General features: G+C 66.6%; 53 protein-coding genes (2 of these 53 cut by a window edge). 38 read left to right on the top strand and 15 right to left on the bottom strand.

What is annotated here, in order from left to right:
• The 11 genes from DIE03_RS29095 to DIE03_RS29050 form a co-directional block, all read left to right on the top strand.
• Positions 1–1235, top strand: the 3' portion of a protein-coding gene (locus DIE03_RS29095) for a polysaccharide biosynthesis tyrosine autokinase (RefSeq protein WP_124455700.1). It extends 997 nt beyond the left edge of the window; 1235 of the gene's 2232 nt are visible here — the last part of the coding sequence; its start codon lies beyond the left edge, outside the window; the stop codon is at positions 1233–1235.
• A complete protein-coding gene (locus DIE03_RS29090) occupies positions 1219–2748 on the top strand; it encodes an oligosaccharide flippase family protein (RefSeq protein ID WP_124455699.1) in 1530 nt (509 codons plus the stop codon). Before DIE03_RS29095 ends, DIE03_RS29090 begins: the two co-directional genes overlap by 17 nt.
• Positions 2745–3971: a hypothetical protein gene (locus DIE03_RS29085; RefSeq protein WP_260434970.1), complete on the top strand. Its 1227-nt coding sequence runs from the start codon at positions 2745–2747 to the stop codon at positions 3969–3971. The genes DIE03_RS29090 and DIE03_RS29085 overlap by 4 nt, the downstream gene beginning before the upstream one ends.
• Entirely contained in the window at positions 3968–4804 is an 837-nt protein-coding gene (locus DIE03_RS29080) for a glycosyltransferase family 2 protein (RefSeq protein ID WP_124455698.1), read from the top strand. Before DIE03_RS29085 ends, DIE03_RS29080 begins: the two co-directional genes overlap by 4 nt.
• A gap of 3 nt (positions 4805–4807) precedes the next feature.
• Complete coding sequence (locus tag DIE03_RS29075; protein WP_124455697.1) at positions 4808–5878, top strand: glycosyltransferase family 1 protein; 1071 nt, start codon at positions 4808–4810, stop codon at positions 5876–5878.
• Positions 5879–5945: 67 nt separating this feature from the next.
• A complete protein-coding gene (locus DIE03_RS29070; RefSeq protein ID WP_124455696.1) occupies positions 5946–6776 on the top strand; it encodes a glycosyltransferase family 2 protein in 831 nt (276 codons plus the stop codon).
• Positions 6773–9160 carry a DUF4838 domain-containing protein gene (locus DIE03_RS29065; RefSeq protein ID WP_124455695.1) on the top strand — a complete coding sequence of 796 codons (2388 nt, stop codon included), beginning with the start codon at positions 6773–6775 and terminating at the stop codon, positions 9158–9160. The genes DIE03_RS29070 and DIE03_RS29065 overlap by 4 nt, the downstream gene beginning before the upstream one ends.
• Positions 9157–10374 (top strand): glycosyltransferase family 4 protein, encoded by a 1218-nt coding sequence (locus tag DIE03_RS38835; protein WP_260434969.1) that lies wholly within the window; start codon positions 9157–9159, stop codon positions 10372–10374. The genes DIE03_RS29065 and DIE03_RS38835 overlap by 4 nt, the downstream gene beginning before the upstream one ends.
• Positions 10375–10419: 45 nt before the next feature.
• On the top strand, positions 10420–11715 hold the full coding sequence (locus tag DIE03_RS38830) for a polysaccharide pyruvyl transferase family protein (RefSeq protein ID WP_260434968.1): 1296 nt from the start codon (positions 10420–10422) through the stop codon (positions 11713–11715).
• 90 nt (positions 11716–11805) lie between these two features.
• A complete protein-coding gene (locus tag DIE03_RS29055) occupies positions 11806–12132 on the top strand; it encodes an H-NS family nucleoid-associated regulatory protein (protein ID WP_124455694.1) in 327 nt (108 codons plus the stop codon).
• An 85-nt stretch (positions 12133–12217) separates the two neighbouring features.
• Positions 12218–13078 carry an IclR family transcriptional regulator gene (locus tag DIE03_RS29050; RefSeq protein ID WP_124455693.1) on the top strand — a complete coding sequence of 287 codons (861 nt, stop codon included), beginning with the start codon at positions 12218–12220 and terminating at the stop codon, positions 13076–13078.
• Between the two features lie 141 nt (positions 13079–13219).
• Here DIE03_RS29050 and DIE03_RS29045 read toward each other — a convergent pair whose 3' ends face one another.
• On the bottom strand, positions 13220–14161 hold the full coding sequence (locus DIE03_RS29045) for a LysR substrate-binding domain-containing protein (protein ID WP_124455692.1): 942 nt from the start codon (positions 14159–14161) through the stop codon (positions 13220–13222).
• Between the two features lie 91 nt (positions 14162–14252).
• Between DIE03_RS29045 and DIE03_RS29040 the strand changes: the two genes are divergently transcribed.
• Positions 14253–14642 (top strand): nuclear transport factor 2 family protein, encoded by a 390-nt coding sequence (locus DIE03_RS29040; protein ID WP_409364437.1) that lies wholly within the window; start codon positions 14253–14255, stop codon positions 14640–14642.
• A 255-nt stretch (positions 14643–14897) separates the two neighbouring features.
• Positions 14898–15740 carry a hypothetical protein gene (locus DIE03_RS29035; RefSeq protein ID WP_124455691.1) on the top strand — a complete coding sequence of 281 codons (843 nt, stop codon included), beginning with the start codon at positions 14898–14900 and terminating at the stop codon, positions 15738–15740.
• Positions 15741–15830: 90 nt separating this feature from the next.
• On the opposite strand, the gene DIE03_RS29030 is transcribed toward DIE03_RS29035, so the two are convergent.
• The 9 genes from DIE03_RS29030 to DIE03_RS28990 all read right to left on the bottom strand — a co-directional run bounded on the left by DIE03_RS29030 (position 15831) and on the right by DIE03_RS28990 (position 22403).
• Positions 15831–16265: a hypothetical protein gene (locus DIE03_RS29030; protein ID WP_124455690.1), complete on the bottom strand. Its 435-nt coding sequence runs from the start codon at positions 16263–16265 to the stop codon at positions 15831–15833.
• Positions 16266–16424: 159 nt separating this feature from the next.
• Positions 16425–16799, bottom strand: a complete 375-nt coding sequence (locus DIE03_RS29025) for a copper resistance protein CopC (protein ID WP_124455689.1) — start codon at positions 16797–16799, stop codon at positions 16425–16427.
• Between the two features lie 2 nt (positions 16800–16801).
• Positions 16802–17734 (bottom strand): hypothetical protein, encoded by a 933-nt coding sequence (locus tag DIE03_RS29020; RefSeq protein WP_185658244.1) that lies wholly within the window; start codon positions 17732–17734, stop codon positions 16802–16804.
• Positions 17735–17839: 105 nt separating this feature from the next.
• Positions 17840–18220, bottom strand: a complete 381-nt coding sequence (locus DIE03_RS29015) for a DUF2946 domain-containing protein (protein ID WP_124455688.1) — start codon at positions 18218–18220, stop codon at positions 17840–17842.
• A gap of 329 nt (positions 18221–18549) precedes the next feature.
• Positions 18550–19383 (bottom strand): shikimate dehydrogenase, encoded by an 834-nt coding sequence (gene aroE / locus DIE03_RS29010; RefSeq protein ID WP_124455712.1) that lies wholly within the window; start codon positions 19381–19383, stop codon positions 18550–18552.
• Entirely contained in the window at positions 19383–20603 is a 1221-nt protein-coding gene (locus DIE03_RS29005; RefSeq protein WP_124455687.1) for a CaiB/BaiF CoA-transferase family protein, read from the bottom strand. The genes aroE and DIE03_RS29005 overlap by 1 nt, the downstream gene beginning before the upstream one ends.
• Positions 20603–21061, bottom strand: a complete 459-nt coding sequence (locus tag DIE03_RS29000) for a MaoC family dehydratase (RefSeq protein ID WP_124455686.1) — start codon at positions 21059–21061, stop codon at positions 20603–20605. The genes DIE03_RS29005 and DIE03_RS29000 overlap by 1 nt, the downstream gene beginning before the upstream one ends.
• A 2-nt stretch (positions 21062–21063) precedes the next feature.
• A complete protein-coding gene (locus DIE03_RS28995) occupies positions 21064–21456 on the bottom strand; it encodes a VOC family protein (RefSeq protein ID WP_124455685.1) in 393 nt (130 codons plus the stop codon).
• On the bottom strand, positions 21453–22403 hold the full coding sequence (locus tag DIE03_RS28990) for a ketopantoate reductase family protein (RefSeq protein ID WP_124455684.1): 951 nt from the start codon (positions 22401–22403) through the stop codon (positions 21453–21455). The genes DIE03_RS28995 and DIE03_RS28990 overlap by 4 nt, the downstream gene beginning before the upstream one ends.
• An 81-nt stretch (positions 22404–22484) precedes the next feature.
• Between DIE03_RS28990 and DIE03_RS28985 the strand changes: the two genes are divergently transcribed.
• The 4 genes from DIE03_RS28985 to DIE03_RS28970 all read left to right on the top strand — a co-directional run bounded on the left by DIE03_RS28985 (position 22485) and on the right by DIE03_RS28970 (position 27319).
• Entirely contained in the window at positions 22485–23405 is a 921-nt protein-coding gene (locus tag DIE03_RS28985) for a LysR family transcriptional regulator (protein ID WP_124455683.1), read from the top strand.
• Between the two features lie 83 nt (positions 23406–23488).
• Positions 23489–24403 (top strand): LysR substrate-binding domain-containing protein, encoded by a 915-nt coding sequence (locus DIE03_RS28980; protein WP_124455682.1) that lies wholly within the window; start codon positions 23489–23491, stop codon positions 24401–24403.
• A gap of 178 nt (positions 24404–24581) precedes the next feature.
• Positions 24582–25856 (top strand): dicarboxylate/amino acid:cation symporter, encoded by a 1275-nt coding sequence (locus DIE03_RS28975; protein WP_124455681.1) that lies wholly within the window; start codon positions 24582–24584, stop codon positions 25854–25856.
• The gene (locus DIE03_RS28970) at positions 25853–27319 is read left to right on the top strand and encodes an aspartate/glutamate racemase family protein (RefSeq protein WP_124455680.1); all 1467 of its coding nucleotides are present in this window, start codon (positions 25853–25855) and stop codon (positions 27317–27319) included. The genes DIE03_RS28975 and DIE03_RS28970 overlap by 4 nt, the downstream gene beginning before the upstream one ends.
• Before the next feature lie 104 nt (positions 27320–27423).
• On the opposite strand, the gene DIE03_RS28965 is transcribed toward DIE03_RS28970, so the two are convergent.
• The 3 genes from DIE03_RS28965 to DIE03_RS28955 form a co-directional block, all read right to left on the bottom strand.
• Positions 27424–29493: a phosphocholine-specific phospholipase C gene (locus DIE03_RS28965; protein ID WP_124455711.1), complete on the bottom strand. Its 2070-nt coding sequence runs from the start codon at positions 29491–29493 to the stop codon at positions 27424–27426.
• Between the two features lie 733 nt (positions 29494–30226).
• Positions 30227–31315, bottom strand: a complete 1089-nt coding sequence (locus DIE03_RS28960; protein ID WP_124455679.1) for an aldose epimerase family protein — start codon at positions 31313–31315, stop codon at positions 30227–30229.
• 27 nt (positions 31316–31342) lie between these two features.
• Positions 31343–32536: a DNA-binding transcriptional regulator gene (locus DIE03_RS28955; protein ID WP_124455678.1), complete on the bottom strand. Its 1194-nt coding sequence runs from the start codon at positions 32534–32536 to the stop codon at positions 31343–31345.
• Between the two features lie 267 nt (positions 32537–32803).
• On the opposite strand from DIE03_RS28955, the gene xylA reads away from it, so the two are divergent.
• From xylA to DIE03_RS28875, 15 genes are all read left to right on the top strand, one after another.
• Positions 32804–34126, top strand: coding sequence for a xylose isomerase (xylA, locus tag DIE03_RS28945; protein ID WP_124455677.1), 1323 nt, complete (start codon positions 32804–32806; stop codon positions 34124–34126).
• Positions 34127–34130: 4 nt separating this feature from the next.
• A complete protein-coding gene (gene xylB / locus DIE03_RS28940; RefSeq protein WP_124455676.1) occupies positions 34131–35609 on the top strand; it encodes a xylulokinase in 1479 nt (492 codons plus the stop codon).
• 88 nt (positions 35610–35697) lie between these two features.
• Complete coding sequence (gene xylF / locus DIE03_RS28935) at positions 35698–36726, top strand: D-xylose ABC transporter substrate-binding protein (protein ID WP_124455675.1); 1029 nt, start codon at positions 35698–35700, stop codon at positions 36724–36726.
• Between the two features lie 60 nt (positions 36727–36786).
• A complete protein-coding gene (xylG, locus tag DIE03_RS28930) occupies positions 36787–38346 on the top strand; it encodes a D-xylose ABC transporter ATP-binding protein (RefSeq protein ID WP_124455674.1) in 1560 nt (519 codons plus the stop codon).
• Positions 38343–39542, top strand: a complete 1200-nt coding sequence (locus DIE03_RS28925) for a sugar ABC transporter permease (RefSeq protein ID WP_124455673.1) — start codon at positions 38343–38345, stop codon at positions 39540–39542. The genes xylG and DIE03_RS28925 overlap by 4 nt, the downstream gene beginning before the upstream one ends.
• Before the next feature lie 93 nt (positions 39543–39635).
• Positions 39636–39896, top strand: coding sequence for a hypothetical protein (locus DIE03_RS28920; RefSeq protein WP_311767314.1), 261 nt, complete (start codon positions 39636–39638; stop codon positions 39894–39896).
• Between the two features lie 381 nt (positions 39897–40277).
• Positions 40278–40955, top strand: coding sequence for a GntR family transcriptional regulator (locus DIE03_RS28915; RefSeq protein WP_124455671.1), 678 nt, complete (start codon positions 40278–40280; stop codon positions 40953–40955).
• A gap of 141 nt (positions 40956–41096) precedes the next feature.
• The gene (locus DIE03_RS28910; RefSeq protein WP_260434967.1) at positions 41097–41882 is read left to right on the top strand and encodes an ABC transporter substrate-binding protein; all 786 of its coding nucleotides are present in this window, start codon (positions 41097–41099) and stop codon (positions 41880–41882) included.
• Positions 41883–41955: 73 nt separating this feature from the next.
• Entirely contained in the window at positions 41956–42654 is a 699-nt protein-coding gene (locus DIE03_RS28905; protein ID WP_124455669.1) for an ABC transporter permease, read from the top strand.
• Positions 42651–43391 carry an ABC transporter permease gene (locus DIE03_RS28900; protein ID WP_124455668.1) on the top strand — a complete coding sequence of 247 codons (741 nt, stop codon included), beginning with the start codon at positions 42651–42653 and terminating at the stop codon, positions 43389–43391. Before DIE03_RS28905 ends, DIE03_RS28900 begins: the two co-directional genes overlap by 4 nt.
• Positions 43388–44152 (top strand): ABC transporter ATP-binding protein, encoded by a 765-nt coding sequence (locus DIE03_RS28895; RefSeq protein WP_124455667.1) that lies wholly within the window; start codon positions 43388–43390, stop codon positions 44150–44152. The genes DIE03_RS28900 and DIE03_RS28895 overlap by 4 nt, the downstream gene beginning before the upstream one ends.
• Positions 44153–44231: 79 nt before the next feature.
• A complete protein-coding gene (locus DIE03_RS28890) occupies positions 44232–45602 on the top strand; it encodes an aspartate aminotransferase family protein (RefSeq protein WP_124455666.1) in 1371 nt (456 codons plus the stop codon).
• Positions 45603–45616: 14 nt separating this feature from the next.
• The gene (locus tag DIE03_RS28885; RefSeq protein ID WP_124455665.1) at positions 45617–47206 is read left to right on the top strand and encodes a gamma-glutamyltransferase family protein; all 1590 of its coding nucleotides are present in this window, start codon (positions 45617–45619) and stop codon (positions 47204–47206) included.
• Positions 47207–47256: 50 nt separating this feature from the next.
• Positions 47257–48225, top strand: coding sequence for an agmatinase (speB, locus tag DIE03_RS28880; protein WP_124455664.1), 969 nt, complete (start codon positions 47257–47259; stop codon positions 48223–48225).
• 160 nt (positions 48226–48385) lie between these two features.
• On the top strand, positions 48386–49507 hold the full coding sequence (locus DIE03_RS28875; RefSeq protein ID WP_124455663.1) for a porin: 1122 nt from the start codon (positions 48386–48388) through the stop codon (positions 49505–49507).
• 16 nt (positions 49508–49523) lie between these two features.
• Here the strand turns inward: DIE03_RS28875 and DIE03_RS28870 are convergent, their stop codons facing one another.
• Positions 49524–50480, bottom strand: coding sequence for a mannuronate-specific alginate lyase (locus DIE03_RS28870; protein ID WP_124455662.1), 957 nt, complete (start codon positions 50478–50480; stop codon positions 49524–49526).
• 197 nt (positions 50481–50677) lie between these two features.
• On the opposite strand from DIE03_RS28870, the gene DIE03_RS28865 reads away from it, so the two are divergent.
• The 6 genes from DIE03_RS28865 to DIE03_RS28840 all read left to right on the top strand — a co-directional run bounded on the left by DIE03_RS28865 (position 50678) and on the right by DIE03_RS28840 (position 57622).
• A complete protein-coding gene (locus tag DIE03_RS28865) occupies positions 50678–52168 on the top strand; it encodes a HAMP domain-containing sensor histidine kinase (protein WP_124455661.1) in 1491 nt (496 codons plus the stop codon).
• Positions 52150–53526, top strand: a complete 1377-nt coding sequence (locus DIE03_RS28860; RefSeq protein WP_124455660.1) for a sigma-54 dependent transcriptional regulator — start codon at positions 52150–52152, stop codon at positions 53524–53526. The genes DIE03_RS28865 and DIE03_RS28860 overlap by 19 nt, the downstream gene beginning before the upstream one ends.
• A gap of 168 nt (positions 53527–53694) precedes the next feature.
• A complete protein-coding gene (locus DIE03_RS28855) occupies positions 53695–54450 on the top strand; it encodes a hypothetical protein (RefSeq protein WP_260434966.1) in 756 nt (251 codons plus the stop codon).
• A gap of 42 nt (positions 54451–54492) precedes the next feature.
• A complete protein-coding gene (locus DIE03_RS28850) occupies positions 54493–55044 on the top strand; it encodes a hypothetical protein (RefSeq protein WP_124455658.1) in 552 nt (183 codons plus the stop codon).
• A 21-nt stretch (positions 55045–55065) separates the two neighbouring features.
• Positions 55066–56331: an MFS transporter gene (locus DIE03_RS28845; RefSeq protein ID WP_124455657.1), complete on the top strand. Its 1266-nt coding sequence runs from the start codon at positions 55066–55068 to the stop codon at positions 56329–56331.
• Positions 56332–56368: 37 nt separating this feature from the next.
• Positions 56369–57622, top strand: a complete 1254-nt coding sequence (locus DIE03_RS28840) for an arsenic transporter (RefSeq protein ID WP_124455656.1) — start codon at positions 56369–56371, stop codon at positions 57620–57622.
• A 31-nt stretch (positions 57623–57653) separates the two neighbouring features.
• On the opposite strand, the gene DIE03_RS28835 is transcribed toward DIE03_RS28840, so the two are convergent.
• Positions 57654–57671, bottom strand: partial view of a TonB-dependent siderophore receptor gene (locus DIE03_RS28835; protein WP_124455655.1) — the final stretch only. It continues 2088 nt past the right edge of the window; only the last 18 of its 2106 coding nucleotides appear in the window; its start codon lies off the right edge, out of view — the gene reads right to left on this strand; the stop codon is at positions 57654–57656.

Here is a 57671-nt window from a genome sequence, read left to right as displayed (position 1 = left end):
AGCAGGGCAAGCTGCTGCTCGGCCAGGAAGTGGACATCGAGACGCGCACGTTCGAACTCAAGCAGAAGCGCGTCGACCTGATCGCGCGATTCGCCGACGGCCATCCGGCCGTGCTGGCCCTCGACGCCAACCTGGCGGAGCTGGCGGGCAAGGCGCAGGAGCTGAAGGCGCGTGAAGCGAGGTTGCCGAGTACGGAGCGGGAAGGGCTGGCGGTGCTGCGCGACGTGCGCGTCAACACCGAGCTGTACACCAACCTGCTGAATACCGCACAGCAGCTCAAGATCGCCAGGCAAAGCGAGATCGGCAACGTGCGGGCGGTCGACGAGCCGGTCCTGCCGGTGAAGCCGGTCAAGCCCAAGCGCCTGCTGCTGGTTGCGCTGTCGCTGTGTCTCGGGATCGCCCTGGGCGTGGCCGCGCCGTTCGCGCAGCGGGCGGTGTGGGGGCGTGTCGAGCATTCCGAGCACCTCGAGCAGGCGCTGGGCGTACCGGTCTACGCGGTGGTCCCGCATAGCCGCGAGCAGCGGCGTCTGGTGCGAAGCCAGCAACGGACGATGCAGGGCGCGCATGTTCTCGCGTCGGAAATTCCCGAGGACGTGACCGTCGACGCGATCCGCAGCCTGCGCACGACGCTGCAGTTCACGATGTCCGAGTCGGGGCACCACGTGATCATGGTCACGAGCCCGCAGCCCAATGCGGGCAAATCGTTCCTCTGCGCGAACCTGGCATCGCTGTTCGCATCGGGCGGCAAGCGCGTGCTGCTGATCGACGCGGATATCCGCCGCGGCCAGGCGCACCGTCACTTCGGGTTGCAGCCGGCGCCGGGCCTGCCGGACGCGATCGCGAGCGGTGCGCTCGAGCGCGGCGTCCAGCGCTCGGCGATCGCCGGTGTCGACGTGCTGGCGCGCGGTGCGGTGGCGCGCACGTCGGAGCTGTTCAACGACGGTCGCTTCAAGGTACTGCTCGACACGGCGGCGCGGCTCTACGACATCGTCATCGTCGATACGGCGCCGATCCTCGCGCTGCACGATGCGGCGACCATCGGCCGCCACGGCGCGACGACGCTGCTGTGCGTGCGGCATGGCCGCAGTTCCATGCCGGAGATTCGCGAGGCGGAGCGTCGCCTGCGCAACGCGGGCATCGCGATCAGCGGCGTCGTGCTGAACGACGTGCCGCGGCGCCAGGCCGTCTACGGCGCGTATGGCGAAGGGAAATACGCGTATGAAACCGAGCACTGAGCCGGCGATGCGCGACCTCGCGCTGCACGCCGCGAGCGACCACGCGTCGTCCGGCGCCGAGCGGCTCGGTGCGCGCACCGTGCGCAGCCTGGCGTGGGCGCTGGTGCAGGCATGGGGCGGCAAGCTCGTCACGCTCGTCACGTATCTGCTGGTCGCGCGCTGGCTCGGTCCGGCCGACGTCGGGCTCGCGGCGGCCGTCACGCTGTCGCTGTCGCTGGTCCTGATGATCGCCGAGGGCGGCCTGGGCGACGCGGTGGTGCAGCGCGCGACGCTCGACGACGACGATCTCGAGTGGCCGTTCGTGTTCTCGATCGCCATGGCCGTCGTGCTCGCGGCCGTGCTGTTCGCGTTGGCCGGGCACGTCGAGACCTGGCTGGGCGTACCGGGCCTCGCGCCGTACTTGCGGGTGGCCTGCGTGTTCGTCCCGGTCGGTTCGGCGAGTTCGTTCCAGGAAGGGCTGTACAAGCGGCGGCTGGATTTCCGCACGCTGGCGATGCGCCAGCTCGTGGCGGTGAGCGTCGCCGGCGCCGTGGCGGTCGCGCTGGCGGTTGCGGGCGCCGGTGCGTGGAGCCTGATCGCGCAGGCGGCGACCTTCATGACGATGTCCGCGCTCTGGCTCTGGCGCAGACCGGTCTGGCGTCCGCGCGGCCGCCGCAACGCGTCGACCTTCTGGCCCATCGCGCGCTTCGGCGGCCACGTCGTCGCATCGCGGCTGATCGACTGGTGGGCGACGCGCACCGTGGACCTGATCGTCGTCGCGCTGTACGGCGCGGCCGGGCTGGGCATCTATGCGATCGGCGCGCGACTCTACCAGACCGCGCTGGAACTGCTGTGCCGCGCCGCGACCGACGTCGCGCTCGCGGTGTTGTCGCGTGTCGCGCACGACGCCGGGAAGATGGCGGCCACCTACCTCGACGTCACGGGGCTGGCCGCGATGGCCGCGGCGCCGCTGTTCGTGCTGATGGCCGTGCTGAGCCGCGACATCACCTTCGTGCTGTTCGGCGCGCGCTGGGCCGGCAGCGCCGCGATCATGACGCCGCTGATGGCGCTCGGCGCGATCCAGACGGTCCAGTTCGTCAACGGCGCCTTCCTGTCGGCGCGCGGCCGCCCCAACGTCACGATGTGGCTGACGGTCGTCAAGCTCGTGCTGGTGCTGGGCGCGATGCTGGGCCTGCCGTCGCACGACGTCGCCGGGCTGGCGTGGCTGTACGTCGGTGCGGTGCTGCTCATCACGCCGCTCAGCTTCGGCGCCGTCGTCGTCGAGCTGTCGGTCGAACCCGGCCGCCTGCTGGGCCGGCTCGTGCCGCCGTATCTGATCGCGCTCGGCTGCGCGCTGCTCGTCTCGCGGCTCGGCGCGCACCTCGGCGGCGTGCCGGTCATGGTCCGGTTGCCGTTGCTGATCGTCGGCTTCGTTGCCGCGTATGCCGGGGCGACCTGGATGCTGCGCCGTGACGCCGCCCGGCACACCTTGTCGATGCTGATCGCGTTGCGCGATGCGAGGAAAGCGGCATGAACGGCCTCGTCCGCCCGGTGCCGCGGCAGCACGCGTCGTCGTCGGGCGCGGCGGCGCTCGTGCCGCACGCGCGCTTCGATCTCGCGGACGCCGTGTTGCTCGTGCTGCTGCTGCTGAACTCGATCCAGTTCCTGAAGATCGGCGGCGCGCAGCTCGGCCAGCTGTTCGCGGTGCTCGTGCTGCCGGTGCTGCTGGTGCGGCGCCGGATCCCCGGCAGCGCGTGGGAAATCTGGACCTTCGTGCTGTTCGTCGGTGCCGCGCTGTCGACGACGTTCCTGTCCGGCTATCCGCACTTCAAGGCGGCCGAGCAGATCGTGAAATTCGTGTTCGTGATGCCGGCGTTCTACCTGATCGGCCGCTACTACGGCGCTCGGGCGCGCCGGCGGCCGCTGCCGTTCGGCTATGTCGCGATCGCGGGATTCCTGGCGTTTCAGTATGCGCTGCAGTACTTCGACGTCCCGGTGCTGTACGAGAAAGTCGATTTCATGCAGAACGCGATTCACGGGTCGTTCAAGGAGCGGAACTGGTTTGCCGCGTTCTTCTTCCTGGCCGCCTACGCATGCTTCCTGCAGTCGCCGCGCCGCATTCCCGACGTCGCGAAGTTCGTGGTGCTGGCACTGGTCGTGACGCTGCTGAGCGAATCGAAGACGGTGCTGATCGCATGCGCGATCGTGATCCTGTTCCAGGTGCGCGGCCACTTCTTCGCGAAAGTGCTGGCGATGGCCGCCGGGGCCGGGTTCTATCTGTACATGTTCACGCGCGAACTGACCGGCGACCAGTTGCAGGTCCGCCTCCAGCAGGAGCGCGGGCTGGCCTTCACGGAGTCGATCAAGCTGGTCGGCCGCGACTGGATCGGGCACGGCTTCGGCTTCGTCGAACACTACTTCTCGCATTCGGCCGTCGCCGTCCGCGGGCTCGGCGAGGGCACGAGCGCCGTCTTCTGCGCGCCGCTGGACCTGATGCTGGTCGCCGGCCCGATCGGACTGCTTGCGTGGGCGGTGTTCTTCGGCGGCCTCGGCCAGGGCCGGCGCGCGATGGTCGTGCTGGCGCCGATCGCCGCGTGGTCGCTGATCAACCCGATGCACCAGAGCGAAACGTCGTACCTGTTCATCGGCTTTCTCGCGTCGTTCGCCTTCGTTCCGCGGGCGGCACGCCGGGAAACCCGCACCGCGCCGCGCGTCCCGCGGCCCCGATCCTTTTTCCCGTCCGGGCCTATTCGATGAAATTCTCCCTCATCATGGCGACGCTCGGCCGCAGCGACGAGATCGAGCGCATGTTCGATTCGCTGCTGCTGCAGGCCTATGCCGACCTCGAAGTCATCGTCGTCGACCAGAATTCGGACGACCGCGTCGAGCGGATCGTCGAACGCTATCGCGACCGGCTGACGATCGTCCACCTGCGATCGCAGAAGGGCAAGTCGCGCGCGACGAACGTCGGCCTGAAGGCCGTGACGGGCGACGTGGTCGGCTTTCCCGACGACGACTGCTGGTATCGGCCGGGGACGCTCCATGCGGTCGCGGCGCGCCTGTCGGCCGACCGCACGATCGACGGCGTGACGGGGATGAGCGTCGATGCCGCGGGCCGGCCGTCGCAAGGACGGTGGGCGACGTCGGCGCAGACCGTGAACCGCTTCAGCGTGTGGGTGTGCGCGACGTCGTACACGATCTTCCTGCGCCGCACCGCCGTGACCGCGGCGGGGCAGTTCGACGTCGACCTGGGCGTCGGCGCGACCTCGCGCTGGGGCGCGGGGGAAGAGGTGGACTTCCTGGTCCGTGCGTTGCGGGCCGGCTGCCGGATCGACTACGACCCGCACCTGCGCGTCCATCATCCCGAGCCGCTCGCCGTGCTCGACGAGCAGGCGTATGCGCGCGGCCGGCGCTACAACCGCGGGTTCGGGCATGTGCTGCGCATCAATCGCTATCCGCTCGCGTACGTCCTTTACATGATCGCGCGGCCGGTGGCCGGCTGCGTGCTGTCGTGTGCGCGCCGCAATCCGCGGCGGGCGAAGTACTACTGGATCGCCGCGTCGCATCGGCTGCTCGGCTGGATGGACTGAACGATGAGCTCGATCCTCTCCCCGTCGACGGACATCGACGCACGAGCCGGTCGCACCGGGCGCGCACCGCTCACGGTCTACACCGACACGCGCTGGCCGGTCGGCACCGGCATCTACAACGTGATGGCGGCCTACGCCCAGCGCGCGCCGTCGAGCGTGCGCATCGCCCCGCTGACGGTCGGCGGCGCGGTCGCGCACCCGCTGTCGCCGCTCGCGTTGAGCCGGGCGCTGCGGCGGCTGCCGGCCCGCGATGCGGTGTTCTGGAATCCCGGATTCGTACCGGCCACGTTGCCCGACTTTCCGTCGGTCGTCGTCGTGCACGACCTCACGCATCGCCACTTCTACACGCGTGCGCACCGCTTCTACTACGACACGGTCCTCCGGCCGCTGTACCGGCGCTGCACGGCGATCGTCTGCGTATCGGAGTTCACGCGCGACGAGTTCCTGCGCTGGTCGGGCATGCCGCCGGAGCGCGTTCACGTGATCCACAACGGAACCGACGATGCGTACCGGCGCAACCGCGACACGCTCGGCTATCCGTTTCCGTACGTGCTGTATCCGGGCAACCGGCGCAACTACAAGAACCTGCACCGGCTGATCGAGGCGTTCGGCGCGAGCGGGCTGTTGCCGCTCGGCGTCCGCCTGATGCTGACCGGCGAACCGGACCCGGCGCTGCTTGCGCATGCCGCGCAGCACCGCTGCGCCGAAGGCCTGGTGTTCGCGGGCGTATTGCCGAACGACGCGATGCCGAAGCTGTACCGCGGTGCGCTGTTCGTCGCGTTCGTGTCGCAGTACGAAGGATTTGGCTTGCCGATCCTCGAAGCGATGGCGTCCGACGTACCCGTGCTGACGTCGATCGTGTCGGCGATGCCGGAAGTGGCGGGAGCCGCCGCGATGCTCGTCAATCCGCTGTCGGTCGTCGACATCGCGGTCGCGATGCGCCGGCTCGGCACCGAGGCCGCATCGCGGGACGCGCTCGTCGCGCGAGGGCGCGAGCAGATCCGCCGGTTCGACTGGGACACATCGGCGAGCAGGTTCTGGCAGCTCGTCGAGCAGGTCGGCGCGTCGGCATGACGCACGCATCAACCCACAGAGCCGGGCAAACCGGCCGACATGATCAACCACGGCGCGGGGTATCACGATGGAAACCGAAGGAAGAATCAGCGTCATCGTCGTCAATTACGGCACGCCCGACCTGACGATTCGATGCGTGGCGTCATTGACGTCGCTGCGCGTCGCGCTCGCCGACGATATCGTCGTCGTCGAGAATGCGTCGCCGGACGACTCGTACGCGCGGTTGCGACGCGAGCTGCCGGGCGGCGTGAGGTTGTTGCATGCCGCATGCAATCGCGGTTTCGGCTCGGGTGTGAACTTCGGCATGGCCGCCTGCCGGCGCGACTACGTGCTGGTGGTCAATCCCGATACGCGTTTCAGCGAGAACGGGCTGGCCAGGGTGCTGGAGTTGTTCGACACGCGCCCGGAGGCCGGGCTCGTCGGGCTCGACCTGCAGTATCCCGACGGCCGGCGCCAGTATTCGGCACGACGGTTCTACAGCTGGCTCGACATCCTCGCGCGCCGTACCGCGCTCGGCCGCTCGAACCGCTTTCGCGCGCGGATGGCACGGCACCTGATGATCGATGCCTGGTCGTGCGGCAATCCGTTCGATGCCGAATGGGTGATGGGAACGGGCTTCGTGGTGCGGCGCGACCTGTTCGAGTCGCTCGGCGGCATGGACGAATCGTATTTCCTCTACATGGAGGACGTCGATCTGTGTGCGCGCACCTGGCTGGCCGGCTATCGCGTGCTCGGCATGCCGGGCGTCACGCTCGTGCACGAGCATCAGCGGCAGTCGGCGGCGAGCCCCGTCTCGCGGGCGGGACGGCATCATCTGCGCAGCCTGTGGCGGTTCTACCGCAAGTTCCACGTGCCGCTGTCGTTGCCGCCCGGCGTGTCGCGGATCGCCCGGCAATGACGCACGTCCGGCCGTGTCGCGTGGTCCTGCGTGCCGTTGCCGCCGCACAGTGCGCACTGTGCGCGCTGGCCGCGCACGGCGCCGATGGCGCGCAGACCGTCCCGCCGGTGCACGGCGTGCATGCGGGCAGCGGGCACGTGCGGGCATCGGCGTCGGCATCGAGCGTGCTGCTCGCGCAGGGCGGTGTCGCGCGCTACGGCGTGCATGCCGGCGCGGCGGATGCCGTCACGCGCCATGCGGCCGACGAGATTGCCGATTACCTGTCGCGGATCAGCGGTGCTTCGTTCGCCGTGTCGGACCACGGCCAGGACCGGATGCCTGCCATCGTCGTCGGCGGCGAGCACGCGGCGCAGCGATGCGGGCCGGCGAACGCGGCGGGGCTCGGCAGCGACGGCTTCGTCATCTGCCGCAGCGGTGGCGACCTCGTCATTGCAGGCGACACCCCGCGCGGCACGCTGTTCGGCGCCTACTGGTGGCTCGACCGCAAGCTCGGCGTGAAGTGGCTCGCGCCGGATGCGACCGAAGTGCCCCGGCAGGCCGAGCTGCGCGTCGACGCGGCACCGGTCCGGCAGGTGCCGCGCTTCGCGTACCGCGAGGTGTTGAGCGCGGAAGGCGAGGACAAGCCGTTTCGCGCGCACAACCTGCTGAACGGCGAGTCGCACGGCACGTCGTATCGCGCATCCCCGCCCGGGATCGACATGTGGGATCGCAGCTGGCTCGCGCGGGACGGCGACGCCGATTTCTGGACGCTCGTGCCGCATGATCGTTACGCGGCCGCCCATCCGTCCTGGTATGCGGGCGGGCAACTCGCGATGATGTCGACCGACGTCCGCGCCACACTGGCCGCCGAGATCGTGAAGCGCCTGAAGCGTCTTCCCGATCCGGGCCGCATCTGGTTCGGCATCCGCGACATGGACTGGGGCTGGGACCCGGACGCGGCCAGCCGCGCATTCGCCGATGCGCACGGCGGCGCGCTGTCGGCGGCGTTTCTCGACATGGTGCGGGACGTGTCGGCGCAGGTCCGGGTCGCGGTGCCCGGCGCGCGTTTCGCGATGCCGGCCTATCACTGGGGTTTCACGCCGCCGGACGGCATGCAGGTGCCGGATCACGTTCGCGTGTATCCGATGACGATCCAGGTCGACTACAGCGTCGCGCTCGACGAGGACCGCAACGCGCGGCTGCGCGACGGCCTGCGGCAATGGAACGGGATCGCGCGGCACATCACCGTCTGGGATCACGTCGTGAACTTCGGCGGCTACCTGCAGCCGACGCCGAATCTCTATCCGGTCGGCCGCAGCATTGCGTGGCTCGCCACGCTGCCGAACGTCGACGGCTACTTCGCGGAAGGCGACTGGCAGTCGCGCGGCGGCGAATTCGCGAGCCTGCGCGTGTGGCTGATCGCACGGATGCTGTGGACGCCGACGGCGGACCCGCGCACGCTCGTCCGCGAATATTGCGACGCCTATTACGGCGCGGCGGCCCCGGCCGTCATGCGCTATATCGACCGCATGCATGCGGCGTTGCGCGCGAGCGGCGACGTGCTCGCCGAGCAGACGCCGGTCGGCATGTCGATGTACACGTACGACTTCGTGCGCCAGTCGGAACGCGATTTCGACGCAGCCGCCCGTGCCGTCGACGCGGATGCCGTGCGCAGCGCGCGCGTGCGCCAGGCGCGCCTGCCGCTCGATTTCGTGATCCTCGCACTGCGCGACCGCTACGCGGCGCGGGCCGCGGAGGACGGCTGGGATCTCGATGTCGGCGCGCGGCGCGCGCGTCTCGACGCGGCGATCGCGGCCGCGGGCATCCGCCAGTATCGGCAAAGCGGCAATCTCGCGGCACTCGGCGCGTTGCTCGACATCGACCGGCATCCCGTCGTCGCGCCGCCGCTCGTGACGGGCCTTGCCGACGGCGACTGGCGCGCGATCGACGTGTCGCGGGTGAATCTCTACGACAGCGCGCGCATGGTGGCCGACCCGGCTTCGCTCGATGGCGCGGCGATCGCGATTCGCGGCGATTCGGGCGCCTGGGCGATCCAGCTCAAGCTCGACAAGCTGCCGCGCGACGGGCGCTGGGATCTCTACGCATCGGTGCGCGTGCCGGAAGGCAGCGCGACGGGCGCGGCCGCCGTGCGTGTCGGCGCCTATCCGCCGATGACGCTGCGCACCGACACGCCGGCGCGCACGCTCGACGACGCGCAGTTCCGGTGGCTGCCCGTGCCGGGCGGCCCGTTCGAGTACGACGCCGATCACGAGAAAGGCATCTATGTCCACGGTGTCGGCTTCGCGCGAGGACAGTCCGTGCGCGTGGGCGCCTTCGTCGCCGTTCGTCACCGTGCACCGGACGGCGCGCCGCCGCCCGTTCCGCTGAAAGGAAACGTCTCATGAAAGTCGCCATCGTTTCGCCCATTCCGCTGTTTCCCGTCAATGCCGGCAACCGCAGTCGCGTCCTGAATCTCGCGCGGGCGGTGAGGTCGCTCGGCTGCGACGTGCATTTCGTCTATCTCGAGTCGCGCCAGACGGGCGGCATGGATCTCGATGCGCATCGCGAGGAGTTCGGCGCGGACCGCGTGTCGGTATTGCGTCGAGCGGGCCTGGCGCTGGCGCGCTATCGACTCAAGCGGGTCGCGTGGCTCGTGCGTCGCCTCGCCGCGAAAGCGGCCGGCAGCCGGCATGCGTATTACACCGGGCTCGACGAGCTGTTCAGCGACAGCTTCTCCGGGCAGTTGCGCGCGCTGCAGCACCGCCATGCATTCGACGCCGTGTTCGTCGAGTACGTGTTCTATTCGCGTGCGCTCGATGCGTTTCCCGATACGGTCGTGAAGGTCGTCGACACGCACGACATCTTCGCGGACCGGCACGTGCCGTTCATCGGCCGTCCCGGCGCGAAGCGCTACATGTTCTCGATTCCGCCGGAGCGGGAATGCGACGGACTGCGCCGTGCGCACGTCGCGCTGGCCATCCAGGCCGAGGAAGGCGACCTGCTGGCGGCGCGCCTCGGCGGCGGCGACACGCCGTCGGTCGCGGTCCTGAGTCACCTGCTCGCGTTTCCGCCTCAGGTGGACTGCGCCGGGCATGCCGATGCGACTTTTCTCGGCAGCGACAACCAGCCGAATCGCGATGCCGTGAAGTACTTCGTCGACGAGATCCTGCCGCACGTCGTGGCCCGTTTGCCTGCGTTTCGCCTGCATCTCGCCGGCACGATCGCGGCGGCCGTGCCGGACGGGCCGCACATCGTCAAGCGCGGCATCGTCGCCGAGCTCGGCGACGCGTTCGCGATCGCGCCGATCTCGATCAATCCGATGCTGCTCGGTACCGGCATCAACATCAAGCTGCTCGAGAGCATGGCGCTCGGCGTGCCGATCGTCAGCACGCGGACCGGCGCGCGCGGCCTCGGCGAACACGACCTGCGCGGCGTGACCGTCGTGCGGGACGGCGATCCGCAGGGCTTCTCGGATGCCGTCGTCCGGCTCGCGACGGACCGCGTGCAGCGTGTCGCGCAGGGCGCGGCCGCGCGCGACGCTGCGCTGGCCTGGCACGAAACGCAGCTGGGTGTCCTGCGCGAGACGCTCCGGCGCCGGCCGGTTGCGGCGCACGCGTGACGGATGCATCCACCGAAACCGTCGAACCACACTGGGGAATCGAACATGTCGAAACTGGCCGATCTGAAGCAGCGGCTGCGCGTGTGGCTGTATGTCATGCGGCTGACCAGGCAATGGCGTCGCGAGGCCGCACGGCGTGGCGCGGAAAATGCTGCCGCACCGGGCGCCCATCTGCTGATCCTGCCGTGCGATCCGTGGACGCTGGTCGGCTCGAAAGGCGACGAGGCGATGCTGCGTGCAGTCGTCGAGCGCTTGCGTCTTGCCAATGGCGCGTTGAAGGTGTCGGTCGTCACGGCCACGCCGGAGGCGGCGGACGCCGCGACCCGGCTCGGCTTTCAGGCGGTCGACGCATGGCGCGAACCATGGCGCCTGATGGACACCGTCGAACGGCTGGCCGCATTGCGGCCGAGCGCGGTGGTCGTCATCGGCGCCGACGTGATGGACGGCTACTACTCGCCGATGACGTCGCTGCGGCTGCTGGCGACGGCCGACCTGCTGGTCAGGCGCGGCGTGGCCGGTACGATCCTCGGCTTCAGCTTCAACCGCCAGCCGTACCGGCAACTGAGGCATGCATTCGATCAAATCGACGCGCGGCTGCTGGTCAATGTGCGCGACGGCGTCTCGCTCGACCGATTCAGGCGTTTCAGTTCGACGCCCGCCGAGCTCGTGGCGGATTCCGCCTTCATGCTTCAGCCGGACGACGCGTCGGATTGCGTCAGGCGTACGGCGTCGTGGGTCGCATCGCGGCGTGCGGCCGGCGACATCGCGATCGCATTCAACCTGCACCCGATGCTGATCCGCCGGGCCAGCGACGCGGATATCGCCGCGCTCGTCGCGTCGGCGCAGGAGGCGCTGCGCGGACTCGCGACACAGCATCGCGTCAGCATCGTCCTGCTGTCTCACGACTATCGCGGCCGCGACGGCGACGATACCTGTCTGGAGCCGCTGCACGACGCATTGGCCGCGACGATGGGCGACCGGCTGTGCTACCCGCGTGCCCGCATGTCGGCGGCCGAACTGAAGGCCATTTCGGGGCAGGTCGACGGCGTGGTGACCGGCCGCATGCATCTCGCGATCGCCAGCCTCGGCATGGGTGTACCCGTCGCGGCGCTGACCTACCAGGACAAGTTCCAGGGGCTCTTCAGTCATTTCGGACTGCCGGATACCTTCCTGTTGAAACCCGACGAAGCGATGCGTGCCGCGCGCCTGGCGGCGGTGCTCGATCGCTTCGTGTCGGAACTTCCGCAACTGCGCGCCCAGGTGCACGCGGCGCTGCCGCGCGTCAAGGAGGCGTCATGCAGGAACCTGCGCGGCGTGATCCATGCGATCCAGCGTTCGTGAGCGGGCGTTCCGCCTTTTTTTAGCATGCGAAGCCGCGCCATGTCGCGTGCGGTCGAACCGCAACTGTCGAGTCTTCCCTGAACGTGTCAAATGAAAAGTCCCACCATTCGCGAACTGCAACAGCAACTGGGTCAACTTAACCTGATCGTCGAGGAAGTCCGGCAGAAGGAGAAGCAGGCCCGGCTCAAGGAGATTGCCGAGCACGTCCGGCAGTTCGGCATCACCGAAATCGAGTTGCTGCGCGCGGCAGGCTTCATCAAGGCGCAGCCCCGGAAGGCGCCGGCGAAATACTACGACCCGAACACGGGCCGCTCGTGGTCGGGGAAGGGCGCACGTCCCCGGTGGCTGGCCGGCAAGAACCTCGACGACTACCTGATCCGGGAAACGCCGCAGCCGTGGTGGCCCGAAGCACGTTGACGGTCGATCGGTGCAGGCGTCCCGATGCGACGCCGGTCATGCCGGCGTGGCGAGAGTGAACTGAATTCCAGAGGCAATGTGGCATATGCGGAATCCCGATACGGACCCGGTCGATCCTCCCGACAGTGTGGAACCCCGGAAAAAGACCAGCTATCGCGCCCCGGCGCTCGAGAAAGGCCTCGATATCCTCGAGCTGCTCATCGATCGCCAGTACGGCATGGCGCAGGCGGAAATCTGTCGCGCGTTGAAGCGCAGCCGAAGCGAGCTGTACCGGATGATGCAGGTGCTCGAGGACCGCGGCTACATCTACAGGGTGGATCGCTACGACCGGTACGCGCTGACCATGAAGCTCTACTTCCTCGGACAGCATCATGCGCCGACCCGATCGCTGGGCGCGCTCGTCACGCCGCTGCTGCAGCAGTTCGCATTGCAGATGGTCCAGTCGTGTTACCTGACGGTGTTCGACGGGGACACGATGATCGTTATCGCAACGGCCGGCGCCGAAACGGAATGGAACATCGCGGTCCGTGTCGGGACGCGTGTGCCGCTGCACGGCAGCGCGGCGGGCGAGATGTACCTGGCCTTTCAGGACGAAGCGGTGCGGGCCGGTTTGTCGCGGGCCGGCGGGCACGATGTTGGCCCGCGCAATCCGCCGCCCGGCGACGACGCGTTGCCACCCCATCTGGCCGACGGCTATCTCTGCCGCCCCAACGCGCGCATTCCCGGCATCACCGATATCGCGACGCCGATCATCGACAAGTCGGGTTCGGCCATCGCGATCCTCGCGTGCCCGTACCTGGCGCTGCCGGGAGAGGCGGGCGCGAGGTCGGTCACGCAGATCGGTGCGGCGTTGTACGAAACGGCCCAACGTATCGCCGCGACGGTCGATCAGCGGTTCATGCAATCGGTCGTCGACCTGCCCGCGCGCGGCGCGGCGTGCGCTTGAGGCGGCGGACCCCGGCGGGCTATGAGCTTGCGTCGAGTCCGACCATCCTGGCAACCGGCATCGGCGACAGCGCTTCCGAGGTACTTTGGGCGGGGGATATGAATATCGACACCACCCAGGTATCGGACGCTCGCCTGGCGATCAGTCTTCTCGCGCAAGTCGCAGCAGGATGTCGGCGAGGGCGCGAATTTTCGGTTGTGCCGCACGTTGGGGCGGATAGACGAGGAAGTAGGAAAGGCCGTCCTGAACCACATCCTCGAACGGTGTCACCAGCGATCCGGCACGGAGCCGGTCTCTTGCCATTCGTGGGTCGCCGATGGCAATGCCGTGTCCTTCCATCGATGCCGCGAGCGTCAATTCGAGGGTATCGAATACAAGGCCGCGCCCCGCATCGATCTGGTGTGCGCCGACATGATCGAGCCAGCATTTCCACTCCGCGTGGCTGGGCCCGGGATGGAGCAGATCGACATGCGCAAGGTCGGCAACGGATCGCAGTGATGTCGCCAACGCGGGCGCGCACATCGGCGTGAGCATCTCGGAAAACAGCGGTACCGCTTCCATGCCGGTCCACTGTCCCGTGCCCCGTACGACGATGGCGTCGACGTCGGACGTCGTGAAGTCCGGCGTATCGTCCGCGGATGTCGAAATACGAAGCTCCGTCCCGCTCATCGCGCGATGAATCTCCGGCAGCCGCGGGAGCAACCAGCGAATGGCGAACGTGGACGGCAGCTGCAACGTGAGAACCGAGGTCGCCCGTGCCTGGACGTCCGCGTGCTGAACCAGTTGCGTGAGCACGTTGACCGCGACCGTCAGCAGTGCATTTCCTTCTGCCGTCAACGTCAGGCCCGATACATGGCGCACGAAGAGCGCGCATCCATAATGCGATTCCAGCTGCTGTATCTGGCGGCTCACCGCGCCTTGCGTACGGCAGAGATGATCCGCAGCCTTGCTGACGCTGCCGAGCTGCGCCGCAGCGACGAATGACTGGATCGCTGCCAACGGCGGGAGCGGCCGCGTCAGGTCAGCCAGCGGATATGCCTGCGCTGCATACCCGGATTGCAAATTTTTCGATTGTTCGGTCATCGGTGCGTCGCTATCGTGCGTCTACTGGATGTCCTGTTCTGACGAATGAACGGGGTTGTCGACGAATGATCGGAGGATAATTTTGAACTCAATGTCGGAATCACGCCATGCGCAACAGGTTCGCGCCTACCTTCGGGAACTGGAGCGAGGCGATGTCGGTGCCATCTGTGCGCTATTTACGCCGGACGCGCAGATTTTCTCGCCATTTCTCGGCTGGATGCACCCTGAACCCTTCTTTTCGAAGGTCGCTGCCGCGTCGGGAGAAAGCAAGATTACACCGATCGATATCTGCGTCAGCGCGAGCGGGGCTCGACGTGCGACAGGTTACTTCATCTACGACTGGGCGCTGAAAGACGGCTCGGTCGCGCGCTTCGAGTGCGTCGACGTGTTCGAGTTCGACGCGGCGGGGCTGATCGAACGGATGATCATCATCTACGACACCCATCCGATTCGCAGTACGGTCGGCGACAAGTATGCGTGACTGAATCGGTGTCGCTCGAGAGCAGGTGTTGCTGCAGCATACGGACATTCGACGCGCGCTTGACGGGTTTCACTTCGAGATCGTGCCGATTCAGTACACGATTGGCGAAGGCGCGTCGTAAGCAAAATGCCACGTTTCCCCCTACTGCGAGGCGGTCCGAAACAACGGATGATTCGATCACATGGTCAGACGGATGACACTCGCGTTTTTTCGCCAGCGAGGAGCTTGATGTAACGGGCAGCAGCGGGGGGTGTCATGGATTTTCTGGAAACAGGGCGGGCGGTGCGTCCGATCGGGCAGAGGGCTCGCACCGTTGAACACGTCGGGTCCGACGACGAGAAACAGACGTACCACGCGGCGACGTCCATGTGGTTGAAGCTGGAGCAGCTTCAGATCGTGCAACAACTCGTCGAGCCACTGGACGCAGGCAAGCAGCCGACACTTTCCACGTCGCTACACGGCGTGGCGGGTATCGAAGGGCACGAGTTGTCGATCATGGGCGACACGCACCGCTCGACGCGCACGCTTCAGGTGACTTTCGAGGCGCGCGACGTCACCGCGGCCGACCTGCTGGGCCTGCGTGCGCTGGAAGACGAGCTGGGTACCTCGTTGTCCGACGTCGCGCTCGGCAGTGCCCGACTCGGCTTCAATCGTGCCGACGACGAAGTCGACGAGCCCGACCAATGGTGGCTCGCCTGCCACATTCCCGACGCTTGCCTGCAGGTGCTTGCGAAGGCAAGCGCGGATGGCCAGCTTGGCGCGGTAGAGTTGGGATTGACCATGCGACACCTTTATTTGGCCGGGCGCCCGACGGCCGACGCCGCGCAGCAGTCCCGACTTTTTCTCAAACCCGACGACACGATCGAATGGCCGACGATTGCAACGGGTTATGTCACCGGCCTTCGAATCGACTTTGCGACGACTTCATTGCGTGGCACCGAGCGGAGCGGAGAGCAGGGAACCGACGCTACGACGAAACTCGTCGCGGATTCGGTGGTCTCGCTGGGCCTCAAGCTCGCAAACCTCAATGTGACGGTGAGATGGATTGGCGTCCTCATCGTCATCTTGCTTTTCCTCGAATTTCTCGAGCGACTCTGATCCATTTTACGTAGGCACACCGACACCGATAAGCATGGAGCGGGTCGATAACGGTCCCACCCAAAAAGGGCGAGCGCCGGGTACGTCGGTTTAGCTGATCTTTGATTTGAACCACGCGGTACTTTCCGAGGTCAGCAAAAATAACCCCGCAACAATTTCTATGGCGATGCTTATCAAGCCCACGACGTTGTTCTGCCCGGAGGATAGTCCATCCGCAAAAAGATGATGGAGCGCAGCTGCGGCAAGGAGTGCCGTAACGAAAAGTGCAAGGTTCCTTGCCCAGAGCTTTCCGGCTGAAAGGCGCGTGATGGTGAATGCGTAAGATACAAGAAATACCGCAAGCAACCCAAACAACGTGATTGCCGCTTCCCTTTCATTCGTCGTGTTGAAAGGCGGAACGCCCACTCCAGCAACGATTCGCAGGAAGGAAACTGAAAATACAAGCCAGTAGACCGCGACTGCGGCTCGAACGGATTGCGGAGCTTGGTGGTCGGGAAAAAAGCTGAACTTGCTTTTCGCTTTCAAGGAAACCTCCGCAAGATTCGATGTCGAGGCCGGCTAGCCTGATGATCTTAGTAAAGTTTCTAAGCATCTTCCAGCAAGAAACAGCGCCGATTGCACACGCGGCTGCTACGTTGGCGACGACGGTGACCACGCTCGATGAGAACACCGTCGCCGCGTTCATTACTTCACTTTGAACGAATAGTCGCCGTGCGTGCGATGTCCGTCCGACGCGACCGCGACCCAATGCACCGTGTACGTGTCGGGCGGCAACGTCGGCAGCGAAACATGCATTGACTTCGTGTTGTTCGGATCGACCTCCGCCTTCGCGGTATTCACCTGCTGACCATTTGCATTGCTGACGTTCAACGAGCTGAACGCAGGTTCAAGCGGTCCGTCGAACTCGATCGCCACCCTTGTCGGTGCCACGACTTCGGCGCCCGCCGACGGTGACTGCTTTTGCGGAAACACGTGAGCGAATGCCGTCGACGCGAGCAAGATGCCTGTCGCGATGGCGGCTGAGCGCAAACCGGGACGATCTCGTTTAAATACCGGCATGACTATTCCCCTTTCCCGAAAAATGGCTTACCGAGCGAGCGGGGCATGACGTCGTCCAGAAACAGGTGCGCCTGAAACAGGACACCTACGCTCTTTCCGCTTGCATGGTTGACTGGAATGACCGCTTCGGCGCCAAACTGGCCCCATCGGTTGAGCCAGAGCAGGCCGGGATTGATGCTGCCCGTCGTGTGTCCCGCACACGGACCGCCGGTACAGGTACTCATCGGGAACTCGACGACCGGGATCAAGTTATTGAACGGCGCCTTGAGTCCCACATCCTGTACGACATTCTGCAGGTACGGAAGGCTGTATTGCACGGTGACGCCCCAGCTAAACGCATCCGGGTCGGCGCTGTTCAACGTCAGGCGCGGACCGAGGGTGCCGGTGATCGCGAGCGGCTTCAGATACTTCAGGCTATCCGGCAAATCGCCGAATCCCTTGCCGACATAAAGCGTTGGCGTGATCGCCGAGTGTGGATCGGCGATCGCGCTTGCTCCGGTGCCGCCCAGTTCCGCGACCGCGCCAACGGAGGCCATGAACTCGTGCCGTTCGTTCACGTAAAAGCGGTATTTGACGCCGATGGCGAAATTGTCGAAGCCGCGGGCCGATCCGTCGTTCGGCGCGTTGATGTTGACGTAGGTTCCGACGACTGAAAGGGCGAAACTGGGCGTGATCAGCTTGTCCCATTCGAGCGATGTCGTATTGGTGTTCTGCTGGTCGCCATCGTCGGTCAGCGATTTGACGTGGCCGAATTCCAGATTGAGTTCGTCGCCGACACCAGGGTCGTCGACCGCCATCGTCGCCGGGAAAACCCGGTTACCGGCGATAGCGTGCGCTGAAACGGGTGAGGGGAACAGAAGCGGGAGTGCAAGCGTAGCCGGCGCGATGACGGCCGCAAACATCGGCATACCGCCGCGTGGAGGAATGGTGCGCATGATTCGATCCTTGTGTGAGGCGCGAAACGTGCTCGCGAGCCTGTAAGACGACGCGCAAGGACACGGCGATGCAAAGGCATCTGCATCGTCGTCGGGCTGACTCGATCAGGATGGAAATGGAGGCGCACGCGGCTGTGCCGCAGCGAAGTGGAACGTGCCGTGGAGCGTTTGAAACGGGGTAGCCGAAGCGCGATGAGCGGCCGAATCGATCGGCACGAATCCCGTGACCCCGCCCAGCAACGCGGGTATGTCGGCAAGCAGCCCGCAATATGCGCATGCCTGCCAGTGGGCCGCATCCCCAGGTAGCGGCGAGTGGTCGGGAGTGGTATTGTCCGCGCCGTTGCGCGCGGTACAGAGCGCCCCGGATACCGCGTCGAACTGGCGTTCGGACGAAAGGCTCTGCGATACCGTTGGCGCGAGCGTCGCCATCAGGATTGCAAGCAATCCCAGGATGCTGCCCATCTTCCTGCGGAATAGAGCGGACATGACGGTGGCGCAATCGCTTACCGGAAGGTGCGTTGCCGGAATTGTGTCATGGGCGCCGAATGGTCCGGATGGGTAAGCACCCTACTTGTGCGTAGGCATTAGGAGGTGCTTCGCGCCTGTTCGCGCGATTCGCCTGTGTCCGCTTTGCAATGTGCGACTGCTTGATTAGGGTCGCTAATGGTGCCCGAAGGAGGGCGAGCATCGGTCCTGGCGAAGATTCATGTGCCGAGCCTTGTCAAACAAGGCTCAGGTACTGCCACATCATCGGGGCGACGGTAGCAGTTGCTGCGGCAGGGTACCTGCGCACGACACGGCACCCCACCGCATGTTCAATCGAACGGCACGGCCAGCCGGTCGATCACCGAGCTGGTCTCGGGGCGTATGCCGCGCCACCACGCGAACGCTTCAGCCGCCTGCTCGACCAGCATGCCGACGCCGTCCGCGATCCCGTGCACCCCCGCGTTTTTCGCGAGCCGGAGAAACGGCGTGAGGCGCTTGCCGTATGCAAGTTCATAGGCCGTGCCGGCCGGACTGAAGACGCTCGGCGGGACCGGCGGCAGGTCGCCGGTCAGGCTGGCCGACGTCGCGTTGACGACCAGGTCGAAACGCCCCATCCGCGCGAGGTCTGCATAGCCGGTGGCAACGAGCGAACCGCGTCCGGCGACCTGCGCGGCGAGTGCACGCGCCTTGTCGACGTCGCGATTCGCGATGACGAGTTCGGCCGGTCCGGCTTCGAGGAACGGCAACAGCGCGCCGCGTGCGGCGCCGCCTGCACCGAGCACCAGTACGCGCTTGCCGGCCATCGGCAGATGGAGGTTCGCTTCGATATCGCGAACCAGTCCGATTCCGTCGAAGTTGTCCGCCAGGATGCGGCCGCCGTCGAACTTCAGCGCATTGGCCGCGCCCGCGAGCTGCGCGCGCTCGCTGCGTTCGTCCGACATCGCGAACGCGTCGAGCTTGAACGGCGCGGTGACGTTGATGCCCTTGCCGCCGCCGTCGAAAAACGCACGAACCGCGGCAGCAAAGGCGCCCGCCGGCTCGACGGGGCCCTCGATGGCCGTATAGACGATGTCCTGCCGCGTTGCTTGTGCGAAGAGGCCGTGAATCAGGGGGGATTTCGTGTGCCCGATCGGATTGCCGATCACCGCGTATTGGTCGGTCATCATTGGTTCTCCTTCGAATAGAGGACGCCATCGGCCTGCATCGCATCGATTTCGGCCGAATCGAACCCGAGGGAGCGCGCGATTTCCGCGTTGTGCTGCCCGAGATCGGGCGCGACGTCGCGAATCGTCGTATCGCAATCGGAAAACCGGAACGGCAGATTGGGCAGGCGCAGTGTCCCGTAGCGCGGATGGTGTTGCTCGACGACCATGCCTCTGGCCTGGATCTGCGGATCGTTCAATACCTCGTCGATGCGCTGCACCTTCGCGCAGGGAACGTCGATCCCGTCCAGCAGATCCAGTACCGACGCGACGGAACGCGCGGCCACCCACGGCTCGACGACCGACAGGATCTCCGCACGGTGCGCGTTGCGTCCGGTGCTGTCGTGAAACCGCGTGTCGGTGCCGAAGCCAGCCGGGCCGCCGTGCGCCGCGATCAGTCCGGCGAAGCGCTTCCACGCGTCGTCGACCTGCGCGGCGATCACGAGATCGCCGTCCGCGGCACGGAATACGCCGTAGAGCGTCGAGGTCGGCATGTCGTGCCCGGTCTGCTCGGGCAGCACGCCCTGCAGCGTGTAGCACTGCACCGCGTATTCGTGCATCGATACCAGCGTGTCGTACAGCGCCATGTCGACGTGTTGCCCGCGGCCGCTCTTCACGCGCCCCAGCAGCGCGGCATTGATGGCCGCGACCGCATGAATGCCGGTGTACATGTCGCCGAGCGAGATGCGCAGCAGCGGCGGCCGCTCGCCCGGCGTGCCCACCATCTGCATGATGCCGCTCTTGGCTTCCGCGATCAGCCCGAAGCCCGCGCGATGCGCATCGGGACCGGTGTGTCCGTACGCCGAAATCGAACAGTAGACGAGGCCCGGATTGCGTGCCGACAATTCGGCATAGCCGAGCCCGAGCTTGTCCAGCGCGCCCGGCCGATAGTTCTCGATGAACACGTCGGCCGAGTCGCACAGGCGCTGCATGAACGCCTTGCCGCGCGCGTCCTTCATGTTGACGCTCACGCCGCGCTTGCCCATGTTGAGCTGGAGGAAGTAGCCGCTTTGCTGGTCGTCGAGCACGGTCGCGTGCTGGCGTCCGGCGTCGCCGGAGCCGGGGCGCTCGACCTTGATGACTTCGGCGCCGAGCGCGGCGAGACAGCGACCGACATACGGACCGGCAAGGAAATGGCTGTAGTCGACGACGCGAATGCCTTCGAGTGGGCGAGCCTGCATTACAGGGCCTCCGGGCGCCGCGGCACCATCAGGCGATGTTCGCCGTGTTGAACGACCTGGCCGTCCTGATTGATCAGCTCCGACGGCAGCACCACGATGCCCCAACCCGGGCGACTCTTGCTGGCGCGCATCGAGCCGACGCGGAACTTGACGTGAAGCACGTCGTCGACCTTGATCGGCAGTGCGAAGTCCCACGTCCAGCCGAGCGACATGCCGGGCAGGAAGCGGTAGTCGCTCTGCGTCTTCAGGCCGTCGGCGATGGACAGGCCGAACAGCCCGTGCGCGACGAGGCAGCCGAAATGGCTCGCGTTCGCGTATTCCTCGTCCACGTGGACGGGCGTATGGTCGCCGGTGAGATCGGCATACGCGAGAATGCGCGCCTTGGTCACGATGTAGCTCGGGCTCGTGCATACGTCGCCCTCGCGGGCGTCGTCCCAGTATTTTTCGACGATCGTCATGTTCACGCCTCCGCGCGCGGATTGATGGCCAGCGCCTGCGCAACGCAGGAAGCCGGTCTGGCCTGGATCAGTTCGACGGCAAGCCCGTCGGGCAGGCGAATCCAGTTCCGCCCCTGCGGCATCTCCGTCACGCCGAATCGTTGTGCCGCAGCCAGCGCGGCCTCCAGGTCTTCGCACATCACGCCGAGATGGGCGAGCCGGCCTTCCGGGCCTTCGTGTTCCGGCGCGTGGATGAACTGCAGGCCGCCGAGCGTCCAGTACTGCCGCGGCGCGTCGAGCGTGCCGTCCACTTCGCGCAGGGGCATGCCGAGCACGTCCTCGAAGAAGCGGATGTGCCAGTGGATATCCTTCACCCAGATCGCGACGTGTTCCAGATAGGCTTTCGTGGCGCTCATGCGGCAGCCTCCTCGCGTTGGCGATCGGCCATCGCGCGCTCCAGCCCCTTGACGCAGGCGACGAGCGTGGCGTTGACCGGCGTCGGCACGCCGTAGCGCTGTCCGGCACGCACGACCGAACCGTTGATGAAGTCGATCTCGGTGATCGAGCCCTTCTCGAGGCTCTGCAGCATCGAGGTCTTGAAGGTGGCGGGCAGGCCCTCCGCGGCGAGCGTCCATGCCTGTTCGGGATCGGTCATCGACAGCTTGACGCCGGCCGCTTGCGCCGCCGCGATCGCTTCGGCGACCGCGGCGAGCGCCGTCGCCTTCAGCAGCGGCTCGTCGTAAAGCTGCCCGTAGGTGAGGCCGGTCAGGCCCGTCAGCGCGCCGGTCGCGACATTCACCAGCAGCTTGTCCCACATGGTGCCGACGATGTTGTCGCTGATCGTCGTCGCGAGGCCGGCCGTATTGAACGCGTCCGCGATCGCCTGCACACGCGGCGTGATGCGGCCGTCGAGTTCGCCGATATAGGTGTATTTGCCGATCACGCCCGATTCGATATGGCCCGCGCCGCGCAGCACGCCGCCGACGTAAGTCTTGCCGGCGAGGACGCGCTCGCGGCCGACGGCGTCGCTGAGGATGTCCTCGTGGCCGAGGCCGTTCTGCAGCGACAGCACGACGGTATCGGGCCCGACCAGCGACAGGGCGCCGCGGATCGCAGCGTCGGTGTGGAACGACTTGACCAGCACCACGACCACGTCGGCCGTGCCGACTTCGGCTGCCTGCGTCGTCGCGTGCACGCGTACCTGGCGGGTGCCGCCCGCGTCGTCGACGCGCAGGCCGTCGCGGTTCATCGCGTCGACGTGCGCGGGCGAGCGGCCGATCAGCCAGGTCTCATGGCCGCCTTGGGTGAGGGCGGCGCCGATCGCACAGCCCAGTGCGCCAGCGCCCAGAATTGCAATTTTCAACGGTGTCTCCTCGATGGTTGGCTTCACGATAGGAGTCGTCGTTCATATTCACAATACAATGGATACAATGACGTCATTGCCATGGACAATAACGTGACGATGCCCGCCGACCTGCCTGACCTCAAGCTGCTTCAGCTTTTCGATCTCCTGTACGACGTGCGCAGCGTCACGCGCGTGGCCGAGCAACTGGGCCAGAGCCAGCCGACGGTCAGTATCTGGCTCGGGCACCTGCGGGAATACCTGCACGATCCGCTCTTCGTCCGGACACCCGGCGGCATGGCGCCGACGCCGCAGGCCGACGCGCTGATCGGGCCCTGCCGGGAAATTCTCGAGTCTCTGCGGCGCTTCACCGCGTGGGAGATCGCGTTCGATCCTGCGACGGCGCAGCGGCGCTTTCGCATCTGCATGACCGATGCGAGCCACATCACGCTGCTGCCGCGGCTGTTGGCCCATGTCCGGGCGCAGGCGCCCGGTGTCCGGCTGGAAGCCGCACGGATCGACGGCAATACGGAACGCGCGCTCGAATCCGGCGAAGCCGATCTCGCGATCGGCTATGTGCCATGGCTGGGCGGCGGCATTTATCAGCAGAAGCTGTACGACCAGGACTGGGTCTGTCTGGCGAACCGGCATCACCCGAGGATCCGTAGTCGTCTCGGGGCAAAGCAGTATCGTTCCGAAGGACATGTCGCCATCACGGGGGGGACGGGGGCGCAACTCCTCGAACAGGCGTTGCGGCAGGCGGGCATCGAGCGGGACATCGTGCTGGAGTTGCCGGGTTTCCTGGGTTTGGGGGCGATCGTCCAGACGACCGACCTGATCACGACGCTACCGCGGCACATCGGCGAGACGCTGGCTCATGCCGGCGATCTGGCGGTTCATGCATGCCCGATTCCGGTCGAAGGTTTCGCGGTACGGCAGCATTGGCATGCGCGCTATCACCATGAGGCCGGCAACCGGTGGCTGCGCGGCGTCGTGATTCGACTGTTCGGTGCAGCGCATTGATCGGCGGTTTTTGCCTACCGATTTGTCTGCCCGTTTGTTAATGTGTCTCCAATTCGGACCGCTCACGGCTTGCCCAGGCAACTATGGAAATCAAGTGGATCGAGGATTTCATCGCCCTCGCGCAATACCAGAGCTTCTCCCGCGCCGCGGAGTTTCGCAACGTCACGCAGTCGGGCTTCAGTCGCCGAATCCAGTCGCTCGAGCAGTGGATCGGCGCGGAGCTGATCGATCGCAGCAGCTTCCCGCCGGTGCTTACGCCGGCCGGACGACTGTTTCGCGAGACGGCTGAAGACGTGCTCAGCCGATTGTTCGATACGCGTGCCATCATTCGCACCGAGCAACGAATCGCCGGCAAGAGTCTGCAGATTGCGGCCGGCCACACGATCGCGCTCAATTTTCTGCCCGGCTGGCTCAAGGCGCTTGCGCTCCATTTCGGAGAAGTTCGGGCGCGCGTCATTCCAACCAACGTGCACGACTCGATCCTGATGCTCGTCAACGGGAACTGCGAGCTGATGTTTGCCTATCACCATCCCGAACTGCCGTTGCATCTCGACCCTGGCCGATACGAGCACGTGACCGTCGGTATCGATACGCTGATGCCCGCGTGCAGGCCGAACCGGCGCTCGGCGCCCATGTTTCGCCTGCCGGGGACGAAGCAGGTTCCGCTGCCGCTCATTTCGTATACGGACACCAGCTACTTCGGACGTTGTCTTGCGTTGCTGCTCACCCGAGCGCCCGGAACACCCGTATTGCAGCTGCACTACGAGTCGGACATGGCCGAAGTGTTGAAGAAGCTCGTGCTGGCGGGCGAGGGCGTCGCGTGGCTGCCCAGGAGTTCGATCGCCGCAGAGCTGGAAACCGGCGATCTCGTGCCTGCCGGGCCGGCGGCGTGGCATCTCGAAGTCGAGCTGCGCGTCTATCGCGATGTCTCCAACCGCAGCGAATTCCTGGACACGCTCTGGCAGCACCTCCGTTCGGCATCGCCGCGGCTCGGCTAGGGTTTTCCCATCGTATGCGAATCTCGCATACGATCATGATGCACTGGCATCACGGTTTTATTGACGCTCCCTACCATTCGTTCCAGCGGCAATTGTGACGTCCGGCCGGCGTCATTTGAGCCCATTCCCAGCGCCCCGCAGGCTTCGGCCGCCCGGCGCCCTCCAAGGACGAATGGACATGAAAAATCGCCTCACTCTCAACATCGCCGCCGGCATGGTTCTAGGTGTCGTTGCCGGCTACGTGTGTCACAAGAACCTCGCCGATCCCGGTACGCTCAAAGCGGTCGCCGGTTACTTTTCGATCGTGACGGACATCTTTCTGCGGCTGATCAAGATGATCATTGCGCCGCTGGTCTTCGCCACACTCGTTTCGGGCCTGGCCGGGATGGACAGCGGTGACGACGTCGGCCGGATCGGCTTTCGTTCGGTCGGCTGGTTCATCTGCGCGTCGCTGATTTCCTTGGGCCTTGGGCTCGTCATGGCCAATGCGCTGGAGCCGGGAGCCGGTCTTCATCTCACGGACTCCGCCGCGGAGGTCAACACGGGGCTGAATACGGCAGCGTTGAACGCACGGGACGTGATCACGCACGCATTCCCGACCAGCCTGCTCGATGCGATGGCACGCAACGACATTCTCCAGATCCTCGTATTCTCGGTATTCCTTGGCATCGCGCTGAGCGCACTCAGGAAAGACCCGCGGGTCGGCGTCGTGATCCAGGCAATCGACGGGCTGGTGCCGGTGATGTTGCGCCTGACTAACTACGTGATGCGAGCGGCGCCGCTCGGCGTGTTCGGCGCGATCGCTTCGGCGGTCACGCTTCGCGGCCTGGATGTGATCTACACGTACGGCAAGCTGATCGGCGCGTTCTATCTCGGCTTGCTCGTCCTTTGGGCGATCCTGGTCGGTATCGGTTATGCATTTCTTGGGCGACGCGTCGTCGGCCTGCTGAAAGCCGTGCGCGAACCCGCATTGATCGCCTTCTCCACCGCGAGCAGCGAGGCTGCCTATCCACGCCTGACCGAACAACTGGAGAAGTTCGGCGTCGACAAGAAGGTGGTCGGGTTCACGCTTCCGTTGGGCTATGCGTTCAACCTCGACGGTTCGATGATGTATCAGGCGTTCGCAGCGATCTTCATCGCGCAAGCCTTCGGCGTGCACATGCCGTTGTCGCAACAGATTGTCATGCTGCTGATTCTCATGCTGAGCAGCAAGGGCATGGCAAGCGTGCCGCGCGGATCCGTTGTCGTCGTGGCCGCGGTGGCCCCGATGTTTCACCTGCCGGCCGCGGGCGTCGCCATGGTTCTCGCGATCGATCAGCTTCTCGATATGGGGCGCACGATGACAAACGTCATCGGCAACAGCGTCGCGACGGCCGTGATCGCGAAGTGGGAAGGCAACCGGTCGGCTGTGCCGGGCAATGCCGCCTTCGACCCGCCGGAGCTGAACGCATGAAACACCCCGAATCCGTGGCCGCTCGGCGGAAGTTCGGCGTCGTCGGCGGTCTTGGTCCGCTCGGAAGCGCCGACGTGTTCTTCAAGATGGTGAAGGCAGCTGCCGCGTCGTCCGATGATGAGCATGCCGACATGATTTTCGAGCAGCGCCCCTTCAATGGCTCGGGATCGAGCAGCGCCGCCACGACGGAGCGCAAGCTTTATGTGTTCGACATGATCCGCGAGTTCGAGAAGCGTGGTGTGACGACCGTCGTGCTCCCATGCTTTCTGAGCCATACGTTTATCGATGAACTGAAGGCGAACACGAGGCTGCCGATCGTCGACATGGTCGACGCGCTTCGCACCTACGTGCGGCAAACGTTCCCCGGCGTTACCCGCATTGGCGTGATGGCTTCGGACTATGTACGCGGAAAGAAATTGTTCGAGACGTACTTTCCTTCACCGCGGTTCGAGATCCTCTATCCGCGGGCGCAGGGCGAAATTGATCCCGTGACCGACGCGATCTACGGGCCGGACGGGATCAAGCGCGGCAACCTCCGAGGGCGGCCGGTCGAACGACTGCGCGCTGCGTGCGAGGACCTGACGGATCAGGGGGCGCAGGTCATCGTCCCGGCCCTGACGGAAATCGCACTTGTCGCGGACACGCTCGGCCCGCAGCGCGTGCCGCTGATCGATTCCAATCTGGTGTACGCGCAGTACGCCGTTTCGGCGCCGGGCGGTTCGTGCGCGCCGACGTTCAAGGTCGGCGTCGTCGGCGGCGTCGGGCCGGCTGCGACCGTCGATTTTCTGAACAAGATCGTGCGCAACACGCCGGCGTCGCGCGATCAGGACCATATCAAGCTGCTGGTCGAGCAAAACCCGCAAATTCCCGATAGAACGGAAAATCTCGTCGGCGCCGGCATGGACCCTACGATTTCGTTGTACTCGACCTGCAAGAAGCTCGAGGACGGAGGCGCGGACGTCATCGCGATCCCCTGCAACACTGCCCATGCATTTGTGGAGCGCATTCAGCCTTGGCTCGGCATCCCGATCGTCAACATGCTGACGGTCACGGTCGCTCATCTGCGCGAGACCTACCCGGCGCTGCGAGCGGTTGGCGTGCTGGCAACGTCCGGGACGATCGAGAGCGGCGTGTACAAGAAGGCGCTCGACGCGCAGGGGCTCACGCAAGTCGCGCCGGGGCCCGAGTTGCAGGCGCGCGTGATGGAAGCGATTTACGGCAGGCACGGCGTCAAGGCGGGTTTCTCGACGGGACAATGTGAAGAAGACATCAAGGCGGCGGTCGATGGATTGATTTCCGACGGCGTCGAAGTGATCTTGCTTGGGTGTACCGAGCTTCCGATCCTGTTGCCCGGCACGGAGTACGTTTCGCGAAACGGCGTTCGGGCAACGCTTGTCGATCCGACCGAGGTGTTGGCACGTCGATGCATCGCCTATGCCGCCGCGGCCGGCGTGGCAGCATGACCGGCCCGCTCGACCGGTCATGCTCCCGGCGCGCGCGCCCCGGTTTCATCCGGCGCCGCCTCGTTGCTTTGCCTCTCGATGCATTCGCGCCGGCGTCGAATGGCTCAGGCCATCGACGGATCGGTCACGCCGGGGGCGCCGGTTTCGACATATCCGGAAAACTGCCGCAGAAAACGGGCATCGGCGTCGCACGTGATGCTGATGTCATACCATCGCTTGCTTGCCGCGAGGGACCACGGAACCTGTACCGTCCGTCCGGCCTGCACGGTCACGGATTGCGCCGCGACACCATAGCGATTGTCCGTGATCGTGAATGTCACGCCGGATGTTCCGCTATTCGTCAGGCTGATCTCGAGGTCGCCCTGGGTGACTTCATAGCAGACCGTCGCTTCCCGTGTACCTGCATTCGAACCGGAGGAACTGAAACGCCGAACGAAGCCGTTGGGGGCGACCACCGTGATGTCGTATGCGGCGACACCGGCCGCCGCGGCGGCAAAGCCCCAGCTGTCGGACAGCCGGGTTCGCGTATCGACCGTATAGCGCCTGACCGACGTGGGTGAAATGCCGGAATGGACGGCAAACCCGGCCGCGACGCTTCCGCTGTTCACGAACGTGAGCGTCAGGCTGCCGGATGCGGGGCTTTCGGCGGCATTGACGAACAGCTCATACGGCAGTGCGCGCGCGTTTCGGCTGCCGCGCTCCTGCTGCGTCATCACCTGGGTGAGCGGCGCCGTGGGGGCCGGCAGCGTGCTTTGTGCGGCCGCCGCCGCACTCAATCCTGCCACCGACGGAACGGTAACGGCGCTCGCGTCGGGGTTCGTGAAGTCGAACGCCGAAGTGAGGTCGCCGCACACTGCACGGCGCCATGCGCTGATGTTCGGCTCGACCACGCCGAAGCGCTTCTCGAGAAATTTGATGATCGACGTATGGTCGAACACCTCCGAGCATGTCCACGCGCCCCTGGACCACGGCGAGACGACGAACATCGGCACGCGCGCGCCGAGTCCCACTGGGCCCGCGGGATTCGTCGCGCTGCCCGAATAGAATTCACGCGCGGTGGGGACGTTCGACAGGCCGTCCTGGCCGGAGGCTGGTGGCGACGGCGGAACGACGTGGTCGAAGAATCCGTCGTTCTCGTCGTAGGTGACGAACAGTGCCGTCTTGCTCCATGTATCGGGATTGGACGTCAGCGCGTCCAGCACGGCGGCGATATAGGTCGCGCCGTCGGCCGGCGCGCGAGCGGGGTGTTCCGAGCACATGTACGGCGGCAAGAGCCAGGATACCTGGGGCAACGTGCCGGATTTCACGTCGCGGGTGAAGTCCGCCAGGGTGCGCTTGGTCGTGCCGTTTGCCACGAGTGCCGGGTCCGCATTCGCCGACGTATAGGCCTGGAAGAAATTCAGGACGTTGTACGGATTCGGAAAATCGACGTTCGTGGATCCCGCGGGGGCCGGCGTGAGTGTCGTCTTGAACGATTCGGTGCCGTCCGAACCTTGATAGACATGCCAGCTGATACCGGCCTTCTGCAGCCGCTCCGGGTACGTCGTCCACGTGAAGATATTCGCCGGCGTGTTGTCGATCAGCGGTCCGCCGCCCGTGCCGGCCACGTCGATCATGCCTGTCATCAGATGGAGCCGATTCGTGTTGGTCGGGCCCATGCACGAGGAGAAATAGGCATCGCATACGGTGAATGCATCCGCCAGCGCGTAATGGAACGGGATATCGTTCCGCGAAAAGTGGCCCATCGTGAGCGCGCCTTTCGCCGAAACCCAGTTGTCCCAGCGGCCCGCGTTCCACGCACCGTGCCCGTCGGCCCAGCCGTGCGGAAGCGAGCTGATCGTTTGCGCTTTCGTTGCGTTGGTATCGAGATGGAAGGGGTTCACATATGCACCCTTGCCGTCCGGTTGATTCCACATCGAGCGTTGATTGTCGATGGGAAACGTCGATCGATCGTTGAAGCCGCGAAATCCGGCGTGCTGGCCAAGGTAGTGATCGAAAGAGCGATTTTCCTGCATGAGGATGACGACATGCTCGACGTCGGCGATCGTCCCTGTCTTCGAGGCCGCCGGAATCGCGAGCGCACGCCGTATGCTGGCCGGCAACAGCGTCATCGCCGTCGTCGCACCCAACACTGCTGCAGATTGCCTGATGAAATCTCTACGGTTAACGGTCATGTTTCGCTTCGTACAATTGATCAGTTGCCGCAGTGAAAAATCTTCTTGGCGACCGGTGAGGAATCGATATGGCCGCTGTCGTCGCCGCATCCCGAAAGCATTGCGCTCGCGAGCAACAAGAACAGACAGGTGACTGCCCGGGTTTTTTTCATCCTCTATCCTTGGCCGACGTCGATGCGTCGCTGTCGTTGCCGGCCGTACACGTGAAATGGAGCTGCCGATGCTCGTACTGGCGTGAAAGCGGCGGGAGACGATTCTGCCGAGTCCGGGCCAAGCCGCTTTCCGCAGGCCTGCTCCTGGCGGTCATGCAGTGGACGACTCGACGCAAGACGCAAGACCGTGCAAGGGCGCAATGCCGACCGCCCCGCACGCCGGAACGCCGGGCGCACCGTCGTTCCGAATCCATGCCGGAGCCGGGACGGGAGCGACGGGGCAGTGCCCGGGCGTGCGCATTCGAACATCGAAAGATGACGAGACGGAGACGGACATATTCGTTTCCATTTCAAATCATTTCGGATGGCTTTCGAAGTCGTTCTAGTTTCGTATTGCCCGGAAAGCATGCCGATGCGACGGAAGACCGCCTTGCCGGTCAGGTTCCGTGCGGGTTTGACTGCGGAATGGTTTCGAGGAATGGAGGGCGATGCGCGCGCAGGCTGCATCGCCCGTGACGGCTCGGGGCAGGGGGAGGGAGCGGCCGTTGCCTGACGTGGGCGTCGATGCCGGCTCGTGCGGACTACGCGTGGACGCCCACCCGGTACCGTGTCGTTTGCCGATACGTAGCGCCCGGATAGAGGATCACGTCGTCACTCAGGCCGGCCATGTTGACCTGATTCGGAAAGCCGCCGGCTTCGACGCACAGCGCGGCGTGTCGCGCGCAAAGCGTGCCGCCGCTCACGCGTACGCCGTCGAGATAATTTCCCGTATAGAGCTGCAGGCCCCGCTGATCGGTCGACACGAGCAACTCGCGCCCGCTTTCCGGATCGTAGACCCGCGCGACGGGCCGAACCTCGCGGGCGCCGTCGCCCACGACGAAGCAATGGTCGAAGCCGCGCGCGCGTGCCAGCTGCGAATGGGGCCAATCGAGGCGCGCGCCGATCGGTGCGCTCTGGCGGAAATCGAACGCCGTGCCCGTCACGTCGGCCGTGCCGGTCGGGATCAGCGCGTCGTCCACTTCGAGGAACGCATCGGCGGCGATGTGCAGCAGATGGCCGCGGACATCGCTGCCGGGGCGCCCGTTCAGGTTGAAGTAGCTGTGATTCGTCAGGTTCAGCGGCGTCGGTGCGTCGGTCCACCCCGCGTAGTCGATCGTCAGCGTGCCGTCGTCGTCGAGCGTGTAGCGAACCTGGACGCTCACGTTGCCGGGGAATCCTGCGTCGCCTTCCGGCGAATCGAGCCGCAGCGTCAGCCCGCCGCAGTCGTCGATCACGTCCCAGCGCACGCGATGAAAGCCGTTCGCGCCGCCGTGCAGCAGGTTGCCGTTCTCGTTGCGGTCGAGCAGGTAGTCGACGCCGTCGAGCGCGAAGCGCGCGCCGGCGATGCGGTTCGCCCAGCGGCCGATCGTCGCGCCGAGGTAGACACCGGATTCGAGGTACTCGGCCGGCGTGTCGTGGGCGAGCACGATGTCGGCAAAGCGCCCCGCGCGGTCGGGGGCGAGCCACGACACGACGGTCGCGCCGAGGTCGCTGATGCCGACGCGCATCCCGTGCGCGTTGCGCAGCGTGTAGCGCCGCACGGGCTCGCCGTCGGGCAACGTGCCCCACGGCTCGGAAGGCACGCGTGTCACGCCGGGTGTCAGGTGTGAGGAGTCGGTATCGAGGTGCATGGATGGAGGTCGGATGGGCGGCAGGCGTCAGTTCGTGGCAGCCGCGCGTTCCTGATATTCGCGCGGCGTGCAGCCGAGTTCGCGGCGGAACACCGCGTACATGTATTGCAACGACGTGAAGCCGCAGCGGATCGCGACTTCCGCGCTCGACACATGGCGGCCGGCGAGCAGCGCCTGTGCGGCCTCGAGCTTGTGACGCAGGATTTCCTGGTGCACGGTGCGCTGCAGTTCGCGACGGAAGTGCTCCTCGAGCAGCGAGCGCGATACGCCGACATAGTCGGCAACCTGTTCGGTCTTGATCCCCTGGCACGCGTACTGGCGAATGAAATGCCGTGCGCGCATCACGTGCTGGCTCGCAAGCGGCTGGTGGCGCGTCGATTCGAGCACGTTGATGCCGACCGGCGGCACGAGAATGCGCTGCCCGGGAAAACGCGCGCCGCGCAGCATCCGGTGCAGCAGATGTGCGGCGGTGCGGCCCATTTCCTCGGTGCCCTGGATCACCGACGACAGCGGAATGCGCGTCAGCGTGCGCGTGAGCGGATCGTTGTCGATGCCGATGATCGCGACCTGTTCCGGTACCGCGATGCCGGCGATCATGCAGGCCTGCAACAGATGCCGCGCACGCGCGTCGGTCACGGCGATGACGCCGACGGGTTTCGGCAGCGCGTGCAGCCAGCCGATCAGCTGCTCGATCGCGTGATTCCAGCCCGACGCGCTGGTCGACAGCCCGCGATAGATCGGCGCGTCGAGCCCGTCCGCGCGCGCGAGCCGGTCGAACGCCAGCTCGCGCTGCTGCGCCCAGCGGTTCTCCTGCGCGATCGGCAGGCTGTACATCGCGAAGTGCGCAAGGCCCGCACCGATCAGGTGCGAATACGCGAGCGACACGAGCTTCGGGTTGTCCGTCGCAATATATGGGACATCGGCCGGGTACTGCGCCGGATCTTCGTACGACGAGCCGACCGCGACGATCGGCAGCGGCGAGCCGGCGAGTGCGTCGGCGACGGCGGGATCGTCGAAGTCCGCGATGATGCCGTCGCCGTCGAAACGCTCGATGCCCGTGAGCCGGCAGCGGAAGTCGTCTTCGAGGAACAGGTCCCACACCACGCGGGTCGTGTGCAGGTACTGGCCGATGCCGCTGATGATCTCGCGGTCGTAGACCTTGTTCGCGTTGAACAGCAACGCGATGCGATGCGGTGTCTGGGCGGAAGGGGCGCGTGTCATCTGGGTGTCGGGGCAAACGTGTCGAGGACGCGGCGCCGTTGTCTCCGGGGTGCGCTCGCGACGGCGGCGCGCGGTGGATTGGTGTACGGCGATTGTAGGACGGAATGCGCGCGGTGCGAGCGCGGCTGGCAAGAAACATCAAGCGTGCTGCGCAATTTCGCAATTGCCGGCCGGCAGGCGCACGGGCACGATCCAGCCAACCGAATTCGGCCGCGTGCGTCGTCGCGACGCGCGTTGCGCTGCAACAAGAACCTGCACGGAGACGCCATGTCGTATTTCGAACATATTCCCGCGATTCGCTACGAAGGCCCGCACTCGGACAACCCGCTCGCCTATCACCATTACGACCCCGAGAAGCGCGTGCTCGGCAAGACGCTCGCCGAGCATCTGCGGATCGCGGTCTGCTACTGGCACACGTTCGTGTGGCCGGGGCACGACATCTTCGGGCAGGGCGCGTTCCGGCGGCCCTGGCAGCAGCCGGGCGACGCACTCGAGCGGGCGCGGCAGAAAGCGGATGCTGCGTTCGAGTTCTTCACGAAACTCGGCACGCCTTTCTATACGTTCCATGACACGGACGTCGCGCCGGAAGGCGACAGCCTGCGCGAATACGCGGCCAATTTCGCGCGGATGGTGGACTATCTCGGCGAGCGCCAGCAGGCGAGCGGCGTGCGGCTGCTGTGGGGCACCGCGAACCTGTTCTCGCACCCGCGCTTCGCGGCCGGCGCCGCGACGAACCCGAACCCCGACGTGTTCGCGTGGGCCGCGACCCAGGTGTGCCACGCGCTCGACGCGACCCACCGGCTCGGCGGCGAAAACTACGTGCTGTGGGGCGGGCGGGAAGGGTACGAGACGCTGCTGAATACCGACCTGAAGCGCGAGCGCGACCAGTTTGCCCGCTTCCTGTCGATGGTCGTCGAACACAAGCACAGGATCGGCTTCACGGGCGCGCTGCTCATCGAGCCGAAACCGCAGGAGCCGACCAAGCACCAGTACGACTACGACGTCGCGACGGTGCACGGCTTCCTCGTGCAGTACGGACTGCAGAACGAGATCCGCGTGAACATCGAGGCGAATCATGCAACGCTCGCGGGCCACTCGTTCCATCACGAGATCGCGAACGCGTTCGCGCTCGGCGTGTTCGGCAGCGTCGACGCGAACCGTGGCGATCAGCAGAACGGCTGGGACACCGACCAGTTTCCGAACAGCGTCGAGGAACTGACGCTCGCGTTCTACGAGATCCTGCGTCACGGCGGCTTCACGACCGGCGGCATGAACTTCGACGCGAAGGTGCGGCGCCAGAGCGTCGATCCGGAAGACCTGTTCTACGGCCACGTCGGCGCGATCGACGTGCTCGCGCTCGCGCTCGAACGCGCGGCGGTGCTGGTCGAGAACGACCGGCTCGACGCGCTGCGCCGGCAGCGCTACGCGAAGTGGGACGACGCGTTCGGCCGCCAGATCCTGTCGGGCGGCTATACGCTGGAATCGCTCGCCGCCGATGCGCTCGCGCGCGGCGTGGATCCGCAGCACGCGAGCGGCGCGCAGGAGCGGCTCGAGAACATCGTGAACCAGGCGATCTACGGGCTGCGCTGAAGCCATGTACATCGGACTCGATCTCGGCACGTCGGGCGTGAAGGCGGTGCTGCTCGATCGCGACGGCGCGGTGCGCGCGAGCGCGAGCCGCGCGCTGACGGTGAGCCGGCCGCAACCGCGCTGGTCCGAGCAGGCGCCGCGCGACTGGTGGGCCGCCGCATGCGCTGCGCTCGCCGCGCTCGTATCGGATGCACGCACGGCCGGCATCGATCCGCGCGACATCGACGCACTCGGGTTGACCGGGCAGATGCACGGCGCGACGCTGCTCGATGCCCATGGCGACGTGCTGCGTCCCGCGATTTTGTGGAACGACGGCCGGGCGGACGCGGAGTGCGAGGAACTCGAACGGCTCGCGCCCGCGCTGCGCACGGTGGCCGGCAACATCGCGATGCCGGGCTTCACCGCGCCCAAGCTGCTGTGGGTGCGTCGGCACGAACCCGACGTGTTCGCCCGCATCGCGTACGTGCTGCTGCCGAAGGATTATCTGCGCTACCGGCTGACCGGCGCGTTCGCGACCGATCCGTCGGATGCCGCCGGCACGCTGTGGCTTGATGTCGCGAAGCGCGATTACGACGACACGCTGCTCGCGGCCTGCGGGCTGTCGCGCACGCAGATGCCGACCGTGTTCGAGGGCAACGCGGTGACCGGCACGCTGCTGCCGGCCGTCGCGCGTGCGCTTGGCCTGCGCGAGATTCCGGTGGTGGCCGGCGGCGGCGACAATGCGGCCGGCGCAGTGGGCGTCGGCATCGTGCGGGCCGGCGACGCGCTGCTGTCGCTCGGCACGTCGGGCGTGTATTTCGCGGTGTCGGACGGGTTCCGCGCGAATCCCGAATCGGCGGTGCACAGCTTCTGTCATGCGCTGCCGAATACATGGCACCTGATGTCCGTGATCCTGAACGCGGCCGGCTGCATCGACTTCACCGCGCAACTCGCCGGCTACGACGGCGTCGCGGCGCTGCTCGACGATGCCGAGGCGAACGCACGCGAGCGCCGCCCGTGGTTCCTGCCGTACCTGAGCGGCGAGCGCACGCCGCACAACGACGTGAACGCGAAGGGCGTGTTCTACGGGCTCACGCCCGATACCCGGCGCGCGGATCTCGCGAACGCGACGCTCGAAGGCGTCGGCTTCGCGCTGCTCGACGGCATCGACGCGCTGCATGCGTCCGGTCTCGCACCCGACAGCATCACGGTGATCGGCGGCGGCTCGCGCAGCGCGTACTGGACGCAGATGCTCGCCGACCTGAGCGGCCGTGTGCTGACGCTGCGCGCGGGCGGCGAGATCGGGCCGGCGCTCGGCGCCGCGCGTCTTGCGCATCTCGCGCTCGAACCGGATGCGTCGCTCGCCGACGTGTGTCCGCAGCCGCCGGTCGTCGCGGTGCGCGAGCCCGATCCCGCACGGCATGCGTGGTATCGCGACGCGCGGCGGCCGACGTTTCGCGCGCTGTATCGCGCGCTCGAACCGGTATTTGCAACGGGCGCGTGACGCACGTTGCAGTGACTCGATGCGGGCGGTGCCATCCGGCGGCCGCCCGCGGTTCGTGAGGTGGTTCCATAACAAGGAGTTTGGAGACATGAAAACCGTGACGCGTCGTACCGTATTGAGTTCGCTTGCCGGCGCCGCCGCGCTGGCGATCCTCGCGCTGGGCACGCCGCTCGCGCATGCGAGCAAGGACAAGCCCGAGATCGGCTTCTGCATCGACGATTTGCGCGTCGAGCGCTGGTCGCGCGATCGTGACTATTTCGTCGCGGCGGCGACGAAGCTCGGCGCGAAGGTGTCGGTGCAGTCGGCCGACGCGAGCGAGGCGCGGCAGATTTCGCAGATCGAGAACCTGATCTCGCGCGGCGTCGACGTGATCGTGATCGTGCCGTTCAACTCGAAGACGCTCGGCAACGTCGTGGCCGAGGCGAGGAAGGCCGGTATCAAGGTCGTGTCGTACGACCGCCTGATCCTCGACGCGGACGTCGACGCCTATATCTCGTTCGACAACGAGAAGGTCGGCGAGCTGCAGGCGCAGGGCGTGTTCGACGCGAAGCCGAAGGGCAACTATTTCCTGCTGGGCGGCGCGCCGACCGACAACAATGCGAAGATGCTGCGCGAAGGACAACTGAAGGTACTGAAGCCGGCGATCGACCGCGGCGACATCAAGGTCGTCGGCCAGCAGTGGGTGCCAGAATGGAGTGCGTCGACCGCGTTGCGGATCGTCGAGGATGCGCTGACCGCGAACAACAACAAGATCGACGCGATCGTCGCGTCGAACGACGGCACGGCCGGCGGCGCGATCCAGGCGCTTGCCGCACAGCATCTGGCCGGCAAGGTGCCGGTGTCCGGGCAGGACGCGGATCTGGCTGCGGTCAAGCGCGTGATCGCCGGCACGCAGACGATGACCGTGTACAAGCCGTTGAAGCTGATCGCGAGCGAAGCCGCGACGCTCGCGGTCGATCTCGCGAAGGGGACGAAACCCGCGTTCAACGCGCAATACGACAACGGCAAGAAGAAGGTCGATACGGTGCTGCTGCAGCCGACGCTGCTGACCAAGCGCAACGTCGATGTCGTCGTGAAGGACGGCTTCTACACCCAGGCCCAGCTGGCGAGCCAGTAACGGCACGACGCGCGGGCAGCGCACCGGCGCGCCCGCGCGCATCCTGCGAGGCATGAACGAATGACGGAACCCCTGCTGACGATGCGTGGCATCGTCAAGGCATTCGACGGCGTGAAGGCGCTCGACGGCATCGACCTGACCGTGCGCCCGGGCGAGTGCGTCGGGTTGTGCGGCGAGAACGGCGCGGGCAAGTCGACGCTGATGAAGGTGCTGTCGGGTGTCTACCCGCACGGCACGTGGGACGGTGAGATCCGCTGGGAAGGCGCGCCGCTCGTCGCGTCCGGCGTGCGCGACACCGAGCGTGCGGGCATCGTGATCATCCACCAGGAGCTGATGCTCGTGCCAGAGCTGTCGGTCGCCGAGAACATCTTCCTCGGCAACGAGATCACGCTGCCCGGCGGGCGCATGCATTACGCGGAAATGGTGCGGCGCTCGGAAGCGTTGCTGCGCGAGCTGCGGATCGATGCGATCAACGTCGCACAGCCCGTGATGAACTACGGCGGCGGCCACCAGCAGCTGATCGAAATCGCGAAGGCGCTGAACAAGCGCGCGAAGCTGCTGATTCTCGACGAGCCGTCGTCGTCGCTGAGCGCGGCCGAAACGAGGATCCTGCTCGACATCGTGCGCGACCTGAAGCGCCGCGGCGTCGCGTGCGTGTATATCTCGCACAAGCTCGACGAGATCGACGCGGTGTGCGACACCGTGACCGTGATCCGCGACGGCCGCCACGTTGCGACCGAGCCGATGCGCACGCTCACCACCGACCGCATCATCGCGATGATGGTCGGGCGCGAGATCGGCAATCTCTATCCGCGCGAGCCTCACGAGATCGGCGACGTCGTGCTCGAGGCCCATCACGTCACCTGCCGCGACGTGACGAACCCGCGCCGCAAGCGCGTCGACGACGTGTCGTTCAGCGTGCGGCGCGGCGAGATTCTCGGCGTCGCCGGGCTGGTCGGCGCGGGCCGGACCGAGTTGATGCAGGCGATTTTCGGTGCGTATCCGGGCGAGAGCACGGCGGCCGTGCGGATGAACGGCCGCACGCTGGCGGTCCGCTCGCCGGCCGATGCGATCCGTGCGGGTATCGCGATGGTGCCGGAGGACCGCAAGCGCCACGGGATCGTGCCGCAGCTCGGCGTCGGCCACAACATCACGCTGGCGGTGCTGCGCCGTTTCGCCACGCGCGGCCGAATCGACGCGGCCGCCGAACTCGATGCGATCCGCACCGAGATGCAGCGGCTGTCGGTGCGCGCCGCGCATCCGTTCCTGCCGATCGCGAGCCTGTCCGGCGGCAACCAGCAGAAGGCGGTGCTTGCCAGGATGCTGCTGGCGGACCCGCAGGTACTGATCCTCGACGAACCTACCCGCGGCGTCGACGTCGGCGCGAAGGCGGAGATCTACCGGCTGATCTTCGCGCTCGCGAAGCGCGGCGTCGCGCTGATCGTCGTGTCGTCGGAGCTGCCGGAAGTGCTCGGGCTGGCCGATCGCGTGCTCGTGATCGGCGAGGGCGAGCTGCGCGGCGATTTCGTCAACGACGGTCTCACGCAGGAACAGATTCTCGGCGCCGCGCTGAAGCCCGCGCGGCGTCCGGCCGAACCCATTGCAGCGAGTGCCACATGAACACCGAACTTTCGTCTTCCCGGCCCGTATCGGCGGACCCCGAAACGCGCGCCGCGGGCGGCCATCCGCTGCGGCGCATCTTCGTGCGCTACAAGGTGCTCGCGCTGCTGTTCGCGGTGGCCGCGATCTGGGCGTTCTTCTCGGTACTGACGGACGGCGCGTTCGTCACGCCGCGCAACGTATCGAACCTGCTGCGGCAGATGTCGATCACCGGCATGCTCGCGTGCGGCATGGTGTTCGTCATCATCGCGGGCGAGATCGACCTGTCGGTCGGTTCGCTGCTCGGGCTGCTCGGCGGCGTCGCCGCGATCCTCGACGTCAACCGCCACTGGCCGGTCGCGGCAACGGTCCCGGCCGTGCTTGCGCTCGGCGTGCTGATCGGGCTGTTCAACGGCTGGTGGTCGACTTATCGGCGCGTGCCGTCGTTCATCGTCGGTCTCGGCGGGATGCTCGCCTTCCGCGGCATCCTGCTCGGCGTGACGGGCGGCTCGACGATCGCACCGGTGTCCGACGGCTTCGTGTTCATCGGGCAGGGCTATCTGCCGCGCATGGCGGGGGACGGCCTCGCGATCCTGCTGTTCGTGCTCGTGACGCTCCTGGTGGTGCGGCAGCGCGGCACGCGGCGACGCTATCGGCTCGCGGTCGCGCCGCTGTGGCAGGACGGTGTGAAGGTCGCGGGGGCCGGTGCGGTGCTGTTCGCCTTCGTCGCGACGCTGGACCGTTACGGCGGCATTCCGGTGCCGGTGCTGTTGCTGCTCGCGTTGCTCGGCGTGTTCTCGTGGATCGCGACGCAGACGGTATTCGGCCGGCGCGTTTATGCGGTCGGCTCGAATCTCGAGGCAACGCGCTTGTCGGGCGTCGACACCGATCGCGTGAAACTTGCGATCTTTGCGCTGATGGGGTTGATGTGCGCGTTTGCCGGCCTCGTGAACACCGCGCGGCTGGCGGCCGGGTCGCCGTCCGCCGGCACGATGGGCGAGCTCGATGCGATCGCCGCGTGCTTCATCGGCGGCACGTCGATGCGCGGCGGGTCGGGCACGGTCTACGGCGCGCTGATCGGCGCGCTCGTGATGGCGAGCCTCGACAACGGGATGTCGATGCTGGACGTCGATGCGTACTGGCAGATGATCGTCAAGGGCGCGGTGCTGGTGCTGGCCGTGTGGATCGACGTGGTGTCGCGGTCGAACCGGCGGTGACGTGCCGGTCGATCGCGAGTCGGCGGGAGGACTTCCATGGACACGAACACGATGCGCGTGCCGAATGTCTCCGCACTGGAGACAGGCACGCTCATGGCGCCGGATGTCGGTTCGGCGCTCGGCCTCGGTGACCCGCGCGACCGCCGGGTCGTCGCGGATGCGCTCCGGGCATTGCTGCGGGAGCGTTCCGAAGCGCTCGCGTTCGCGATGCGCATCGCCGACGAGTGCGGCCGGCCGCGGCCCGATGTGGCCGATTTCGCGCTGACCGACATCATTCGGCTTGCACGCATCGTCGAGCGGATCGAGCGGGACGGCGCGTCGAAGCACGCTGCCGTACCCGCGGCCGCGCGCTGAAAGACGAGGCGGCCGATCCTGCCTTCGACGGCCTCGTGAGCGATTTCCGCATGTACCAGGGGGCGCTGACGGCGGCGCAAGTCGCCGCGCTTGCTCGGTAGGTGCGCCGTACACCGCAATTGGCCGAAACGCCCGACGCCGGATGCCCGGTGTCGGGCGTTTTCGCTTGTGGGAACGTGCGCATCAGCGTATTGCCGACCCCAAGGGTTAACCCATATTCGACATTATTTCTGGCGTCGTATAGTGCAGCCGTAGATACAAATATCCACTATTACTAATGCCTTTCATTCAATATCGAACGCAAGTCCAAGAGCGTGCCACGCGTATTCGGCGTGCGAGCGCTTCGCGGCGAAGCCCAGGGCTCGCGAAAGAGGTCATTGCATGAACATGGACACACGTACGCCATCGCTGCATCCGCAATTTCCCGCCACGGCCGAGGAAGAGGCCTATGCGTATGTGCTCTACCGCATCCGGATGGGGACGTACAAGGCCGGCGATCGCCTGATTCCCGAGGACATCGCCGCCGAGATCGATACGAGCCGCATGCCGGTGAGGGAAGCGTTCCGCCGGCTCGCGAGCGAAGGGTTGGTCGTGATCCGTCCGAATCGCGGCGCGGTCGTGCGGGGGCTAGACGTCGACGAGATGGAAGTGGTGTTCGGCATGCGCGGCGTGCTCGAAGGGCTGGCGGCGCGCATGGCGCTGCCGAACATCACGCCGCAGCATATCGACGAACTGACGCGCTTGATCGATGCGATGGAGCGCGCGGAAGCCGACGGCCAGCAGTGGGTCACCGCGCATCGCAGCTTTCACGAGTATCTGTGCCGGCTGTGCGGGCGCCAGCGCCTGATCACCCAGATCGCCGGGTTGCACACGGTGGTGGAACCGCACATGCGTCTGTGGCTCGAGCGGGCCTACAAGCCGAAGACGTCGCGCGACGACCACATGGGGCTGATCGACGCGATCCGGGGAGGCGATCCTGCCGCGCTCGAGGCCGTGGTGCGTGAGCATATCGAAGCGACCGTCCCGGCATTGCGCGACTGGATGACGGGCGGCAACTGACGGAAACAGGACGAGGCGGCGGTCGGCGTCTCGTTCATGTCGATAAGGTATCCGAATCAATCATCGTACCAAAACCACGCAACACGACCACGCAGTCATTTCCACCGAAACACGTTACGGAGTAGCAACATGAAACGACCCATGATGAGATTCCTGGTGCTCGCCACCGTCATGCTGGCGGCCGTGCAGGCCCAGGCGAAAGAGTGGAAGGACATCCGGATCGGCTACGAAGGCGCGTATCCGCCGTTTTCGTCGATGCAGCCGGACGGCACGCCGGTGGGCTTCGACATCGACGTCATCCATGCACTGTGCGCGCAGATGCACGCCAATTGCACGCTGGTGCAGATCAACTGGGACGGCCTGCTTCCCGCGTTGATGGCCGACAAGGTCGACGCGATCGTCGCGTCGGTCGCGATCACCGCCGAGCGCAAGCAGAAGGTCGCGTTTACCGACAAGTACTACAACACGCCGCGCCGGCTGGTCGTCGCGAAAAACAGCCCAGTCAAGGACGCGACGCCGGCGGAACTCAAGGGCAAGCGCGTCGGCGTTCAGCGCGGCACGCTGGCCGACAAGTACGCGAGCGCGTACTGGGCGCAGAACGGCGTGCAACTGGTGCGCTACCCGACCCAGGACGAGGTCTACCTCGATCTGCGCTCGGGCCGCATCGACGCCGCGTTGCAGGACGCGACTGCCGCGTATTCGGCGTTCCTGACGAAACCGGAAGGTGCGAACTTCAAGTTCGTCGGCACGCCGATCGTCGGTACGACGCCCGAGCAGAAGGCGCTGCTGGGCGAGGGCTACGGCATTCCGGTGCGCAAGACCGACGACGATCTCCGGCAGCAGCTGAACCAGGCGATCACGGCCATTCGCGCCAACGGCGTGTATCAGTCGATCGAGAAGAAGTACTTCGATTTCGATATCTACTGACCAGGCCGCGCCGGCGGGCGTGCACGCGCCGGCGCACCCTGAACGAATCCCGAGAGCGCTGGAAAGGAGCGTCATGTCCGCATTGCAGCAATACCTGCCGGCCCTGTTGCGCGGCGCCGAGGTGACGATCGTGCTCGCCGTGCTGTCCGTCGGGCTCGCCGTATGCATCGGCATGGCGGGCGCGATGGCCAAGCTGTCGGGCTCGCGTGTGCTGGTGTCCGCCGCCACCGCCTATACCACGCTGATTCGCGGCGTGCCGGAGTTCGTCATGATGTTGCTGGTGTTCTACGGCGGCCAGATCCTGTTGAACCGGCTGTCGGCCGCCTTCGGCCTGCATGCGCCCGACGTCGACGCGTTCGCCACCGCGGTGCTGACGATCGGCTTCATTTTCGGTGCGTACTACACGGAGACGTTCCGTGGCGCGATGCTCGGCGTACCGCGCGGCCAGATGGAGGCGGCGCGCGCATACGGATTCTCGGGATGGCTCGCCTTTCGCCGCATCCTGTTTCCCCAGATGGCGCGGCTCGCATTGCCCGCCGCCGTGAACAACTGGCTGGTGCTGCTCAAGACCACGGCGATCGCGTCGCTGATCGGCCTGCACGACGTGATGTTCATCTCCGACCAGGCCGGCCGCACGACCCAGGCGCCGATGACGTTCTATCTGGCCGCCTGCGCGGTGTATCTGCTGGTGACGTCGGGGTCGACGGCGTGCGCGGCGCGTGCGCGCGTGCGCCTGAACCGCGGCATGCGAGAGGGGAGGCTGCACGGATGAGCCATGAACAATGGATCTCGCTGCTCGGCGCGTATGCCGGCGGGCTGTGGGTCACCGTGCAGCTGACCGTGGGCTCGCTGGCACTCGGGTTGCTGCTCGCGATTCCGCTGGCCGTATTGCGCGTGTCGCCGAACCGCTTTGTGCATGGTCCGGTGGCGGTCTACACGTGGTTCATGCGCGGCACGCCGTTGCTTGCGCAACTGATGATCGTCTATTACGGATTCGGCCAGTTCCAGTGGGTCCAGGACGCGTGGCAGCGCGGCAATCCGCTGCTCTTGCTGCTGCGCGATCCGTTCGGGTGCGCGATGATCGCGCTCACGGCGAATACCTGTGCGTATACCGTCGAAATCCTGGCCGGGGCGATCCGCGCCACCGCCTACGGCGAAATCGAAGCGGCGCAGGCCTACGGGATGTCGCGTGCGACCGCATGGCGCCGCATCGTCCTGCCGTCGGCGCTGCGCCGGTTCCTGCCCGCCTACAGTAACGAAATCATCCTGATGCTGCACGGCACGTCGCTCGTCAGCGCGATCACGCTGATCGACCTCACGGGCGCCGCGCGGGATGTCTACGCGAACTACTACGCACCGTTCGAGGCGTTCATTTCCGTCGGCACCGTCTATTTCGCGTTGACCGGGCTCGTCGCGCTGCTGGTCCGGGCAGCCGAGCGGCGCTGGCTCGTCCATCTGCGGCCATTGCCGCTTTCCATGCTTGCGCAATCGCGGAGCAACGCCACATGAATGCACTGTCTGTCGAAAATCTCCACAAGCGCTACGGCGACAACGAAGTCCTGAAGGGCGTCTCGCTGGCAGCCAATCCCGGCGACGTGATCAGCGTGATCGGCTCGTCGGGATCGGGCAAGAGCACGCTGCTTCGATGCATCAATTTTCTGGAGTCGCCTTCGTCGGGCCGCGTATCGCTCGGCGGCGGCGAGGTGCGGACGTCGGTCGACCGCAGCGGCCGGATCAGGATCTCGGATCCCGCCCAGTTGCGCCGGATGCGCACGCGGCTCGCGATGGTGTTCCAGCATTTCAATCTGTGGGCGCACATGACGGTGCTGCAGAACGTCGTCGAGGCGCCGTTGCACGTGTTGAAGCTCGGCCGCGCGGAGGCGCGCGAGCGGGCGGAGCGCTATCTCGAGCAGGTGGGCATGACGCGCTTCGCCGATGCGTATCCGGCGCACCTGTCCGGCGGCCAGCAGCAGCGCGTCGCCATCGCACGGGCGCTCGCGATGGAGCCCGACGCGCTGTTGTTCGACGAACCGACTTCGGCGCTCGATCCGGAGCTGGTCGGCGACGTGCTCAAGGTGATGCGCGATCTCGCACACGAAGGACGCACGATGATCGTCGTCACGCACGAGATGGGCTTCGCGCGCGAGGTGTCGAACCACGTCATGTTCCTGCACCAGGGCGTGGTGGAGGAGGAAGGCCATCCGCGCAACATCTTGAAGACGCCGAGAAGCAGCCGGTTGCAGAAGTTCCTGTCCGGCGGGCTCAAGTAGTGCGGTCCGGCGACCGATCCGGGCTGGTTCCGCACACGGAAGACACGACCATGGAAGAGACTCAACCAGGAAGGTACTCATGCACACGCTGAAGCAGAACGACATCGATCATGTCCTTCATCCGTATACGAACCTGAGCCGCCACCGCGACGTCGGGCCGATGGTGATCGAGCGCGGCGAGGGCGTCTACGTGTACGACACGGAAGGAAATCGCTACATCGAAGCGCTGAGCGGCCTGTTCTGCGCGTCGCTGGGGTTCAGCGAACCGCGGCTGGCCGACGCGGCGGACCGGCAGATGCGCAAGCTGCCGTTTTATCACGCGTTCGGTCATAAGTCGTCCGAACCGTCGATCCTGCTGGCCGAGAAACTGATCTCGATGGCGCCGGTGCCGATGTCGAAGGTGTTTTTCGCGAACTCGGGTTCGGAAGCGAACGACACCGCGGTGAAGCTGATCTGGTATTACAACAACGCGCTCGGGCGGCCGCTGAAGAAGAAGATCATCGCGCGCACGCGGGCGTACCACGGCGTGACGATCGCGTCCGCGAGCCTGACCGGCCTGCCGAACAACCATCGCGACTTCGACCTGCCGATCGATCGCGTCCTGCATACGGACTGCCCGCACTACTATCGTCACGGGTTGCCCGGCGAATCGGAGGAACAGTTCGCGACGCGCTGCGCCGAGTCGCTCGAGCAACTGATTCTGCGCGAAGGGCCCGAGACGATCGCCGCGTTCTTTGCCGAGCCGGTCATGGCGTCGGGCGGCGTGATCGTCCCGCCGGCCACGTACATGGAAAAGATCCAGCGCGTGCTGAAGCGGTACGACATTCTGCTCGTGGCCGACGAGGTGATCTGCGGTTTCGGTCGAACCGGCAATATGTTCGGCTCGGAAACCTTCGGCATGCAACCCGACATGATCGTCGTCGCCAAGCAGCTGTCGGCCGGCTACCTTCCCATCTCGGCGCTGATGGTCAGCGACGCGATCTATCGTGCTCTCGTGGCCGAAAGCGAGAAGATCGGCACCTTCGGCCATGGTTTCACGTACAGCGGTCATCCCGTTTGCGCGGCCGTCGCGCTCGAGACGCTGCGCATCTACGACGAAGACGGTGTGCTCGACCACGTGCGCAGCGTGATCCCGCACTTCCAGCAGCGCGTGGCCGATCTCGTCGCGCATCCGCTCGTGGGCGAGGCACGCGGGTCCGGGCTGCTCGCGGCCGTCGAACTGGTCGCCGACAAGGCGACGAAAGCGCCGTTCGCGCCGTCCGAAGGCGTGGCGATCCATGCCGGAGAGCGGGCACTGACGTACGGCGTGATCACGCGGGCGCTCGGCGATACGTTCAATTTCTGCCCGCCGTTGATCATCACGCACGACGAAATCGACCAGTTGTTCGATGCGTCGAAACAGGCGCTCGACGATACGCTCGCGTGGCGCCGGTCGCTGGCCGCACGCTGAATCGGGAGAACACCATGAGGAATTTCGAACAACCGGGCCGCTCGCTCGTGATGTCGACCGAAGCGATGGCCGCGACGTCGCATCCCGCATCGACGCTGGCCGCTGTCCGGATCCTGGAATCGGGCGGCAACGCGATGGACGCGGCCATTGCCGCGTGCGCGGTGCAATGCGTCGTCGAGCCCGGCTCGACCGGCATCGGCGGCGACTGCTTCGCGCTCTATTCCCGCGGCGGCGGCGACGACATCGTCGGTTTCAACGGATCGGGCTGGGCGCCGGCTGCCGCCAGCGTCGAGCGGCTGCGCGCGCTCGGCGTCACGTCGATCGACCGCCATTCGCCGCACGCGGTGACGGTGCCCGGCGCGGTCGACGCGTGGGCGACGCTCGCGCGCGATCATGGTTCGCTACCGCTTTCCGCATTGTTTGCGCCGGCGATCCGGCTCGCCCGCGACGGCTATGCGGTCGCGCCACGCGCGGCGGCGGACTGGGCGCATCAGGCGCAGTTGCTGTCGCTGGACGACACCAGCCGCGCGCAGATGCTGGTTGCCGGCCAGGCGCCGCGGGCGGGCAGCGTGCATCGGCAGCCGCTGCTTGCGCGCACCCTCGAGACGATCGCGCAAGCGGGCCCGCGCGTGTTCTACGAAGGCGTGGTCGCGGAGGATATCGTGGCCCGCCTGCGCGCCATGGGCGGCCTGCACACGATGGACGACTTCGCGGCGTTCCATGGCGAATACGTGACGCCGATCACCTCGCGCTTTCGCGGCTACGACGTGCACGAATGCCCCCCGAACGGGCAGGGCGTCGTCGCGCTGCTGATGCTGAAGCTGCTCGAAGGATTCGACGCGAACGACGATCCGCTCGGCGCCGAGCGCCTGCACCGGGAGATCGACGCCGCGCGCGTCGCGTATGCGCTGCGCGACGTGCTGCTGGCGGATCCGCGCTATCGTCCGATGGACGTCGATACGCTGTTGTCGGATGCGTCCATCGAGTCGCTGCGCAAGCGCATCGCGGCGCTGCACGCCCTCGGCGCGCCGGTTGCGGCGCCGGTGGAGCACAAGGATACGGTCTATATCTGCGTGGTCGACAAGGATCGCAACTGCGCGAGCTTCATCAACTCGCTGTTTCATCCGTTCGGCAGCGGCATCATGTCCGCGCAAACGGGCGTGATGCTGCACAACCGCGGCCAGAGTTTCACGCTGGAAGCGGGCCACCCGAATGCGATCGCGCCGCACGCCAGGCCGATGCACACGATCATTCCGGGCATGGTGACGCGCGACGGCAAGGTACAGATCACCTTCGGCGTGATGGGCGGTCACTACCAGGCGATGGGGCATGCGCACTTCCTGTCGAAGGTGCTCGACTACGACCTGGACCTGCAGACGGCGATCGACCTGCCGCGCATCTTTCCGCGGCCGGGCACCGATCAGGTGGAGGTCGAATGCACGATGCCCGCGGCGGCGCGCGAAGCGCTCGCGCGGCGCGGCTTCAATCTCGTGGCACCGAACTGGGCGATCGGCGGCGCGCAGGCGATCCGGATCGACTGGGATGCCGGCACGCTGATCGGCGCGTCCGACCACCGCAAGGATGGTTGCGCACTGGGCATCTGACACGGGCGCCCGGACTGTCGGCACACGAAAATAGGGGGGGGTGACGCATCATGCAGAAGCAGTCAGTCGTGCGCGGAGACGGCGCGATCCGCCGCGAATCGCCATACGGTTCGTCGAAGGAGAACACCTATGCGGGCGTGGTGTCGTTCATGCGGCGCCTGTATACGAAGGAGCTGGCCGGCGTCGATCTCGCCGTGACCGGTGTGCCGCTCGATATCGCGACGACCAACCGTCCGGGCGCGCGGCTCGGCCCGCGCGCGATCCGCGCGGCGAGCAGCCAGCTCGGCGTCCTGCTGCCGTATCCGTGGGGGATCAACCCGTTCGACGACTATGCGGTGATCGACTACGGCGACTGCTGGCTCGACGTGCACAACCCGTCGACCGTCAAGGAAGCGATCATCGCGCATGCGCGCACGATACTCGATGCCGGTGCAAGGATGCTGACACTCGGCGGCGATCACTACATCAGCTACCCGCTGCTCGTGGCCCATGCGGAAAAGTACGGCAGGCCGCTTTCGCTGATCCATTTCGATGCGCACTGCGACACCTGGCCCGACGATCAGCCGGACAGCCTCAATCACGGGTCGATGTTCTACAAGGCGATCAAGGACGGGCTGATCGATCCCGCCCACTCGGTGCAGATCGGCATTCGGACCTGGAACGACGATTTCATGGGCGTGTCAGTTCTCGACGCGACGTGGGTGCATGAGCACGGCGTGAACGCGGCCATTGCACGCATCGTCGAGATCGTCGGCGCGCGGCCGACCTATTTCACGTTCGACGTCGACGGGCTGGATCCGGCGTTCGCACCGGGCACCGGTACGCCGGTACCGGGCGGCCTGTCGAGCGCGCAGGCGCTGTCGATCATCCGCGGGCTCACGCCGGTCGACCTGGTCGGCGCGGATGTGGTCGAGGTCGCGCCTGCCTACGATCATGCGGACATCACCGCGCTTGCGGCCGCGCACGTGGCGAGCGAGCTGGTCTGCCTGTTCAGGAATCGCGCTCGCAGGGTGAGGTAGGGCTCAAAGGGGGCGCCGGCGATTCACGTAGTCGGTGAGCCATGGTAGAGAACGGCATCGACATCGCGCATATCAATTCGTTATCCGAATCGAATGAAGAATGATGTCGGAAGCACGTCAATCAGATGGATCAACCACGCAACGACAGGAGAGCACGGCAATGAAATGGATCGCATCGACCACCCTCGCATGCGCGGCCGGCATGTGCGGCAATGCATTTGCGCAAAGCTCGGTCACGCTTTACGGCGTCATCGACGAATCGATTCAGTACACGCACAACACCGGCGGCGCCAGCAACCAGGTCAAGCTGCAGTCGGGACAGATGTCCGTCAGCCAGTGGGGGCTGAAAGGCAAGGAGGATCTCGGCGGCGGCCTGAGCGCGCTGTTCAACCTGCAGAACGGCTTCAACGTGAACAACGGCAAGATGAGCGGCGGCCTGCTGTTCGGACGCAAGGCGTTCGTCGGGCTGGCGGGCGGATTCGGCACGGTGACGGCCGGGCGTCAGCAGGATACGTTGCAGGATCTGGTGTTGCCGGTACAGGGGAACAATTTTCTCGAGTACTTCACGGCGCCCGGGGACGTCGACAACGCCGACGGCTCGGTCCGCAACAGCAATGCGGTCAAATGGGTGAGCCCGTCGTGGGGCGGCCTGCAGGTGGCCGCGATGTACGGGTTCGGCGGCGTGGCCGGTTCGGTCGGCTCGGGCCAGGCGTACAACGCGGCGATGTCGTACACGGCCGGTCCGTTGACCGTCGCCGCCGGCTATGCGCATCTGGACAACGGTAACGCGGTGCTGTCGACGCGCGGCGCAAGCAGCGCCGATACGATCTTCCTGTCGCCGGTCAATAACGCCTATGCGACGGCAAGCGCGGTGAATATCGCGCGTGCCGGCGTGAGCTACGTGCTCGGCGCGTTCACGCTGGGCGGTCACTACAGCTACGCGGAGTATCTGCGCGACGGAAATTCGACGTTCGGCGCGGCCGAGCGCTTCAACAACGGCTCGGTGTTCGTCGCGTGGCAGGCGTCGCCGGCGCTGTTGTTCGAGACGGGTTACAACTACCTGAAATCGCACGGCGATTCGTCGGCGACGTACCAGCAGGTCACGCTTGCGGCGGACTACGCGCTCAGCAAGCGCACCGATCTCTACGCGACGATGAGCTACGGGCACGCATCGGGCAGCAATGGCGCGGGTCCGGCGCAGGCGGTGATCGCGGACGCGTATGTCGACGGCGGCAAGGCGAACCAGGAACTGGCGATCGTCGGCATTCGCCACCGCTTCTGATCGCACACGCCGTGCATCACGGCAGCGGTGCGCCCCACGCCGCCGTCACGTCGCCGCCGAGCCGCCATTCGCTGAACGGGCGGCGCGGCGCGATAATCGCCGGCAGGCGGCGATCGTGAAAGCGCGCGTAGTACGGTTCGACCCAGCTCAGCTCGTCGCGAAACGTCCACGGAAACAGGTCCTGCTTGACCGGCGTGATCTTCTTGAAGCTTGCAGGATCTTCCACCGCGTCGATCACGAGGTTCGCGAGGCGGCCGATCGCACCGTCGTTTTCGCGGTAGAGATCGATGTTGCGCCGCTGCACGAGTTCGGCCGCGAACACGAGCGGCAGCAGCGCGAAGGTGTGATAGTGGAGTGCGCGGTCGCCGCGCTTGACCTCGCGCTCGAGCGACCCGTCCGGGCGGATGTCGCGAATGCCTTCGCGTACCCGCAGCAAGCCGGAGTCGATCAGGCTTGCGTTGTCGGTGACGGTGCCGATCGCGATCAGGTTAAGCCCTGCCCAGTACACGAGATTGTTGTGCAGATGGTTGATCGCTTCGGCATTGCGCGTCGCGATCGCGATGCGTTCGAGCCACGGGTCGATCGCGTTGAATTGAGCGCGGTTCGCTTCGCGCAAGCCGCGCGGCATGCGCAGGATCACCATCGCGAAATCGGTGCCGGCCCACGAGCGTTCGTAGTAGCCCTGATAACCGGAGATAGCGCCCATCAGCGCATCCGATTGCGCCCAAGTGTCGAGCAGCGTCAATGTGCACGACCAGTCGCCGTGATCCGCCGCGGCGTTCAGCTTCGCGACGAAGTCGCGCATCGGCTTCACGTCGCGCGCATAACCGGTGGGGTCGTCGTAGTAGCCGGGCGGATCGATCGTCCGCACGGGGGCGGGCACTTCGCATGCGCGGCTGGCGGAGGCCGTGCCGACGAGTGTACCGACGGCGAACAGGACAGCGAACAAGGCTCGAACGGAAACGGTGCGCATGAGGTGCTCGACGAGGACGTTTCGGGTTGGACGCGGGACCGCGAGCAGTCTAGCGCCCGAGGCTTTCGCCCGGCTTTCCGGGACGAGCCGCCGCCGGTCCGGTCCGGCAGGCCGTCGGTGCGATGCATGGCGGTCGCGGCGGCTTCACGTGCGATGCAATACGTTATTCTGTCGTCCTCAACCGCCAGCCCGATTCGATGAAGCGTCCTTCGTTTTCCACCCAACTCGTCATGCTCTGGGCAGTCGTCGCGGCGCTGTGCGCGACGCTGGTCGCGGTCGTCTGGGTCACGGCGAATTCCGCCGAGAGTCAGCAGGTGGCCAGCGCCAAGGCCGCCGGCGCGTCGGCATGCGAAGCGGTCGCGTCGCGTTACGGCGCGTCTGCCGCGTCGGCGGGCGCCGGGCCTGCCCCGGAGCTGATGCACGCGATCCTCGACATCGTGCTTTCGCGTGCCCCGGACATGGAGGGCGGGTTCTGGATGCCCTCCGCCGCACCCGCCGCGAGCGGCTTTCTCGCCTATTCCTTTCCCACTTATCAGGGCAGCGGCGTCAAACACGATGTTCCGGAAGCGGAAACGCCGCTGATCCTCCGCACGCTGCGTGCCGCGGCCGCGACGCATGCCGCGACGGCGAACGTCGTCGAAGGCGCGCAGGACGCCGTGATCGCGGCGGCCTGTCCGGTACGCGGGGGATCGGGGCTGTACGTCTGGATGCTGACCCGTGCGCGCCCGCCGCTGGGCCGGCACGGGGAATTGCTGGCAACGGGCCTGGCGGCCGTGCTCGCCGTGATTCTCGCGATCGCGGCGGCGCTGGCCGTGGCGCTGCGCCGCTGGAAGCGCAATCTCGCCCGGATCGAAAGCGGGCTGGGCCCCGACGGTCGCGAGCATCACCTGCCGTACGTCGGCGAACCCGATCTCGATCGCGTCATCGATGCGTTCAACGAGCGGGCGCGGCGCGCTGATCAACTGCAACAGCAGGCCGACGAGCTCCGTACGCGCCTCGCGCAGGCCGAGCGTTTCGGCATGCTGGGCAAACTCGCCGCGCAGGTCGCGCACGAGATTCGCAATCCGATGGGTGCGATGCGGCTGAAGGCTGAAAACGCGCTGGCCGGCGATGGCCGGCGGCAGCAGGACGCGCTGCGCGTGATCCTCGCGCAGATCGAGCGCATCGATGCGCAGTTGTCGAGCCTGCTCGCGCTGACGCAGCCGGTGCGCCCGCATGCGACACGCGTCGACGTCGACGCGTGGCTCGCGCAGGTCGTCGAAGCACACCGCGAGCTTGCGCAGCAGCAGGCGATCGACTTGACGTTGTCGCTCGCGGGGCAGGGCGAGCGGCTCGCGTGGCCGTCGGATTTTCCCGCCTTCGATCCCGACCAGATGCGGCGGGCGCTCGACAATCTGTTGCTCAACGCGTTGCACCACGCGGGCGACGGCGGAGCGGTCACGCTCGCCGCCGAGCGGCGTCCGATCGCCGGGCGCGACTGGCTGTGCATCACCGTGTCGGACAGCGGCCCCGGCGTGCCGGCCGCGCAGCGCGAGCGGATTTTCGAGCCTTTCGTGACGGGGCGCGCGGACGGCACGGGTCTCGGTCTTGTCGTCGTCCGCGAAGTGGCGGCGGCCCACGGCGGGCAGGCGCGCCTCGACGAGGGCGCCGCATTCGTGATTGAAATTCCATGGCAAACATCCTCGTAGTCGACGACGACGCGGCATTTCGCGACGGCCTCACCGAAACACTGGCCGATCTCGGTCATCGGGTCGTCGAGGCCGCATCCGGCCGGGCCGCGCTGAGCGCGCTGCGCGACGGTGGCGGTATCGAATGCATCTTTCTGGACTTCCGCCTGCCGGATCTGGACGGGCTGGCCGTGCTCGCGCAACTGCGCGACGATCCGGCGCTCGCCGCGATTCCGGTCGTCATGCTGACGGCCCATGCGACCAGCGACAACACGATCGAAGCGATGCGGCTCGGCGCATTCGATCACCTGACGAAGCCGATCGGGCGTCGGGACATCGCGCAACTGCTCGAACGCGTCGTATCGGCGAATCAGCCGCCCGCGCTCGCGCCGGAGGACGGCGGTTTTGCAGGCGAGCCTTCAGCGGACCGACCGCGACTGCTGGGCGTGAGCGCCGCGATGCGCGACGTGCAAAAGCAGGTCGGCCGGGCCGCGATGACCGATGCGACCGTGCTCGTGACCGGCGAGACGGGCACGGGCAAGGAGGTGGCGGCCCGCGTGCTGCATGCGGCATCGGCGCGGCATGCAGGGCCGTTCGTCGCCGTCAACTGTGCGGCCATCCCGGCCGATCTGCTCGAAAGCGAGTTGTTCGGGCATCGTCGCGGCGCGTTCACCGGCGCGCATGCCGATCGCGCGGGGCGCCTCGTCGAGGCCGACGGCGGGACGCTCTTCCTCGACGAGATCGGCGACATGCCGGCCGCGATGCAGGCCAAGCTGCTGCGGGCGCTGCAGGAGCGCGAGGTGACGCCGCTCGGCGCGGATCGCACCACGGCAATCGACATTCGCGTCGTGGCCGCGACGCACCGCGACCTCGCCGCCGCCGTCGCGAACGGCACGTTCCGCGAGGATCTCTTCTATCGGCTGAACGTCATTCCGCTGCACCTGCCGCCGCTCGCGGATCGCGTGGCCGACATCCTTCCGCTGGCCGCGCATTTCCTCGGCAACGCGGCGGGCATGCGCGCGCTGCATCTGACGAACGACGCGCAGCGCGCACTGCTCGATCACCGTTGGCCGGGCAATGTGCGTGAACTGCGCAACGTGATGGAGCGGGCGGCCGCGCTCGCCCCCGGGCCGGCCGTCAGCGCGGCCGATCTCGGTTTGGCCGCCGTGCCGGCGCGCCAGTCGGGCGCCGATGCGGTTCCGGCCTACCTGCTCGACATGCTGCTGCCCGATGCGCTGGCGACGGTCGAGCGCGCGGCGATCCTGCATGCGCTCGAGCGTGCGAACGGCAATCGCGCGGAGGCCGCGAGGCAACTCGGGATCGGCCGCCAGTCGCTCTATGCGCGCATGGCGAATCTCGGGATCGAGCGCGACGACTAGTAGGGCCGTTTCGACTGTCGGGATTGACGACACCCAGTGAAGCAACGTGTCGGGAAATCCGACATGTCCGGCGCGCTTCATCGTTCGGCCCTTGGCCACATGGGGCGCCGCGGGTTGGCACGGGTATTGCAAATATCGATGTATCGCAACCCGTCGCCCGAGTCCGTCATGAAGCTCACCCTGCCCGTCGTTCGCCGATCGTTTCGCACGCTCTGCGCTGCCGCGCTCGTTGCCGTCGCAACGGTCAGCGTCGCGCAGGTGCCACCGGCGCCGCGTGTGGAAGACCCGGCCGGCGCCATGCCGCCACCACCGCCGCCGCCTCGGCCGCGCGCGCTTTTGCCTGCCGGCCCCGGCAACGACACCGACACCGCATCGGATGCGCTGGTTTCCGGCACGCTGTCGCGCCTGACGATCAATCCGGAAGGGACCGTCGACGGCTTCGTGTTGACCGACGGCACGCTGGTCCGTCTGCCGCCGCATCTCGGTTCGCAACTGGCTGCGCTCGTGCGAGCGGGCGAGCGCGTCACGGTTGCCGGCGAACGGCGCGGTGACGATGAAATCCGCGCCAGCGTGGTCCGCAACGACGGCACCGGCGCATCGTTGTCCGATCGGCCGCCCGTGCCCGCCGCGCCCGCGCCGCCCATGCTGCGCAGCGTCAACCTCGCCCGCTTGAGCGTGTCCGGCGTCGTGCGCCGCGTGATGCGTGCGCCGCGCGGCGAGCCGGACGGCGTGATGCTCGACAGCGGTGCGGTCGTCAAGCTGACCGTTCCGGCCGCCCGGCAATTCGGCGACTTGCTCGTACCCGGCGAGCGCGTGGCCGCCGTCGGCTACGGCACGCGCAACGCATACGGCGAAGCGCTGCAGGCGACGGCGTTCGGCGCGCCGGGTCATGTCGTGAATCTCTATGACGATGTCGCGCGCTGATCGCGCGGTGCTGTTCCGAAATCCATCGAAAGGAGTCCTGCCATGCATTGGATCGATCCCGCCTGCCTGCCCGAAACGCGCGGCCGCGTCACGCAGTTCCTGCTCAATCCGCACGGAGACATCGACGGCGTGATCCTGAACGGCGACCTGCAGGTTCACGTGCCGCCGCACCTGGGCCGCGAACTGGCGCGCCATATCGCGGTCGGCGACCGCATCCGCGTGCGCGGCGTCAAGCCGCGTCGCGCAGAGATGATCGCGGCCGTGCAACTGACCGGGCGCGACGGCGTCGACATCGTCGACGACGGGCCCGCGCCCCCGCACGCCGCCCCGAAGCCGCCGCAACCGGATCGAAAGCCGATGGACCTGAGCGGCGAAGTCGCGTTCGCGCTGCACGGCCCGAAAGGCGAGTTGAACGGCGCGTTGCTGACCAGCGGCGTCGCGCTGCGGGTGCCGCCGCATGCGGCTGAAGCACTGCACGATTACCTGCGTCCCGGTATCCATGTGCAGGCGTGGGGGCACGGCGTCGTCACGCCGCACGGCACGACGCTCGATGTGAGCGAGATCGCCGAGCTCGTCGATGCGGATGCCGAATGAGCGTGCGACGGTGACACGACCATGAGACCGGCGCGCGCGCTCGAATCGCTCAACTTCTTCCTGGCCGACGTGCAGGCGGGCCTCGGCCCGTTCGTCGGCGTCATCCTGCTGTCGCGCGGTTGGGGCGCCGATGCGATCGGCTCGGTCATGACGCTGGCCGGGCTCGCCGCGATGGCCGCGACGCCGCTGGCCGGCGCGCTCGTCGATGCGGTACGCGCGAAGCGGGCGCTGATCTTCGTGGCGACTGCCGCGACGGCGCTCGCGTCGCTGGCGATGATGTTCGTCCACAGCTATCCGGCGGTGGCGGCATCGCAGATCCTGGCCGCGGTCAGCGGCGCGGCGCTCGCGCCGGCCGTCGCGGGCGTGACGCTCGGCATCGTGCGCCGGCAGGGTTTCGATCGGCAGTTCGCGCGCAACCAGATGGCGAACCACGCCGGCAACGTCGCCGGTGCGGCGCTCGCCGGATGGCTCGGCTGGCATGTCGGATTCGACGCGGTGTTCGCGCTCGTCGGTGTGTTTACGGTCCTCGCCATCGCGAGCACGCTGGCGATTCCCGGGCAGGCGATCGATCATGCGTGCGCGCGCGGACTCGATCCCGCCGGCGCCGCGCCGGGAACGGAGGCTGCGCATCCCGATGCGTTCGACACGGCGTCGACGTCGCGCGTCGGCGGCCTGCGCACGCTCGCCGAAAACCGGCCGCTGGTTCTGCTCGGCGCATCGCTCGCGCTGTTTCATCTCGGCAATGCCGCGATGCTGCCGCTCTACGGGATGGGCGTCGTCGTCACGCATCGCAGCAACGCGAGCGCGTTCACCGCACAGACCATCGTCATCGCGCAGTGCGTGATGATCGCGGCGGCCTGGCTCGCGCCCCGGCTGATTCGCTCGCACGGTTACTGGCGCGTGTTGCTGTTCTCGTACCTCGTGCTGCCGGTACGCGGCGTGGTCGCCGCGCTGTGGATGAGCGAAGCGGGCGTATGGCCGGTGCAGGTGCTCGACGGCATCGGCGCCGGCCTGCAAAGCGTGGTCGTGCCCGCGCTCGTCGTTCGCCTGCTGCATGGCTCCGGCCGCGTGAATGCCGGGCAGGGCGCCGTCGCGACCGCGCAGGGGATCGGCGCGGCGCTCAGTCCCGTGCTCGGCGGCGTGCTCGCCCAGCACTTCGGCTATCCGGCCGCGTTCGTCGTACTCGGTGCCGTGTCGACCGGCTCGCTCGCGCTGTGGCTCGGTCATGCGCGCGCGCTGAGCAACGTGTGCGGCAAGCCGGCCGACCTGTCGGCGACGTCGTCTTGAAAGCCGCTTCGATTCTCATGCCTCTGTCGACTTGCCAATGAATCCTGTTTCGCTTGCCTGGCTGATTTCCGCGCTCGCCACCGCGGGCGTCATCACGCGCCCCTTCGGTTGGCCCGAGGCCACGTGGGCCGTGAGCGGCGCGCTGCTGCTCGTCGTGTTGAACTTGCTACCCGTCGCACAGGCGCTGGAAGCCGTTACGAAAGGCGGCGATGTGTACCTGTTCCTGACGGGCATGATGCTGCTGTCCGAGGTGGCTCGTCGCGAGGGGCTGTTCGACTGGGTCGCGACGCACGTCGTCAATCTCGCGCACGGTTCGCCCCGGCGGTTGTTCGCGCTGGTTTACCTGGTCGGGATCGGCACCACGGTGTTCCTGTCGAACGATGCGACCGCCGTCGTGCTGACGCCCGCCGTCTTCGCGGCCGCGCGCCGCGCGAAGGCCGATCCGATGCCGCTGCTGTACAGCTGCGCATTCGTCGCCAATGCCGCGAGCTTCGTGCTGCCGATTTCGAATCCGGCGAACCTGGTGCTGTACGGCGCGCGCATGCCGTCGCTCGGCGTATGGCTCGCGCATTTCGCGGTGCCGTCCGTCGTGTCGATCGCGTGCACGTTCGTCATGCTGCGGATCGTGCAGCGACGTGCGCTTGCCGGGCATTGCGAATCCGGGCTGCCGGTGCAGCCGCTGACGAGCGGCGGACGCATCGCGCTGGCGGGGATCGCGGCAACGGCCGTCGCACTGATGGTGGTGTCGGTCCTGGATCGCCCGCTCGGGTTGCCCACGGCGCTCGCGGGTGTCGTCACGCTCGCGTGCGTGCTGATGCGGGATCGTGCGGCATGCGTGCCGATCGTTCGTGCGATTTCATGGAGCGTGCTGCCACTCGTCGCGGGGTTATTCGTCGTCGTCGAGACGCTCGACCGCACCGGCGCGGTGCGCGTGCTGGCGGAGCTGTTGCGCGAGCTGACGCAAGGCGGCGAACAAGCTGCCGCGGCCGCGGCGGGCGTCACGGTCGCGCTGGCGTCGAACCTGATCAACAACCTGCCTGCCGGACTGATCGCGAGCTCGACGATCGACGCCGCGCACAGCCCGCAAGCGGTGATCGACGCGATGCTGATCGGCGTCGATCTCGGCCCGAACCTGTCCGTTACCGGGTCGCTCGCGACGATTCTGTGGCTTGCGGCGATCCGGCGCGAAGGGTTGAAGGTCGGTTTCGGCGAATTCCTCGCGGTCGGTGCGTGCGTGATGCTGCCGGCGCTGCTGCTCGCACTGGCCGCGCGGTTCGCGGTCGGCGGCTGACGCGCGAAGCCGGTCAGCCGCCCCGGCCGCCCTAGAACGAGTAGGCGAG

Origin of the sequence: Burkholderia sp. Bp8992, from assembly GCF_003853705.1 — a bacterium.
Taxonomy (GTDB): Bacteria; Pseudomonadota; Gammaproteobacteria; order Burkholderiales; family Burkholderiaceae; genus Burkholderia.
This window is presented reverse-complemented; position numbering and strand designations above follow the sequence as displayed.

Coding starts and splice junctions, on each gene's coding strand:
- DIE03_RS29090 (WP_124455699.1), top strand. CDS start 1,219: ATGAAACCGAGCACTGAGCCGGCGATGCGCGACCTCGCGCTGCACGCC.
- DIE03_RS29085 (WP_260434970.1), top strand. CDS start 2,745: ATGAACGGCCTCGTCCGCCCGGTGCCGCGGCAGCACGCGTCGTCGTCG.
- DIE03_RS29080 (WP_124455698.1), top strand. CDS start 3,968: ATGAAATTCTCCCTCATCATGGCGACGCTCGGCCGCAGCGACGAGATC.
- DIE03_RS29075 (WP_124455697.1), top strand. CDS start 4,808: ATGAGCTCGATCCTCTCCCCGTCGACGGACATCGACGCACGAGCCGGT.
- DIE03_RS29070 (WP_124455696.1), top strand. CDS start 5,946: ATGGAAACCGAAGGAAGAATCAGCGTCATCGTCGTCAATTACGGCACG.
- DIE03_RS29065 (WP_124455695.1), top strand. CDS start 6,773: ATGACGCACGTCCGGCCGTGTCGCGTGGTCCTGCGTGCCGTTGCCGCC.
- DIE03_RS38835 (WP_260434969.1), top strand. CDS start 9,157: ATGAAAGTCGCCATCGTTTCGCCCATTCCGCTGTTTCCCGTCAATGCC.
- DIE03_RS38830 (WP_260434968.1), top strand. CDS start 10,420: ATGTCGAAACTGGCCGATCTGAAGCAGCGGCTGCGCGTGTGGCTGTAT.
- DIE03_RS29055 (WP_124455694.1), top strand. CDS start 11,806: ATGAAAAGTCCCACCATTCGCGAACTGCAACAGCAACTGGGTCAACTT.
- DIE03_RS29050 (WP_124455693.1), top strand. CDS start 12,218: ATGCGGAATCCCGATACGGACCCGGTCGATCCTCCCGACAGTGTGGAA.
- DIE03_RS29045 (WP_124455692.1), bottom strand. CDS start 14,161: ATGACCGAACAATCGAAAAATTTGCAATCCGGGTATGCAGCGCAGGCA.
- DIE03_RS29040 (WP_409364437.1), top strand. CDS start 14,253: ATGTCGGAATCACGCCATGCGCAACAGGTTCGCGCCTACCTTCGGGAA.
- DIE03_RS29035 (WP_124455691.1), top strand. CDS start 14,898: ATGGATTTTCTGGAAACAGGGCGGGCGGTGCGTCCGATCGGGCAGAGG.
- DIE03_RS29025 (WP_124455689.1), bottom strand. CDS start 16,799: ATGCCGGTATTTAAACGAGATCGTCCCGGTTTGCGCTCAGCCGCCATC.
- DIE03_RS29020 (WP_185658244.1), bottom strand. CDS start 17,734: ATGCGCACCATTCCTCCACGCGGCGGTATGCCGATGTTTGCGGCCGTC.
- DIE03_RS29015 (WP_124455688.1), bottom strand. CDS start 18,220: ATGTCCGCTCTATTCCGCAGGAAGATGGGCAGCATCCTGGGATTGCTT.
- aroE (WP_124455712.1), bottom strand. CDS start 19,383: ATGACCGACCAATACGCGGTGATCGGCAATCCGATCGGGCACACGAAA.
- DIE03_RS29005 (WP_124455687.1), bottom strand. CDS start 20,603: ATGCAGGCTCGCCCACTCGAAGGCATTCGCGTCGTCGACTACAGCCAT.
- DIE03_RS29000 (WP_124455686.1), bottom strand. CDS start 21,061: ATGACGATCGTCGAAAAATACTGGGACGACGCCCGCGAGGGCGACGTA.
- DIE03_RS28995 (WP_124455685.1), bottom strand. CDS start 21,456: ATGAGCGCCACGAAAGCCTATCTGGAACACGTCGCGATCTGGGTGAAG.
- DIE03_RS28985 (WP_124455683.1), top strand. CDS start 22,485: ATGGACAATAACGTGACGATGCCCGCCGACCTGCCTGACCTCAAGCTG.
- DIE03_RS28980 (WP_124455682.1), top strand. CDS start 23,489: ATGGAAATCAAGTGGATCGAGGATTTCATCGCCCTCGCGCAATACCAG.
- DIE03_RS28975 (WP_124455681.1), top strand. CDS start 24,582: ATGAAAAATCGCCTCACTCTCAACATCGCCGCCGGCATGGTTCTAGGT.
- DIE03_RS28970 (WP_124455680.1), top strand. CDS start 25,853: ATGAAACACCCCGAATCCGTGGCCGCTCGGCGGAAGTTCGGCGTCGTC.
- DIE03_RS28965 (WP_124455711.1), bottom strand. CDS start 29,493: ATGACCGTTAACCGTAGAGATTTCATCAGGCAATCTGCAGCAGTGTTG.
- DIE03_RS28960 (WP_124455679.1), bottom strand. CDS start 31,315: ATGCACCTCGATACCGACTCCTCACACCTGACACCCGGCGTGACACGC.
- DIE03_RS28955 (WP_124455678.1), bottom strand. CDS start 32,536: ATGACACGCGCCCCTTCCGCCCAGACACCGCATCGCATCGCGTTGCTG.
- xylA (WP_124455677.1), top strand. CDS start 32,804: ATGTCGTATTTCGAACATATTCCCGCGATTCGCTACGAAGGCCCGCAC.
- xylB (WP_124455676.1), top strand. CDS start 34,131: ATGTACATCGGACTCGATCTCGGCACGTCGGGCGTGAAGGCGGTGCTG.
- xylF (WP_124455675.1), top strand. CDS start 35,698: ATGAAAACCGTGACGCGTCGTACCGTATTGAGTTCGCTTGCCGGCGCC.
- xylG (WP_124455674.1), top strand. CDS start 36,787: ATGACGGAACCCCTGCTGACGATGCGTGGCATCGTCAAGGCATTCGAC.
- DIE03_RS28925 (WP_124455673.1), top strand. CDS start 38,343: ATGAACACCGAACTTTCGTCTTCCCGGCCCGTATCGGCGGACCCCGAA.
- DIE03_RS28920 (WP_311767314.1), top strand. CDS start 39,636: ATGGCGCCGGATGTCGGTTCGGCGCTCGGCCTCGGTGACCCGCGCGAC.
- DIE03_RS28915 (WP_124455671.1), top strand. CDS start 40,278: ATGAACATGGACACACGTACGCCATCGCTGCATCCGCAATTTCCCGCC.
- DIE03_RS28910 (WP_260434967.1), top strand. CDS start 41,097: ATGATGAGATTCCTGGTGCTCGCCACCGTCATGCTGGCGGCCGTGCAG.
- DIE03_RS28905 (WP_124455669.1), top strand. CDS start 41,956: ATGTCCGCATTGCAGCAATACCTGCCGGCCCTGTTGCGCGGCGCCGAG.
- DIE03_RS28900 (WP_124455668.1), top strand. CDS start 42,651: ATGAGCCATGAACAATGGATCTCGCTGCTCGGCGCGTATGCCGGCGGG.
- DIE03_RS28895 (WP_124455667.1), top strand. CDS start 43,388: ATGAATGCACTGTCTGTCGAAAATCTCCACAAGCGCTACGGCGACAAC.
- DIE03_RS28890 (WP_124455666.1), top strand. CDS start 44,232: ATGCACACGCTGAAGCAGAACGACATCGATCATGTCCTTCATCCGTAT.
- DIE03_RS28885 (WP_124455665.1), top strand. CDS start 45,617: ATGAGGAATTTCGAACAACCGGGCCGCTCGCTCGTGATGTCGACCGAA.
- speB (WP_124455664.1), top strand. CDS start 47,257: ATGCAGAAGCAGTCAGTCGTGCGCGGAGACGGCGCGATCCGCCGCGAA.
- DIE03_RS28875 (WP_124455663.1), top strand. CDS start 48,386: ATGAAATGGATCGCATCGACCACCCTCGCATGCGCGGCCGGCATGTGC.
- DIE03_RS28870 (WP_124455662.1), bottom strand. CDS start 50,480: ATGCGCACCGTTTCCGTTCGAGCCTTGTTCGCTGTCCTGTTCGCCGTC.
- DIE03_RS28865 (WP_124455661.1), top strand. CDS start 50,678: ATGAAGCGTCCTTCGTTTTCCACCCAACTCGTCATGCTCTGGGCAGTC.
- DIE03_RS28860 (WP_124455660.1), top strand. CDS start 52,150: ATGGCAAACATCCTCGTAGTCGACGACGACGCGGCATTTCGCGACGGC.
- DIE03_RS28855 (WP_260434966.1), top strand. CDS start 53,695: ATGAAGCTCACCCTGCCCGTCGTTCGCCGATCGTTTCGCACGCTCTGC.
- DIE03_RS28850 (WP_124455658.1), top strand. CDS start 54,493: ATGCATTGGATCGATCCCGCCTGCCTGCCCGAAACGCGCGGCCGCGTC.
- DIE03_RS28845 (WP_124455657.1), top strand. CDS start 55,066: ATGAGACCGGCGCGCGCGCTCGAATCGCTCAACTTCTTCCTGGCCGAC.
- DIE03_RS28840 (WP_124455656.1), top strand. CDS start 56,369: ATGAATCCTGTTTCGCTTGCCTGGCTGATTTCCGCGCTCGCCACCGCG.